This window comes from Paenibacillus sp. MCAF9, assembly GCF_052114265.1.
Lineage (GTDB): Bacteria > Bacillota > Bacilli > Paenibacillales > Paenibacillaceae > Pristimantibacillus.
In genome coordinates this window covers 1-52,879 of the sequence record NZ_JBFREL010000039.1, presented here as the reverse complement: position 1 = coordinate 52,879, position 52,879 = coordinate 1, and the positions used below count along the sequence as shown (strand labels likewise).

45 protein-coding genes are annotated in these 52,879 nt (G+C 45.8%); 30 read left to right on the top strand and 15 right to left on the bottom strand.

The window, feature by feature from the left end; translation table 11 throughout:
• Together AB4Z45_RS30105 and AB4Z45_RS30100 are read left to right on the top strand one after the other, a co-directional pair.
• The coding region (locus AB4Z45_RS30105; RefSeq protein ID WP_441913037.1) for a metallophosphoesterase at window positions 1–898 on the top strand (898 nt) is incomplete at its 5' end.
• Window positions 885–1,721 (top strand): S-layer homology domain-containing protein, encoded by an 837-nt coding sequence (locus tag AB4Z45_RS30100; protein WP_441913035.1) that lies wholly within the window; start codon window positions 885–887, stop codon window positions 1,719–1,721. The genes AB4Z45_RS30105 and AB4Z45_RS30100, both read left to right, overlap by 14 nt.
• Window positions 1,722–1,805: 84 nt before the next feature.
• Here AB4Z45_RS30100 and AB4Z45_RS30095 read toward each other — a convergent pair whose 3' ends face one another.
• The 5 genes from AB4Z45_RS30095 to AB4Z45_RS30075 form a co-directional block, all read right to left on the bottom strand.
• Window positions 1,806–2,906, bottom strand: coding sequence for a PRK06851 family protein (locus AB4Z45_RS30095; RefSeq protein WP_441913033.1), 1,101 nt, complete (start codon window positions 2,904–2,906; stop codon window positions 1,806–1,808).
• An 87-nt stretch (window positions 2,907–2,993) separates the two neighbouring features.
• Window positions 2,994–3,857: a metallophosphoesterase gene (locus AB4Z45_RS30090; protein WP_441913031.1), complete on the bottom strand. Its 864-nt coding sequence runs from the start codon at window positions 3,855–3,857 to the stop codon at window positions 2,994–2,996.
• A gap of 123 nt (window positions 3,858–3,980) precedes the next feature.
• The gene (locus tag AB4Z45_RS30085; RefSeq protein ID WP_441913029.1) at window positions 3,981–5,372 is read right to left on the bottom strand and encodes a histidine kinase dimerization/phospho-acceptor domain-containing protein; all 1,392 of its coding nucleotides are present in this window, start codon (window positions 5,370–5,372) and stop codon (window positions 3,981–3,983) included.
• On the bottom strand, window positions 5,365–6,012 hold the full coding sequence (locus tag AB4Z45_RS30080; RefSeq protein WP_441913027.1) for a response regulator transcription factor: 648 nt from the start codon (window positions 6,010–6,012) through the stop codon (window positions 5,365–5,367). The genes AB4Z45_RS30085 and AB4Z45_RS30080 overlap by 8 nt, the downstream gene beginning before the upstream one ends.
• A 435-nt stretch (window positions 6,013–6,447) precedes the next feature.
• Entirely contained in the window at window positions 6,448–7,191 is a 744-nt protein-coding gene (locus tag AB4Z45_RS30075; protein ID WP_441913025.1) for a DUF4184 family protein, read from the bottom strand.
• A 218-nt stretch (window positions 7,192–7,409) separates the two neighbouring features.
• On the opposite strand from AB4Z45_RS30075, the gene rlmN reads away from it, so the two are divergent.
• The 7 genes from rlmN (at window position 7,410) to AB4Z45_RS30040 (ending at window position 16,019) form a co-directional block, all read left to right on the top strand.
• Complete coding sequence (gene rlmN / locus AB4Z45_RS30070) at window positions 7,410–8,513, top strand: 23S rRNA (adenine(2503)-C(2))-methyltransferase RlmN (RefSeq protein WP_441913023.1); 1,104 nt, start codon at window positions 7,410–7,412, stop codon at window positions 8,511–8,513.
• 183 nt (window positions 8,514–8,696) lie between these two features.
• Window positions 8,697–9,533, top strand: a complete 837-nt coding sequence (locus AB4Z45_RS30065) for a YitT family protein (RefSeq protein WP_076266441.1) — start codon at window positions 8,697–8,699, stop codon at window positions 9,531–9,533.
• Between the two features lie 97 nt (window positions 9,534–9,630).
• A complete protein-coding gene (gene greA / locus AB4Z45_RS30060) occupies window positions 9,631–10,107 on the top strand; it encodes a transcription elongation factor GreA (RefSeq protein WP_076266440.1) in 477 nt (158 codons plus the stop codon).
• Between the two features lie 281 nt (window positions 10,108–10,388).
• The gene (locus AB4Z45_RS30055) at window positions 10,389–11,585 is read left to right on the top strand and encodes a ParM/StbA family protein (RefSeq protein ID WP_441878364.1); all 1,197 of its coding nucleotides are present in this window, start codon (window positions 10,389–10,391) and stop codon (window positions 11,583–11,585) included.
• A gap of 52 nt (window positions 11,586–11,637) precedes the next feature.
• Entirely contained in the window at window positions 11,638–12,009 is a 372-nt protein-coding gene (locus AB4Z45_RS30050; RefSeq protein WP_441913021.1) for a hypothetical protein, read from the top strand.
• A gap of 233 nt (window positions 12,010–12,242) precedes the next feature.
• Window positions 12,243–15,047, top strand: a complete 2,805-nt coding sequence (locus tag AB4Z45_RS30045; protein WP_441913019.1) for a hypothetical protein — start codon at window positions 12,243–12,245, stop codon at window positions 15,045–15,047.
• 24 nt (window positions 15,048–15,071) lie between these two features.
• Entirely contained in the window at window positions 15,072–16,019 is a 948-nt protein-coding gene (locus AB4Z45_RS30040; protein ID WP_441913017.1) for a YbjN domain-containing protein, read from the top strand.
• 71 nt (window positions 16,020–16,090) lie between these two features.
• On the opposite strand, the gene AB4Z45_RS30035 is transcribed toward AB4Z45_RS30040, so the two are convergent.
• Entirely contained in the window at window positions 16,091–18,391 is a 2,301-nt protein-coding gene (locus AB4Z45_RS30035) for a helix-turn-helix domain-containing protein (RefSeq protein WP_441913015.1), read from the bottom strand.
• A gap of 254 nt (window positions 18,392–18,645) precedes the next feature.
• On the opposite strand from AB4Z45_RS30035, the gene AB4Z45_RS30030 reads away from it, so the two are divergent.
• The 3 genes from AB4Z45_RS30030 to AB4Z45_RS30020 are packed head-to-tail and all read left to right on the top strand — an operon-like array spanning window position 18,646 to window position 22,074.
• A complete protein-coding gene (locus AB4Z45_RS30030; RefSeq protein WP_441913013.1) occupies window positions 18,646–19,590 on the top strand; it encodes an ABC transporter permease in 945 nt (314 codons plus the stop codon).
• An 18-nt stretch (window positions 19,591–19,608) separates the two neighbouring features.
• Window positions 19,609–20,478 (top strand): carbohydrate ABC transporter permease, encoded by an 870-nt coding sequence (locus AB4Z45_RS30025; protein ID WP_441913011.1) that lies wholly within the window; start codon window positions 19,609–19,611, stop codon window positions 20,476–20,478.
• A gap of 54 nt (window positions 20,479–20,532) precedes the next feature.
• The gene (locus tag AB4Z45_RS30020; protein WP_441913009.1) at window positions 20,533–22,074 is read left to right on the top strand and encodes an extracellular solute-binding protein; all 1,542 of its coding nucleotides are present in this window, start codon (window positions 20,533–20,535) and stop codon (window positions 22,072–22,074) included.
• A 65-nt stretch (window positions 22,075–22,139) separates the two neighbouring features.
• On the opposite strand, the gene AB4Z45_RS30015 is transcribed toward AB4Z45_RS30020, so the two are convergent.
• Entirely contained in the window at window positions 22,140–23,321 is a 1,182-nt protein-coding gene (locus AB4Z45_RS30015; RefSeq protein WP_076266432.1) for an NAD(P)/FAD-dependent oxidoreductase, read from the bottom strand.
• Between the two features lie 36 nt (window positions 23,322–23,357).
• The gene (locus AB4Z45_RS30010) at window positions 23,358–23,798 is read right to left on the bottom strand and encodes a DUF1641 domain-containing protein (protein WP_054025638.1); all 441 of its coding nucleotides are present in this window, start codon (window positions 23,796–23,798) and stop codon (window positions 23,358–23,360) included.
• Between the two features lie 455 nt (window positions 23,799–24,253).
• On the opposite strand from AB4Z45_RS30010, the gene AB4Z45_RS30005 reads away from it, so the two are divergent.
• Together AB4Z45_RS30005 and AB4Z45_RS30000 are read left to right on the top strand one after the other, a co-directional pair.
• Complete coding sequence (locus tag AB4Z45_RS30005) at window positions 24,254–24,577, top strand: MGMT family protein (protein WP_441913006.1); 324 nt, start codon at window positions 24,254–24,256, stop codon at window positions 24,575–24,577.
• Between the two features lie 133 nt (window positions 24,578–24,710).
• Window positions 24,711–25,172 carry a hypothetical protein gene (locus AB4Z45_RS30000; protein WP_441913005.1) on the top strand — a complete coding sequence of 154 codons (462 nt, stop codon included), beginning with the start codon at window positions 24,711–24,713 and terminating at the stop codon, window positions 25,170–25,172.
• Window positions 25,173–25,358: 186 nt separating this feature from the next.
• On the opposite strand, the gene AB4Z45_RS29995 is transcribed toward AB4Z45_RS30000, so the two are convergent.
• Window positions 25,359–27,599: a GDYXXLXY domain-containing protein gene (locus AB4Z45_RS29995; protein ID WP_441913003.1), complete on the bottom strand. Its 2,241-nt coding sequence runs from the start codon at window positions 27,597–27,599 to the stop codon at window positions 25,359–25,361.
• Between the two features lie 260 nt (window positions 27,600–27,859).
• Here AB4Z45_RS29995 and AB4Z45_RS29990 point away from each other — a divergent pair, with 260 nt between their 5' ends.
• Genes AB4Z45_RS29990 through AB4Z45_RS29980 form a run of 3 tightly spaced genes read left to right on the top strand, consistent with a single transcriptional unit; the run spans window position 27,860 to window position 30,567 of the window.
• A complete protein-coding gene (locus tag AB4Z45_RS29990; protein WP_441913002.1) occupies window positions 27,860–29,308 on the top strand; it encodes a DEAD/DEAH box helicase in 1,449 nt (482 codons plus the stop codon).
• A 44-nt stretch (window positions 29,309–29,352) separates the two neighbouring features.
• Complete coding sequence (locus tag AB4Z45_RS29985; protein WP_441913000.1) at window positions 29,353–29,928, top strand: class I SAM-dependent methyltransferase; 576 nt, start codon at window positions 29,353–29,355, stop codon at window positions 29,926–29,928.
• A gap of 21 nt (window positions 29,929–29,949) precedes the next feature.
• Window positions 29,950–30,567, top strand: a complete 618-nt coding sequence (locus AB4Z45_RS29980; RefSeq protein WP_441912998.1) for a class I SAM-dependent methyltransferase — start codon at window positions 29,950–29,952, stop codon at window positions 30,565–30,567.
• A gap of 9 nt (window positions 30,568–30,576) precedes the next feature.
• Here AB4Z45_RS29980 and AB4Z45_RS29975 read toward each other — a convergent pair whose 3' ends face one another.
• Together AB4Z45_RS29975 and AB4Z45_RS29970 are read right to left on the bottom strand one after the other, a co-directional pair.
• Window positions 30,577–31,263, bottom strand: a complete 687-nt coding sequence (locus AB4Z45_RS29975) for a class I SAM-dependent methyltransferase (RefSeq protein ID WP_441912996.1) — start codon at window positions 31,261–31,263, stop codon at window positions 30,577–30,579.
• Window positions 31,264–31,371: 108 nt separating this feature from the next.
• On the bottom strand, window positions 31,372–32,361 hold the full coding sequence (locus AB4Z45_RS29970; RefSeq protein WP_441912994.1) for an N-acetylglucosamine kinase: 990 nt from the start codon (window positions 32,359–32,361) through the stop codon (window positions 31,372–31,374).
• A 228-nt stretch (window positions 32,362–32,589) separates the two neighbouring features.
• On the opposite strand from AB4Z45_RS29970, the gene AB4Z45_RS29965 reads away from it, so the two are divergent.
• From AB4Z45_RS29965 to AB4Z45_RS29945, 5 genes are all read left to right on the top strand, one after another.
• Window positions 32,590–34,335 carry an ABC transporter ATP-binding protein gene (locus AB4Z45_RS29965; protein WP_441912992.1) on the top strand — a complete coding sequence of 582 codons (1,746 nt, stop codon included), beginning with the start codon at window positions 32,590–32,592 and terminating at the stop codon, window positions 34,333–34,335.
• A 24-nt stretch (window positions 34,336–34,359) separates the two neighbouring features.
• On the top strand, window positions 34,360–35,034 hold the full coding sequence (locus AB4Z45_RS29960; protein WP_339205592.1) for a response regulator transcription factor: 675 nt from the start codon (window positions 34,360–34,362) through the stop codon (window positions 35,032–35,034).
• Entirely contained in the window at window positions 35,031–36,092 is a 1,062-nt protein-coding gene (locus AB4Z45_RS29955; protein ID WP_441912990.1) for a sensor histidine kinase, read from the top strand. Before AB4Z45_RS29960 ends, AB4Z45_RS29955 begins: the two co-directional genes overlap by 4 nt.
• 139 nt (window positions 36,093–36,231) lie before the next feature.
• Complete coding sequence (locus tag AB4Z45_RS29950) at window positions 36,232–36,483, top strand: GlsB/YeaQ/YmgE family stress response membrane protein (protein WP_076266420.1); 252 nt, start codon at window positions 36,232–36,234, stop codon at window positions 36,481–36,483.
• A 276-nt stretch (window positions 36,484–36,759) separates the two neighbouring features.
• Window positions 36,760–37,689 (top strand): MBL fold metallo-hydrolase, encoded by a 930-nt coding sequence (locus tag AB4Z45_RS29945; RefSeq protein ID WP_441913038.1) that lies wholly within the window; start codon window positions 36,760–36,762, stop codon window positions 37,687–37,689.
• Window positions 37,690–37,778: 89 nt separating this feature from the next.
• Here AB4Z45_RS29945 and AB4Z45_RS29940 read toward each other — a convergent pair whose 3' ends face one another.
• From AB4Z45_RS29940 to AB4Z45_RS29930, 3 genes are all read right to left on the bottom strand, one after another.
• Window positions 37,779–38,627, bottom strand: coding sequence for a carbohydrate ABC transporter permease (locus tag AB4Z45_RS29940; protein ID WP_076266419.1), 849 nt, complete (start codon window positions 38,625–38,627; stop codon window positions 37,779–37,781).
• 20 nt (window positions 38,628–38,647) lie between these two features.
• Window positions 38,648–39,535, bottom strand: a complete 888-nt coding sequence (locus tag AB4Z45_RS29935; protein WP_076266418.1) for a carbohydrate ABC transporter permease — start codon at window positions 39,533–39,535, stop codon at window positions 38,648–38,650.
• 97 nt (window positions 39,536–39,632) lie between these two features.
• Window positions 39,633–40,880 carry a sugar ABC transporter substrate-binding protein gene (locus AB4Z45_RS29930; RefSeq protein WP_441912988.1) on the bottom strand — a complete coding sequence of 416 codons (1,248 nt, stop codon included), beginning with the start codon at window positions 40,878–40,880 and terminating at the stop codon, window positions 39,633–39,635.
• A 543-nt stretch (window positions 40,881–41,423) separates the two neighbouring features.
• Between AB4Z45_RS29930 and AB4Z45_RS29925 the strand changes: the two genes are divergently transcribed.
• The 8 genes from AB4Z45_RS29925 to AB4Z45_RS29890 all read left to right on the top strand — a co-directional run bounded on the left by AB4Z45_RS29925 (window position 41,424) and on the right by AB4Z45_RS29890 (window position 51,563).
• Window positions 41,424–43,580: a glycoside hydrolase family 3 N-terminal domain-containing protein gene (locus tag AB4Z45_RS29925; protein WP_441912986.1), complete on the top strand. Its 2,157-nt coding sequence runs from the start codon at window positions 41,424–41,426 to the stop codon at window positions 43,578–43,580.
• An 18-nt stretch (window positions 43,581–43,598) separates the two neighbouring features.
• Window positions 43,599–46,988: a GH36-type glycosyl hydrolase domain-containing protein gene (locus AB4Z45_RS29920; protein WP_441912984.1), complete on the top strand. Its 3,390-nt coding sequence runs from the start codon at window positions 43,599–43,601 to the stop codon at window positions 46,986–46,988.
• 78 nt (window positions 46,989–47,066) lie between these two features.
• Complete coding sequence (locus tag AB4Z45_RS29915; protein ID WP_441912982.1) at window positions 47,067–48,050, top strand: LacI family DNA-binding transcriptional regulator; 984 nt, start codon at window positions 47,067–47,069, stop codon at window positions 48,048–48,050.
• A 196-nt stretch (window positions 48,051–48,246) separates the two neighbouring features.
• Window positions 48,247–48,693, top strand: a complete 447-nt coding sequence (locus tag AB4Z45_RS29910; RefSeq protein ID WP_441912980.1) for a MarR family winged helix-turn-helix transcriptional regulator — start codon at window positions 48,247–48,249, stop codon at window positions 48,691–48,693.
• A 195-nt stretch (window positions 48,694–48,888) separates the two neighbouring features.
• Window positions 48,889–49,290: a DoxX family protein gene (locus AB4Z45_RS29905; protein WP_441912978.1), complete on the top strand. Its 402-nt coding sequence runs from the start codon at window positions 48,889–48,891 to the stop codon at window positions 49,288–49,290.
• A gap of 61 nt (window positions 49,291–49,351) precedes the next feature.
• Complete coding sequence (locus tag AB4Z45_RS29900) at window positions 49,352–50,299, top strand: ring-cleaving dioxygenase (protein ID WP_441912976.1); 948 nt, start codon at window positions 49,352–49,354, stop codon at window positions 50,297–50,299.
• On the top strand, window positions 50,299–50,910 hold the full coding sequence (locus tag AB4Z45_RS29895) for an alpha/beta hydrolase (RefSeq protein ID WP_441878417.1): 612 nt from the start codon (window positions 50,299–50,301) through the stop codon (window positions 50,908–50,910). The genes AB4Z45_RS29900 and AB4Z45_RS29895 overlap by 1 nt, the downstream gene beginning before the upstream one ends.
• Before the next feature lie 38 nt (window positions 50,911–50,948).
• The gene (locus AB4Z45_RS29890; protein WP_441878419.1) at window positions 50,949–51,563 is read left to right on the top strand and encodes a flavin reductase family protein; all 615 of its coding nucleotides are present in this window, start codon (window positions 50,949–50,951) and stop codon (window positions 51,561–51,563) included.
• A 162-nt stretch (window positions 51,564–51,725) separates the two neighbouring features.
• Here AB4Z45_RS29890 and AB4Z45_RS29885 read toward each other — a convergent pair whose 3' ends face one another.
• A complete protein-coding gene (locus tag AB4Z45_RS29885; RefSeq protein WP_441912974.1) occupies window positions 51,726–52,487 on the bottom strand; it encodes an alpha/beta fold hydrolase in 762 nt (253 codons plus the stop codon).
• Window positions 52,488–52,879: the final 392 nt, after the last annotated feature.

Genomic DNA, 52,879 nt, shown 5'->3' with positions numbered 1-52,879 from the left:
CACAAAAGCAATTAATTTTGCAGGTCGTTCTACCGTTTCATCCAACTCACCTTCTGAGCTTGTTCATAAGGCAGAAGCAACGGGCTTGAAGGCAAATACGTCATACAATTTCCGTGTGGGCGACGCGGCACTGAACATTTGGAGTGAAGTAGGAACATTCCAAACCGCACCTGTAAACGGAGCATTCACATTCATCGACTTGGCGGATACGCAGGCTAAAGAAGAAGATGAGGCGAAGCTTTCAGCTGAGACGCTGGAGAAAGCACTTGCTACAGTACCAAGCGCACAATTCGTTGTGCACAACGGTGATATTSTAGATACAGGCACAAAAGAAGAGCAGTGGAACTGGCTGCTTGGTCATTCACAAGAAAGCTTGCTTAACACAACCATTGCACCATCAGCAGGTAACCATGAAGATAAGAACAATGCATTCTACGAGCATTTTAATATCAAGCAAGCAGAGAACTCTGCAACGGTAACGGGYGCATACTACTCGTACGATTACAGCAACGCACACTTTGTTGTGCTGAACTCGAATGAGACTTCGGCAAAATATGCGAACTTCTCCGAGGCGCAAGTCGAGTGGTTGAAAAAAGACGTGSAAGCAGCGAAAGCAGCAGGCTCGCAGTGGATTATTGTCAACATTCACAAAGGTCCATATACGACTTCAAACCATGCAACGGACAGCGATATTATGGGCGCTAACGGCGTAAGAAACCAGATCGCACCGATTATGGCAGAGCTCGGAATCGACTTTGTAGTACAAGGCCATGACCATATCTATGCCCGTACCAAACCGATCAAAAAAGATGGAACAGCAGCAGCAACAGAGAAGATTACTGAAACACTGAACGGTGAAAAGATTGAGTATACGGTGAATCCGGATGGTTCAATATAAGAACGACAGCACACGCCCAGTTCGCGGTCAAGTACAAAACTTTGTTGGCATCACCATCGATGGCAACAAGCTAACGGCTGTAACGTATGAAATTGACCAAAACTTGAACGATGCAAAACCGTTCATCGTAGATCAATTCGGTATTGTGAAGAAAGAAAAAACAGATCCAGGACCAGGTCCGGGAACAGGTCCGGGTACAAATCCAGAAACGAATCCAGGACCAGGTCCGGGAACTAACCCAGGTACAAATCCTGGCACAGGAACTGGCGGCGGCAATGAGTCGGAAGTTGTATTGAAGGACATTGCAGGCCACTGGGCAGCATCAGCTATCAATGAAGCTGTAAAAGCTGGTTTCGTTAAGGGTTATGAAGATAGCCAGTTCCGCCCGAATAAATCAGTTAATCGTGCAGAATTTATCACGATGCTTGCTCGTGCGCTGAATCTCTCTGACTCAGGCAAAGCTTTAAGCTTCAAGGACTCTGATAAAATACCTGCATGGGCACAATCGTTTGTCACGCAGGCTGTTGAAACAGGTATCATTAGCGGATATGCTGATGGAACATTTGGTCCTGAGAAGGAGCTGTCTCGTGCAGAGATGGTCGCTATGATTGTTCGTGCAAGTGGAATAAAAGTAAATCCAAATGCTAAGCTTTCCTTTGCGGATTCCAAATCTGTTCCAGCATGGGCAGTTCCATACGTTGCAACCGCAGTCGAGGCGGGACTTGTTAGCGGCGTTGGCCAGAACCGTTTCGCTCCTCAGCAGATTGCGACTAGAGCAGAAGCAGTAGCACTCATTATTGGTTTGCTTAACAAAACGAAATAATCATATCTTTTATTCAGAAAAGCCTGCAGGCTTCACCAATTGGTGGAACTTTGCAGGCTTTTTATTATGGAAAATACATGTATGTTAACGAGCGGCAGCGGCCAAAATATTGCCGATTGCTTGCTTCGCTTCATTTTTGATTTGTTCAAGTTGATTGTAATCAACAGCTTGCGAGTATAATTGCTCCCGTTCATCTTGCAATGCCTTGGCTAGAGCTAGCTGCTGAACCGATGTTTTGATCTGCGCAGCGTAACGGTTTTTTATTTCGGTAATGGTATCTGAATGCGCTTCATCTGTTCCAGGTGTAATGCAGCTGGCATACATATCGATCATTTCATCGCCTGCACGATCGGGAAAGTACTCATGCGGCGCTGTACTGTCGAAAATTGCGAAGCCAAGCTCACGAACGATGACCATATCTAAGCTGTTCGGATCGAAGCCGCAATGATAAATCTCAACATCCAGTCCGCGATCGACCCCGGCTGCAGCTATTTTTTTGAGCATGGTGGATTTGCCTGAACCAGCTCTGCCTTTAACGAAATATCGTTTTAGACCATCCGTCAGATTCGGGACAAAATCGAATGAGCCCTTAGCTGTAGCAGCGCCCAAAAAACGGTGATCAACACGGCTTGTTTTCTCCAGCCTGTTATCGCCATAAAATGTATCGATGTACGAAGCTGTCAGCTCATCGGCTGCTTGGAAATTCATGTTCTGAATATAGACGCTCTCCCAGTCGTCATGAATACGAAGCGCCTCAGCAAAGCCAGCATAAGCTTGATCGTACGCCTGCGTAATTTGTGTACTTAAAATCTCGATCTCTGGATTTAGCGCTTGCAGCTCTGCTGCATCTGCGGCCTCGCCGAGATGAATGTATTGAACGGATGCTCCTAGAAAAGCGGGATCAATAAAGCGCGGCGGTGTTCCATCAACTAGGCCGAGACGGAGTGCGGGAACGATAAGTCCATCAAGCGAGCCGTTGTCGAAGGGGGAGTGCAGCAGCCAAATGTCGTAGCCACCCTGCGCGATGTCGTCAGCGATAGAACGAATGAGGTTTGATCGTTCTAAAGCAGGTCCTTCTTTCAAAATAAATAAGCGCTCCAAATCTTGCAAAGACGAGTCGAACAGGCTGGTCAAGCCGCGAGCTGTATTTCCGTTCACATAAAAGTTTTTGATGATTCCGGTCATAACCGTCACACCTTCCTAGGCTAATGTCATGCTGCATACTCCATCGTATTATTTCCATGTTGAATTGGTGCTAGTATCCAATTCTCTTTATTGTGCCTTTAAAGTAAGAACGGTAAGCTCTGGTCGGCAATGAAAACGTACGGGAATGCGTGTCATTCCTATCCCGCGAGTGGTGTTCACTTGCAATTTGCTGTTCGGTACTTGATACAAACCGGCAGTATACTTGCTCCCGTAGGGAGGTGTATACAGTGCCCCGACTAAAGGAATACGCACTTGTCCGCCATGACTATGGCCTGACAATTGCAGGTCGACCGGATAGCGGGCATACTCATCAGCAAAATCCGGCTCATGCGCGAGCAGAATGGTACTGGAACCGTCCGGAATGCCTTGTAAAGCCTGATCGATATTTGGCTGTCCAACCATCGGATCATCGACCCCGGCAATGTAGAGATGCGCTGAGCCCTTTGTTAACGCGACATGCTGGTTATCGAGCACATGGAATCCAGCTTTTGATAGTCCCTTGGTAACTGCTCTTCGATTGCCGAAGGCATCGTGATTGCCTAGAACGGCATATTGCCCAAAGGGCGCTTGCAGCTTCGAGAGGAAAGCAACGGCTTCCGGCATATACGCGGTGGATTGATCGAGCAAGTCTCCTGTAAAGCAAATAAGGTCTGGTTTTGCCTCCCTAACTTGCTCTGCAAGCTCAGTCAGCAGTTCAGGTTTAGAATGAAAGCCGAGATGCAGGTCACTGAAATGAACGATGCGAAAGGAGTTGAAGGAGGCAGGCAGCTTTGGGATGGCAACCTTCACCTGTTTAACCTCAATCCAATACGGCTCAACTAAGTGCGAATATACGCCGGATAAACCAGCGGTTCCCATCAGCCCCAAAGTTACATGCAAGCTCTTCTTCAAAAACGTCCGTCTACTCATAGGTGCTGAAGTTGATTGCATAATGCCTCCATTTTTCCTTTTTGATATCTTCCAATGATGATCTGTAAGTGCAATCATAGACCTTTTTTGTTACGTCAATGTGACAAAAAAATAAGGCACCGCAACAGGATTGTCGCAGCGCCTTTAATTCTTACTCGTATCTATAGGCAACGAGAAATAAAATGTAATTTCCTCGTTTTCGATATGAAAGCCAAACGGTGCTTCATGTTTCTGCAAAATCGTTCTCGCGATCGATAAGCCTAAGCCTGTTCCGCTAAGCTGTTTGTTGCGGGAGCTCTCCATTACGTAAAAGGGTTCCCATATCAAATCCCATTGTCGCTGCTCATCATTTTCAATCCCATTCGTGATCGAGAAATGTAAAAAATCATCTTTATTCAGAGCAGTAATACAAATTTGTTGATTGGTTGAATATTTCATTGCATTGGAAATGAAATTGTTCAAAACCATCTCTATCTTCTGCTCATCAGCGAATATATGGTGCTGGTTTAGCAAGCTGTCATCTACAGATAGCTGAATAGCTTCCTGTTGAATGGAAAAACGATATTTTTGCAAGGTTCGATGGAGCAGCTGTTTGAAATCAAAGGTGTTCATCCGATAAAGGTCGGTTTGCAGCTTGGAGAGTTCAAGCAGCTTGCCCACCAGCATCGCAATGTCATCGGTTTGCTGCTGGATAACATCAATATAGGTACCGTCATCCATCCCGTCCTTTATTCCTGAAGAATAAGCCTTTATTAAGGACAGCGGGGTTTTCAGTTCATGCGAAATGTTGGCAATAAACTGCCGCAAGTTCTCATTTCTCGCTTCCAGCTCATGATGGGCATGCTCTAATTTATCACTCATTTGATTGATGCTCTCTGCTAAGGATTCAATTTCATCGCCCGTACGAATATGAACCTTGGTAAACGATAAGCTTGAAATGCCTTCAGCTGCATCTTGTATTTTGGCAAGCGGACGAACGATGCTTCTTGTAAAAAGCGCTGACAGGATGATTAGCAGCAGCAGCTCGCCTGCATAAGTATAGAGGGTAAATTGATTAACGATGGTTAATGTTTCTGCCGAGTGGGATATCGATTCACCGACTACAAAAACGATCTCGTCTTTTTTCATAAAGGTAACAAGAAAGCTGGATTTCAGCTTCTCTTGATTGTAAATTTTTCTGACCATTTGATATTTGTTAAGCTTCTCAAGGCTTTCATCCGTGATCCAAAACTTGCTCAGCGTAATGCCTTTTTTATTTAAAAGACCTATAATCGTTTCGTTTAGTTTATTTAGATTTGTGGTGACAGGTGTGTTTACAATGGTGACATCATATTTGTTCTCAACAGCCTCCATATTACGCAATAACTGCTTTGTATCCATGGCATCAAGCTGCTCAGTTATAGCTGCAAGGGCATGCTTTTTTTTGTACAAAAGATATTTGGGCAAGAAAAACGAATTCATCACAAATGAGAAAATAACGACGATGCAGAACACAAATAAAATTCGCCCAATCAACTTTTTGCTTAGCTTATTCATGCGGTTCTTCCAGGCTGTAGCCCATCCCTCTATGTGTTCTGATCAAATGATCGCCGATCTTTGCTCTAAGCCTGCGGATATGCGTATCGACCGTTCGTTCTTCGCCAAAATAATCGAATCCCCAAATACGATCGAGCAGAGCTTTCCGTGAAACGATGATCCCTTTGTTTTCAATGAGGTACCTCATTAAATGAAACTCTTTATTCGTAGCCTGCAGGTCGGTCTCATCTCTAAAGATTTTTTGGCTATCGATATCTACTTTTATATTTCCTATCGCAATTTGATTGTCCATATGAAGCAGCTTCTTTACTCGCAAAATCAATATACGCGGGTCAAACGGCTTGCTGACATACTCATCTGCTCCTGATTGAAGGGCGATGAGCTCATCCTCATCCTCCCCTTTTGCCGTCAGCATCAATACCTTCGTTTTGCTTTGTTTTTTGATTTCTTTGCATACCTCAATACCGTTTACTTTAGGCATCATCCAATCTAATACAGCTAAATGGATGTTGTTTGAATAGAAAATGTTCAGCGCTTCCTCGCCATCCTGTGCTAGGAAGGTATGAAAGGCTTCTTTCTCAAAATACGCCTTTAAAATCTTGAGCATAAAGGGCTCATCATCGGCAATTAATATATTCATGAAAGGCTCCTTCCCAGCAATGTAGAGAGATAGAATACGTAAGGAATATGATACCTGTTATTAGAATAAGCTGTACATCTTGTTTTTGTTTCATACCAGCGGAGCCTCAGGTCAAGCGGTTGTAAGAAAACCATAACTAAATACGACCACGACAATGAGAAAAAATAAGACAACCAAGCAAGCAGCTATTTTCATCTTAATATTGCTTTACGAGCTCCCGCCCCCAAGACCCTGTTCCTCCGGTAACGACGATCGTTTTGTTTTTCAAAGCTTGTTCCTCCCGTTTATGTGAACGATGAATAAGAACAAGCATAAAGTTTGAATGTTACACCAATATGGCAAAAATCATTTACGGCATTAGGTCATGCAATAGCGGTTCTATTTACAAAAAAAATAAGCTCTCATCAGGCTAGCATATGGTAAATTGGGATAGGCTTATTTTCCCCTATACAGACGATGAACGATGCTGGCCAGGAGAATGCCGAGCATAAACCCTGAAATCGGAGCTACAACAGCTATGCCAATATAGTTGGAGCTGGATGTGAAGATAAGTTTTAACGCTAAAGTCAGCAATGTGCAGGATAAAACAATTGCCCAATATACCATTTTGAGTTTTGTAGCAGCGCCTGTATAAGCAGATTCCAATTTGGCTTTATTTATAAAGCGGTATAACAGCATAGCTTCTATAATTAGACCGACGATGGATAACGATCGCTGAAACCATTTGTATAGCGGTATCCCCGCTATTGATTCACGAAGAACAGGGAATTTGGTAACGAACATGCCTGAATAGTGCGTGCATGCATCGATGAATAGATGTGAATAGAAGCCAATGACGACAGAAACGAGAAACACCAGCCAGCTCTGCACCGAATTTAGTTTCCATTCATGAGCTTGGCTGTAGGTTTTACGATCTAAACTCCCAAGCGCAGGCAGGTTTTTGGCTAAGGGAGCTTTTACAACATAATGAAACAAATAAGCGAGTATAATGCTCAGCGGTATCGCTTGATAGATCAACCCGCCAAAGGAATGGCCGATCGTCTGATAGGGCTCAAGCGCAATAAAATATTCAAAGTCAGGAGACATGCTCCCGAGAACGAGACCAGTTAAGCTAAAGTAAGCAGGCTTTGCCGCTTTTAAAGGTGCAATATATAGCGGATGAGCAAAGGTGAACGGCAATTCGGCACCTCCTAACGGGTCTATTTTAAAATAGGAAGACGGTACTTTTAAAAGAAATGTAACATATAGGCTAAGGGAGGGGCATTAACATAATAATTGGGCGCTTTCCCCCCTTGTTTTAATGAGGTAATTTTGGGACAATAATAAGCAGATTGTTTGTTTCGGCCTACTAGCTAGAATAGGGCTGCTTTTTAGCAGTTTTGAAAAGAGGATTAGTTATGACTAAAGCATCTATATATGGATTAACGTTCGATCAACTGACGGAATGGCTGAAAGAACGAGAGTATACAAAGTTTCGGGCATCACAAGTATGGGATTGGCTTTATCGGAAGCGTATAACGGCTTTTGAGGATATGACGGATGTGAAACCAGAGATCATTCAGCTGCTGTCCGAGCATTTTGTCATTCAAACGCTTACCGAGCATACGAGGCAGGAGTCAGCGGACGGAACGAATAAATTTTTGTTCAAGCTGCATGATGGCAATTTAATTGAGACGGTACTGATGAGGCATAAATTCGGCTTATCGGTTTGTGTCACGACACAAGTGGGATGTAATATTGGCTGCAGCTTCTGTGCGAGCGGTCTGCTTGCAAAGAGCCGTGATTTAACAGGCGGAGAGATCGTGGAGCAGATTATGAAGGTTCAGCTTCATTTGGATCAGGCGCAGAAGGGCGAGCATGTCAGCCACGTCGTTGTCATGGGGATCGGCGAGCCATTCGATAATTTTGAGAACATGACAGACTTTATCGGCGTAATCAAGAGCCAGAAGGGGCTTGCGATCGCTGCTAGACATATTACCGTATCAACGAGCGGCTTAGCGAACAAAATCGTGGAATTCGCTGACTCGGATCTACAGGTTAACCTTGCCGTTTCCTTGCATGCACCGAATGATGAGCTCAGAACACGTATTATGAAAATAAACAAAGCGATTCCGATTGCGAAATTGATGCAATCCATCGATTATTATTTGGAGAAAACGAATCGGAGAATTACGCTTGAATATATTTTGCTGAAGGACGTTAATGACCAAAGAGAGCACGCAATAGAGCTTGCACAGCTTATTGGTCATAGGGGTAACCTGGCGAATGTAAACCTCATTCCCTACAATCCGGTGGATGAGCATAGTCAATACCAACGAACGGATCGCGAAACGGTGCGAGCTTTCTATGATACGCTTAAGAAACAGGGTATCAGCTGCAGCGTTCGCCTTGAGCATGGTACGGATATTGATGCCGCTTGCGGACAGCTGCGGAGCAAACAGATCAAAAAATCCAAAGAGCAGAAATTGGGGCAAGAAAGCGCAGCAGCAGCGTCCCTCTAGAAGCGTATCATACCTTTGCAGCTGCTGCTTTTAAAAGATAATCATGTGAATAATATGAGAACACCTTCTAAAAGAGGTGTTCTTTTTATTTGTTTATACAGCCATTTTTTCTGAATATTTACAATTTCGGATAAGATGGACATACTACGATCATATATTTTTAGATAAGAAGGGTGTATGCATATGAAGAAGAGAATAATGGATGTCATTACAATTATGGTTGGCGCACTTATTTTTGCATTAGCAATCAACTTATTTGTTATTCCGAACGAGTTTGGCGAAGGCGGGGTTACCGGGATAACGATTATTTTATATTATGTTTTTGGATGGGCACCATGGTTAATGAGTTTAATTTTCAACTCCTTCTTGCTCATTGTAGGCTACCGTTTTCTGGATCGACAGACGGTAATTTATACGATCGCAGCGGTGCTTTTCCATTCTTTGTTTCTCCATTTAACAGCAGACTGGAGTATTCAATCCGATGAATTAATCGTTAATGCGTTGTTTGGCGGCTTGTTTGGCGGAGCGGGAATTGGGCTCATTATCCGCGTTGGAGGCACAACTGCAGGAACAACGATTTTGGCACGTATTGCGAATAAGTATTTGGACTGGAACATTAGCTATGCCTTGTTGTTTTTTGACTTAATCGTCGCGTTCTCCTCTTATTTCATTATCGGTGCCGAGGCGCTGATGCTTACTATTGTCATGTTATACATCGGTACCAAGGTGATGGACTTCATCATTGAAGGGGTTAATCCGAAAAAAGCAGTCACCATTATTTCCAAGGAGCAAGGCAAAATTGCTGAGCAGGTAAATGTGGTGATGGATAGAGGAGTTACTGTTATTTATGGCCGCGGGCACTATACGAAAACACCGCAGGAAATTTTATATATTGTCATTAGCAAGCAGGAACTGAGCCAGTTGAAAAAAATAGTGAAGGCATGCGACAAAAATGCGTTTATTACGATTCATGATGTGCGGGACGTATTTGGCGAAGGATTTATTGATATTTCAAAATGATTACAGCGATTGGTATAAAAAAGAAGGTCGTGGAATTTCGCTTATTTTCGGGATATAGAGTAAAATTAAAACAAGATAGCAGATAGGAGTTGTTTAGATGTCGAAAGACGAAGTAATTTTGACGCAAGAAGGCTTAGAGCAGCTGCAAGCTGAGCTGGATGATCTTAAATATGTGAAGCGCAAGGAATTGGCTGCGCGGATTAAACTCGCGATCAGTTATGGCGACTTAAAGGAAAACAGCGAATATCACTCAGCCAAAAATGATCAGTCCTTCATGGAAACGAGAATTCTTATTTTAGATAAAATGCTGAAGAAGGCTCGCGTGATCGAAGCGAAGACCTTAGACCTATCAAAAGTAAGCATCGGTTTAACCGTCATTTTAAACGATATCGAATTTTCCGAGAAGATCGAGTACAAAATCGTAGGTACTGAGGAAGCAGATGTTGCGGAGAACAAAATTTCCTACGAGAGTCCACTAGGCAAAGAGCTGCTTGGTCAGACGGTAGGCAGCATCATTAACGTAAGTGCTCCTATGGGTGTTATTAAATACGAGCTTCTCGAAATCAGAGCATAATTCATTATCCTATAGATCATTTCATCACAGCTAATCCGCCTGAAGCGGGTTAGCTTTTTTTGACGAAAAAGGGCAGAAACGACAGCATCGTTAAAGAACCGATCGATACAAACATATTGCGACAGAAACAGATGAGAAAAGATTAACGGGCATTGGGACTATAGCTTGATGTAAACTAATACTTTGTATGGCAAAGTAATACCATGACAGCTGCAACAAAAAAACATAATCTTTGGAAGCTGTACAAGTTTCCAAAAACCTTTTCTAGGAGGAAAGCCATTATGAACTATCATTTCTTTGTAGGCAACGATAACGGAAACAGTGAGCATGATCTTATCATTGACGGCAAGCTGGTTCAGCAGCCTAATGTAAATTGTACGGTGGACGAGCTTCCATGGAGCGAAGAGCAAACACCAGAGAGCTTTATTAAGAATTTGCAGGATCAGCTGGTTGTAACCATCGATTCGCCATCAGCAAGACCAGGGATGTACTATGTCGGGAAGTTCGCTTTAGAGAGCGGAGAAGTGCTGGACAATCTGCAAATCGGAATTGATCTGAAGAGCGATATGGATTTGCCGGTTATCAATACGCTTGCCCAAATTGCGGCGATGGCTGTTCAGAAGGCGTACGAGGAAGAGAAAAAAATACCTGCACAAATCGATGTGGAAGTAGATATGGCAACGGCGCTTCCGGTTACGCAGCACACGGATGAGACCTCTGCTAAGTTTGAGAAACGATTTACGTCTGGCTTGCACCATGTGACGGTTCATTTGGGCATGCAGCGCGTAGCTGTAAAAATCGTGTTCCCGTTTGCGAAGGTCGTTCCAGAAGCCACTCCGGTTATTTTCACGCTACAGAAGGATACAGCGGGCGGCTGGAGAGAGGGCGAAATCTTTGGAGATTTCCTTGAGTCCTATGAAGTAGATAAGAAATTCAACGGCAGTTATTTCAAAGACAAACGCATTCTTCATGTGGATATCGGAGACGGCTCTACGGAATATCCGATTACGGAGGGGAATAAGTTTCTGCGTCAATTCGTGCATGGCAGCCATCATGGCGCCGGTTATGCGATTGAAGAAGCGCTGCAGGAGTTTAACCGACTCATTCATTTGGCGGACAGCCCGCGTCAATTTTTCAGCGATGTTATCAAAAATCCTAACCATAAATACCATGCGCGTGCGCTTAAGACATTAAGAAGACCGCTTGAGAGCCAGGTTAGACAAATCGTGCAGCATGTCAAAAAACAGCTGACGAAAGCACGCAATGAAATCGATCTGATTTGCGTTTACGGCGGCGGAAGCATACTTATGCGCTCAGTACTCTACGGACAGCTGAAAGAGCTGTGTACGGAAAGAGAGATGCAGCTGCTGTATATTCCTGCTGAGTACGCAGTGCAGCTGAATGCAATGGGTCTTGATGCATTTGTGCGTGGCAAAATCTATGAGGCATTAAAAAATAAAGCGGTTCAGCCTGCATAAGCTTGTTCATCAGGTTGAGGTATAATCTAACGGATTCTGGTAGGTGAGAGGTATGAAGAAAACAAAACTGCCCGGTGAAAATATAAGCTTGAAAACCAAGAAATCAGAGGATCCCTTAATTATGCTTTGGTTGAATTCTCAATCGAATCTCATGGATTCTCTTCGATATTTGGTTGAAAATGAGATCGCCTTAAACGGCGTTCGGAATTTACAAGCTTTTGTTCCGATGGAGAGAAGTCGATTGCAAGGCTCATCAGCCTTGCAGCAAGGCAGCGAAATCAATTCTCCATTAACAGGGGAGGAACAGTTGTCAGCAGCGATCGCTGAAGTTAGCGCGGCTGTTACTGCTCCCATTTCTGGCCCAAAAGCTTCTCCGGTTGTAGAGGAAGAAATTGATGATGATGATATTGAAGCATGGAGCTAATGAAAAAACGACAATATTGAGAATTACTTAGTTGTGTTATGTATGACTAAGTAATTCAAAGTATTACCGAATAACACAAAACACCACTAAGGGATACTTGATCATTCCTTGTGGTGTTTTTTTACGTAAAACAGTTCTTTAAGTCTAGTAACCCTAGTGTATAATAGTAATATGTTCCATTTATTTTCATCATATCCGTTTAGTATATAAGACTATATAGAGGTGGGCCGTCCATGCCTTTTTTCTCACGAAGCTCGAATCCAACCGTTGCTAAACCAAAACCAGCTCCTCCAGCGCAAAGCACTGCGCCTGCGCAGCCACAGCAATCACCTCAATCACCGGCTGTGAATGCTGGGCAGCTCCTGCAATTGCAGCAGACGGCAGGCAATCAGTCTACGAGTGCACTAGTAGGCGGGGCTGCGACTGCCCCTCAGAAGTCACCTAAAGATGTGCGAAAGGATGAGCTCAAAGCAGATCGTGATGCGCAGGTCACTGTCAAACCACAGCAGCTCTTTGATGGGCTTATTCAGCAAACGAGTCAGCATATACATACGTTCTTAAATAGTGATAAACAAACAGCATCGCTAAGAGCCAGTCTGCAGGCTAAAGCCAAGACGGCGGTAGAAGCGAATATCGATCAGAACGGTGTAGCAGAGGCCCATGAGAAGGCTGATGAAAAGCTTTATGCTGCAGAACATGTAGCTGCAAAAGGCATCGTATCCGATACGTTAAAGAAATATGCGAGCGATACTGTCGTGAGCAAGCTTCCATCGAGCCAAAAGAGCCTGCTGGCGAATAAGTTCATTGAAGGCTATAACAAGACGGAGGCAAGGCCTGAGGTTCCTTTAGCTAAACAAGTGTTAGCTGCGAACGCACAGGCGACGAGGGAGGCAACTGCTGAAGCTGAACGGTTGTCTAATGTATCTCTTGCACAGATTAAAAAAGATGCTGTGGACAAGGTTAAGCAAAGTGCAGCATTTCTCGATAGCAGTGTAGACGTTGGCGATTTGGGTAAAGCAGAAGTGGAAAATCGGCATCAAATGGATAGTACGCTTGTTCAGCCAGCTGTTATTAATACGGTTTATACGAATAAGCTGTATGAACCCATCAAGGAAGCTGTCGTTATGAAGCTCGGCGTAGGACGAGGCGCTTGGCGAAGATCCAAAGAACTTAATGCTTTTCGTCAGAAGATGAAAGATGCTGCGCGAGAGCAGTCGAGAACGGATATTGACAATCAATTGGACACGAATGCACTAACATCGGGCAAAACGCAGCTCGATAAGAAGTTTACCGGCATGATGGCAAAGAAGGAAGCACATGCAACCTCCAAGGGCTCTGTCGATGCAGCTATGACCACTGAGGCAGTCAATATCACGAAAAGAGTGCTGCCTGAAGGGGATATTAAGAAGCTGCTGAAAGAAGCAGCACAAACCTCAGCATATGGCGTAGCACGTACAAACGCTGCGGGTGTAAAAGTAAATGAAGCGGCTTTAGCTGGTGCTGAGAAGAAAGCGATTGAACTGCTGAAGAGCAAACAAACCGAAGCGGTGAACGCTGTTCGAAGCATTACGAAAGGCGATAAAAAGGTGCCAGGCTCGAAGCCGGATGCTGCGCAGCTTACGGCACTTGCTGAGAAAACGAAGGAGCAGGTTACGGCGGATGATATAGCCGGCAAAGCCATTAAAAAAACAGTAGAGGCTCCTACGCTAAACAAAGGGCTCTTCGTCATAGGCAAGGTGCTTGATCTTGCCGCGCCGAATATTGGCGACTCCAGCTCGTTCAGCTTTGATTTGAAAATACCCGTTCATGCTAGCGGCGTTTATGTTCTGTTCGGACTGGCAGGCTCGGTAGGCAGGGAAGATAAAGAATTAACGATGGCCGCTGAAATTACTTTCGGAGCTGGCTTCCAGTCGTTTGGCTTCGACGCCAATTTCCGTGCGGGCTTCTTCCTGGAGAGCATAGGAACAGATTCAGCCGGTGTCATGAATTTAACCTCGTACGGTATGTACAGGCAAATAAGAAACATTTCCGATAGGGCAGCGGATTATCTCTGGGGTATGGGAGGCAAGTCCGGAATGGCGGAGGTCGAAGAAGCAGAAATATGGGCAGCTATGATCGAGGAGCAGGAATTGCAAAAAGCAGACAATCATGTTGATATTGGTTTGATGTTTAAAGGGGAAGCTGAAGCGAATGCGGGGGTAGCCGAGATGGGAGCAGCCCTTGGCTACAAGTTCTTAGGCCGCTTTGACAAAGAAGCTCTTGAGAAACAAGCGCCTAACGGATTTGGCGGAGCAACGGATCTGACGAAGCTGAAGGAAAAGGCAGCAACCCTCCGCAGGGGTATGAATGTGCATGTTATGGAAGCATCTGCCGAAGCGAAGGTGAAGCTCGGTGGCAACGATATCTCCTTTGGACTCGAAGCCGCCGGCTCCGTAATCAACAATAATTTGAGATCGCTCGAAATTACAGCTAGCGGCTCTATTCCATTCCAATTCGGTGAAGATGCGGACGAATGGGTCAAGATTGCATCGAAAGTAGCGACACCGGTCGCAGGCTCGGCCAAAAATCTCGTTGGTTTCATCACTAGCAAAGTGAAAAAGGATAAGGATATGGCGGCGAAGGGTATAGGATCAGCTCTAGATACCGGGACGGATTTGTTATTTGTGGTTCCGCAATTTGAAGCAGCTGGCAAAAGCCTTGCCGAAAAAATCAAAGGCGATGAAACTGTCAATGATACAATTCGAGGTTGGTTAACGGGTGATTCAAGTGCGAGTGCGATTGATGAAGGCAACAAAATAGCGCTCGCAAGCTCTCTTGATCTGAGTATCGGGTTTGAAAAAAAATGGGATAAAGATAATAAGTCCAAGGGCTGGGAGATTGCACTAGAAGTTATGCAAACGAAGTCATTCGAAGTGGAGGCAGGCATCGTGAATGTAGCGGTAGAGAAGTCCAAGCGGCTTGGAAAGCTGAAATATGAACAGGATGCGAGTGGAGCAGGGTCCATTGCAGGGGAACTGGCGGGGCACGAAATAGGTTAACATTTGCTAGGAGTGATCGTAGTCATGTCCAAACAACAGAAGTATACGGGAGATACAAGCATTACTACAGAGCTGCCGATAAATTTCCATACGCTGACGGGAGAGTCTGTGCCTGCTGTCTTGCGGAAAGTTAATTTTCAAAGCTTCGAGGACTCGCTTTCTTGTCAGATGATGATCGAGGTTAGCGGCCAAACTTATCAGGATATTATGGAGAACGAGTGGTTTAACCTGTTCGCCAGCATGAGGACAGGCAGCAGCGCGGCTATGGATGAGAATCAACCTGTAGAAGTTCATGTCGCGCTAAGGCCAAGCTTGACGAAGCTGGCTGCTCAGCACGGATTCGATGCAGAAGCTATATTCGATAGTGTGCGCTCAAGTACGGAGCCAACGAGCAAGCTGCTGAGCTTAGATCATACCGAGTGCTGGCTTGCGCTAGAATTAAAGCAAAGCGTTGTTTTGCCTGAAGCGTTGAAGGATGAAGGCGTCTTAAAGATGGGATTCAGGACGGCGTGGGCTGCAGAAATGGATCAAGGAATTTCAGTACCCGAAGAGCCTTCTATTGCAAATGGGGCTTTAAATGAGCATATCACATCATTTCTAACGGACAATGAACTGAAATATGAGGTTATAGACGATCAACTGTACAAGCTTATATTTACTAGTAGAGGCGAAAGCTGGGTTGGTCTCATTCGGATTGAGGAGGTCCAGGATTATTGTGCGGTTTATTCCGTCTATCCGGAGCTCGTCCCTGAGCATCAGCGCCAGGAGCTTGCCTTGTTATTATTGAACGAGAACATGGACCTCCTCAGTGGCAGCTTCGAGCTGGATGATGAGGATGGCGAGCTAAGATTCCGATCCTCCTATTATGCCGGGAATACGTATGATTCTGAGGTATTCAGCAGAATACTCGGCAATCACCTTGAAGCGGTAGAGTCTTATTTCTCTGAAATTCGTGAAGTGCTTAAACGCTAATATCATAGATAACAAAAGGGCTGTTTGCAGGAAGGGTGTACCCTCCCCTGTGCAAACAGCCCTTTTTGTGTTTATTTTGTATGTTGTTCGCGGTACTGAGCGGGTGAAATACCGTATGTTTTTTTGAACAGGGTGAAGAAATAGGTTGTGTTCAGCACGCCGACACTTTCGCTGATGACTGCAATGGAATCATTTGTTGTCGTAAGAAGCCGTGTAGCTTCCTCCAGCCGAATTTTCTTTAAATAATCATTAAACGACAGCTGCGTATGGCTGCGGAACAGCTTGCCGAGGTAGCCGGGAGATAACTGTACGGTCTCCGCTATCGTTTCAATGCCCAGATCAGACTCGTGATAATGCTTATGCAAATAAGCGCAAACCGATTCAATCAACGTGTCTGTTTTGGTCGTTTGCTTCTTGTCCATCATGAGGCCGATAAGGGTACAGAAGTGACGAAGCAGCGAGTGAACTTCTTGAAGCGTTTCCTGCTTCTGCAATTGGTTAACCGTATCGTAATATTCTTTGGAATATTCCTGCATAATGGGCAACGCACCGTCAAAATCACGCAAAAGGGCGTTCAAAAGCTGATTTGCGCTGGAGATGGCCTGATAATAGCTCATCTCGCCCAGCTGCTTCATAAATTGATCAAGTGCTTGATTGACCTTGTCATTGTGGTTTAAACGAAGCTCCTCGCATAGCTTCTTCTCAGCTGCTGCAGGGTACACACTTGCTTGCTGCATGACCTTAACAACCATAGCTTCATGAATAATAGCCTGATGTCCGTAGAAGAAACGATACTTGGCGTATTCCTGTGCCGATTCGAAGGAACGATCAATTTCATATTTGTCTTTAACCGTTTCTCCTAAGCTGAACGTAACCGTAAATTTGAAATAGCTGTAGATGATTTCTTGAATTTCGCCAAGTGTTAATAAGATATGCTCGGGCACGGAAGGCGAATCCAGAAACAATAAAATGGCTAGTGTCTGCTCATCGACAACGATTGTTTCGTTTTTCGCGTGTTTCTGAAGCAGCTCATTCGTAATATTACTGACAGAGAAGCGGAAAAGTCCCTGTTTCGTCTGATTGTTATGCTGCGCAAACTCCGTAAACCGATCAATTTGCGCGACGATAACGACATAATTCGAGCTGGTAAAATACTCATTAATCGCGGATTGGATCATATGTGTCGCAGATAAGTCATGCAGCGTTCCATGCAATAAATGCTGAAGATAGGTTTTCTTTAGCACCGGCAAAGACTGCTTCTGCTCCAGTTCAACCATATTCGCTTGATCAATGACGTTGGAGAAGGCCTCAGAGAGTAGTGCAAATTCATTTTGATTTTGCTCAGCAAGCGGTTTTTTGTTGCCCGTAACCTCATGCACTTTCTTAATTAGACGGCCAAGCGGATTGTACAGTTTATTTGTGGCAAAAAAAGCTGTTAATGCACCAAGCGCAATAATGACCATAGCAATCAAGCCCGTGAAGGTTCTCAATACGGAAATATCCGAAATAAGCAGTCGGTACGGCTTAACGCTGACAAAATACCAATTAAGCTGGTTTGATTTCACAAAGGTGACCAGCTGTTTCGATCCGTTCACTTTAGCTTTGAAATGCCCCGCATTCATGGACGAATTCAAAATTCGTTCGATATGGGGCATCGATGCGAAGCTTTGCATGAACTGGTTCGCATCGGTATGGGATAATACAAGCCCGTCTGCATTCATGACAAATACATCATCGTTAGCACTGCTAATCGCTTTGATCGTGTTCAAAATATACTGTTCATCCACATGGATGGTGATAGCTCCTTTGTATGCAGAGGTAAGCGCATAGTTTGGACGCAAAATCGCAGTGAGCACATGTTCCGGCTTGCTTGTGCTTGGAGCGTTTGGCATACGAAGCTGGTTTGCGAACAGCTCCATATACTGCAAGTGATTGATATCCGTAATTCGCTCCTTCTCCAAATCATTTAACACATAGGTTGTCCCCGCCGTGTTCAAATACCGCTTCGTATGATCGTTATAAATGCCAATGTATTTAATGAACGGATAAGTGGACTGGATATCCAGAAGAATATCCATCGCGTCACGATCCTGTACATAATCATGTTCTTTATTCATCAGTACGGTGATGATTCGATTATTGCTTAACAAATGGTTGCCTATCGTTTCGATTTGCTCATGGACGATGCTGGAGGTATAGCTCGTTTGCTGCAGCATGGAAATGACGTTTTTGCTGATCGTCTCTTCCGTTTTGGAAGCAAAGAAAAAGTACAAGGTGCTGCTGACAGCTAGAACAGCTAGAGCGACGAGTAGGATGTAATAAATCAACATCTTGCGGTAAACGGAATAATTAAATAATTGCTTCCATTTCATCGGGCCTGTCTCCTTACTCCGTTAATAAATGAATCGCTTACATCGTTTATTTAGAAAACTTTAAAATACATCCTTCTTTAATGCAACGTTCTATCGCTATATTTGCAAAAATTGAAGGTTTAACTGATTTTTATAGTCCCAAAAAGCCTTGATTTTAAAGGGTTTATCAAGATTTTAACTATTCAGCGGCACTTGCCGCGGCGCATACTGAAATCACCGAAAACAAACAAATCATCATGAAGGGAGATGCTGCTGTGAGTAAGGCTAAAGGTCAACGGCAAAAGCGATACACTTTTTTTACCGACATTAAGCGGAACAAGGTTTCATATTTGCTCGTCTTGCCGGCGATACTTTACACATTCGTATACGGTTATATGACGCTGCCTTATATGGTTATCGCTTTTCAAAAGTTCAATTATACAAAGGGCATCTTCGAGAGCGACTGGGTAGGATGGAAAAACTTCGAGTTTTTCTTCAACTCAACGGCTGCTGCGATGGTCACTTGGAACACGATTAAGCTGAACTTTTTATCTATTTTATTTGGGACGATTGTCGCGTTGGCATTTTCTATTCTACTGAATGAAATTCGCTCACGCGTATTTAAGCGAGTATCGCAATCGACGCTGTTGTTCCCGCATTTCTTATCATGGATTATCGTCAGCTACATCGTCTACAGCTTGTTTGCAACCGAGCATGGCCTTATCAACAACATGCTGGAGACGTTTGGTTTTGATTCGCACAATTGGTATTCCGATCCTAAGCCATGGACATGGATTTTGGTCGGGCTCAGCATCTGGAAAGAGACGGGCATGTCCGCCGTCATCTATTTAGCAGCGATTACAGCAATTGATGATTCCTTGTATGAGGCCGCAAAAATCGATGGAGCCAATCGCTGGCAGCAAATTAAATCCATTACGATTCCAATGTTGATGCCGACGGTATCTATTCTAACGCTGCTTGCGATCGGCAAAATCTTTTACTCCGATTTCGGAATGATCTACGCCATTATCGGCGACAATGGCATGCTTTATTCGACAACGGATGTTATCGATACGTATACGTTCCGAACGCTTCGTACATCGGGCAATCCTGCAATCGCAATGGCAATTGGATTGTATCAATCGGTCGTTGGATTTGTGCTTGTTCTATCTGCCAACTGGATTGTGAAGAAATTCAATAAAGATAGCGCGATGTTCTAAGGAAAGGAGGGAATGTGCTTGAAAAAAATAGATGTATTTCAAATCGTTAATACGATTTTTGTATTGTTGTTCGCACTGCTTTGTACGCTTCCCATCCTGCTCGTTCTCATCGTGTCTTTCTCGGATGAGGAGTCTATCCTGAGAAAAGGCTACAGCTTTATACCGGATCACTTTTCACTAGAAGCCTACAAATCGGTATTCGGCAGTAATGATCAGCTGCTGCAAAGCTATGGGGTTTCCATCGGCGTAACGGTTATTGGTACTTTAGCGGCAGTCGTCATCACAGGAATGGCCGGTTATATGCTTGCCAATCGACAGGTTCGTTACCGCAATCCAATCGCGTTGTTTTTCTTCATCACGATGCTCTTTAACGCAGGCCTTGTGCCTTGGTACATGATGAATGACCTTCTAGGGTTCAAAAACAATCTGCTTGCCCTTATCGTACCGACTTTAATATTCAGTCCCTTTAATTTGTTTCTCGTACGCAATTTCATGCAGGAGCTGCCTGAAGCTCTACTAGAGAGCGCAAGAATCGACGGAGCAAGCGATGCCTATATCGCATTCCGCATCGTATTTCCATTATCCTTGCCGGTACTGGCAACGATCGCTTTATTTTACGGATTAGGCTACTGGAACAATTGGTTCAACGCGATCATGCTGGTCGACAAAGAAAGCTTGTACCCTTTGCAATATTTATTGTATAAGCTGCAATCCGAGATCAATATGGTGAACCAGATGCAGGGCTTGGTCACTTCCAACATAACGATTCCAACCGAATCATTCAAAATGGCGGTAGCTATCATAACCATTGGTCCTATCGTACTGCTTTACCCGTTCCTGCAGCGTTTTATTATCAAGGGTCTTATCGTTGGAGCAGTCAAAGGATAGATATGTCGCCTTAGGGCCATATATAATTAAAGATTCAGAGAGGGGTTAATCAAGATGAACAACAGGAAGATGCGCTTCATTCCGGCAAGCTTGGTTATTGTTATGATGCTCGTTCTTATGATGGCTTGCAGTAATGCGGGAGACAAAGCGGGTTCAAATGGCAACGCCAGTGGAAATGAAGGAGATAACGCTGAAGTATTGCCGCTGAAATACGTGATTCCGGGTACAGCCAAACCTCATACCGATGAGGTTGTTCAAAAAGTAAATGAAAAGCTGAAGGCTGACGGCGTTAACGTTAAGCTGGAAATAAATTTTATCCCTTGGGATGCTTGGGATCAGAAAACCAACCTAATGCTGAGCACAGGTGACGAGTTCGACATGCTTCATGTTATGGAGAACAGCTCCGTGCCTACAGGCTCCTATGTTGGGCGAGGCGCGCTTCAGCCACTCGATGAGCTCATTGACAAGTATGGTCCAGAGCTGAAAAAAATCATTCCTGACTACGCATGGGATGCTGCAAAGATCGATGGTAAAATCTATTCCGTTCCGGCAGTATGGCGCTATGAGACCTCAGGCAGCGGTGAGATGGGTACGCTTGGCTTCCGCCAAGACTTGCTCGATAAAGTAGGCATGCCTTTCCCAAAAACGTCGGACGAGCTTATCGCAACGGCTGAGAAGATGCAGCAAGCTTCCGACAAGAAATTATATATTCAAACGGAAACGGATGTTACGCCAGTATTTTTACACCGTACGTACGATTCATGGCCATTTTTTGTAGATTACCGCGAACAAATCATCAAGGTCGATCAAGCGGGCAATATAAGCTCTTGGCTCGAGAGTGAAGAATTCAAAAAAGATGCAGAGTTTTTCCGCCAGCTTTATGAGAAAAAGCTGATTAACCCTGATATTTTGACGTATAAGAAGGAAGAGCGCGACAAAGCCATGACACTGGGCGATTTTATTTACAGCACGAACGGCGCTTTGTACTCTTCGATCGCAATTGCGAGAAATAATCCAGAAGCAAAAGTAGGCGAGGGTTATTTGGCAGAAGAGAAACCGCTGCTTCAATACTTGGCATTCGGAAATACAAATGCAGTTCCAATTACATCGAAGCACCCAGAAGCAGCTATTATGTTCTTGAACTGGCTGTACAGCAATAAGGATAACCATAACCTGTTCCTATATGGGGAAGAAGGCACGCACTACAAAGCGGTAGGCGAGCGTACGGCAGAATTCATTCGTGACGCGAATGATGAATCATATTATTTTGATTCGTGGATGATCGGCAACATTAACTACATGTTGTTTGATGTGAAGACGCCGGAAGATTATTTGAAAATGCAAACGACAGAGCCATCGAATCCAGTTGAATTCTCACCTGTTCTTGGTTTCCGCCTAAATACGGAGCCGATTGCTGTTGAATATGCGAATGTGCTATCCGAAGTGAAATCGAAGATCATTCCAATTAAAATGGGCGTGGTATCCTACGATAAATACTTCCCAGCAGCTCTTCAAAGCTTAAAGGCTGCAGGATTAGACAAGGTTGTCGCTGAATATCAGAAGCAATTTAAAGAATGGCAGGCCTTGCAGAAGTAAGGCTAGCTGTTGGGTAAAACAAAAAGAAGGAGGGCTGCTACCCTCCTTCTTCTTGTTTGTGTATATTAGTAAGCTAGTGCGAACAAACCGTGAATATGCGACAGGTAACGAACGTTACTTGCTTCCTTCATAAGGGAAGCAGGCAAGCCCTTAAGCTGTGTCGCGTTGCCGCCGATTGTGCCCACGCCATCTTTACGGCCAAGGCTGCCAAGTGTTCCGGAGAATACAGGTACAAACTTATCCATAACGCCGCCTTTGATTTGAACCGCTAGATTGTAGCCTACCGTTTCGCCCATTTGCCAAGCAAGCTGAGCTGTTGGAGGGTAAGGACGTTCGCTGCCTTCTGGGAATACAACTGCGCAGTCGCCAGCAAGGAATACATCAGCGTGTGAAGTCGATTGAAGCGTTGGTGTAACAAGTGAACGACCACGGTCTTCTGCAAGTCCGCTGCTGCCGACAACTGGATTACCTTTAACGCCGCCAGTCCAAATGATTGTGCTGGATTCAATCGTACGACCGTCTTTAAGCGATACGGAGCTTTTTGTAGCTTCTGTAATCGCTACGCTAGTGATGAAATTAACGCCACGTTTCTCAAGGCTTGTTACAGCGCGATCGATCAATACTTTCGGGAAGATTGGCAGAACGGCAGGGCCGGCTTCTACGCAATACAGCGAAATATCATTGAAGTCGATGCCTTTGCTGCGGCAAATCTCAGGAAGTCTGTCAGCGAATTCGCCAACAAGCTCAACGCCAGTCAAGCCGCCGCCGCCAACAACGATTGTTGCGTCAGCTTTGTTGCCTGATTTTTTGTAAGCGTCAAGACGATCTTCAACATGCTTGCGGATTTTGTTAGCATCAGCAACGGATTTAAGAACAAGGCTGTTCTCTTCCAATCCTGGAATGCCGAAGTAGTTCGTTTCACTTCCAAGTGCTACAACAAGGGTGTCGTACTTTTGTACTTGTCCGCTTTCAAGAACCACTTGCTTCTCGTTAGGTTTAATTTCTTTAACCGAGTCAACGATGATGTTAACTTGTTTGTCGCCTAGAAGCTTGCTAAGCGGTAGAGCAACTGCTTGCTCAGCAATTGTGTCCCCAGCAAGTCTGTGCAGCTCAGTAATGATTTGGTGAGTTGGAAAACGGTTTACGATTGTGATGCTAGCTTCTGCTGCAGTCAAATGTTTGCGTGCTGTTAGAGCAGTAAGAAGACCGCCATAACCGCCACCAAGAATTAGTATTTGCTTCGACATGTTCATCCTCCGTTCGTTCTATACGTATTCGGTGTATTATACTTTATCGTTTTTGCGTTCAGACAAAACACTAAGGAAAGCTTGCGCGAAACGTAGCGTTTTTTGAACTTCCGGATCTTTAAGCATTTTCAACATAGCGAATAGGCCAACAGAAGAGTTAGCCGCTTCTTGCGAGCGCTCGCCAGCTTCAATAGCTGCTGTTGCGATACCTTTTGCTTTCTCTTGAACCGGTTTAACGAATTCACCGATACCTTGAGCGAAATCGTTGATCAACACTTTGTCTGTAGCGATGTTTTGTGCAAAATCATAAGCTTTGGTCATTAGAGTAACCATTTCAGCTAATTTAGGCAGGCTGTCCACGAGTACAGTTAGAGACTCTTGAACCTCCGGCTTCATCAATTGATCAAGTACATCCAACGTTTGTTTTTCTTCGACGAGGCTAGCTGCAACCTCTTGTCCAGCAGATGGTTGTGACATAATAGAATGTCCTCCTTTACGTAAATTTGAAAGTAAGTTGTAGTCTCAATTGTGTCAGCCGCTAAAGCCTAAGATGCATCCTGAAAGATTGTTACACTTTTCACATAGTTACTCGAAAAATGTTTATACGGACGTAACAGTCTTATTTCTGCATGAGGCAGAAGGATGTGAATGCGCGTATGACGTAATCGGATTAAACCCTTTGTTTCTATTCTACATCGTTTTCACCAAAAGTTAAAAAGAAATTTATTGCTTTCGGTAAAAAGATTTGGAATATTGCTGGCATTCAGGCATATAGCTGCTGTTCGTTGATTAATCATCCAATTTATGGATATTAAATTGGATGATTTAATGTGATTTCAAACGCTTTATCGTTCAACAAGCGTAAATGAAGCGCAATTCAGTTATGATAATAAAAAACAATGATTAAAAACATACATAAAAGGAGTTTTAATATGCAGCCCTATACGCAAAGAGTCGTATCCATTATTAAGGCGATTCCGGAAGGCACCGTAATGACCTATGGGCAAGTCGCAGAGCTGGCTGGCAATCGCAGGGGGGCAAGGCAGGTTGTCCGTGTTCTGCATTCGCTAAGCGGCATTTATAATCTTCCCTGGCACAGAGTTGTTAATGCAAAAGGGGAGATATCGATTCAAGAGGAGGAATCTCGTTACATGCAGATCTTTTATTTAAAAGAGGAAGGTGTTTCAGCGAGCGAGGACGGGCGAATTGATTTGGAAAAATACCGCTACAATCCGGAAAGAGAAGAAGAAAGATGACCTTGCCCGGATGAAAATTATGCTTCTTCGCGGTTAAACGGCTGCGATTAACTTTTTCTAATGAGGCCCCATTTGAAACCCCGTATCCGAACCTTTATTATGGTATAGACCATTCGGAAGGGAGAGAAAGAACATGACATCAGAAATTACACCGGGAAACGTTAGAAACTTCACTGTTTCCACCGAAATCTTTTATAACCAAAGCTTGGATATTTATTCGCAAATGATTTATATCGTACTCAGCTCAAGCACGGCGGATTCCGCATCGCTCACCTTAGACGAGGTTGCCAAAAAAGGCCGTATGACGACAAAACTTGCAATAAAAGCGATGCAAGCCTTAGTTGACGAGCAGCTAATCCCACATAAATTGTTCCGTAAAATGATCGGTGAATTCCAGGATGATCGCTTATCTTGGGCAGCCAAAGGGCTGCTCACGTATTGCAAGGAGCATAAAAACATTACATTGCCTGAGCTCTTAGCACTATCAGATCAATCTGGCGAGGATGAGGTTAGCATTCGGAAGGCATTGATGGAGCTGGAGAGAAACGGTTATTTAGAGGAATTTACGGAATTGAACAAACTGATGCACGGATAATCGAAAGAATATGAAAAAAGCCATCAACGTCCTCAGCAAACGGAAGCTGCGTTGTTGGGCAAATATAAGCTAAGTAGAAGCAAATAAAATATTTCCTTCTATTTTGAAAGAAGCAGGACCTCCACAGCTGTTGCGCTGTATAGGTCCTGCTTCTTTTTTTGTTTATTGGCGGTCAATTATACAGCACTATTCTTTCGTTAATTTCTCTAGAATAGCGTCGCCTTTTGTTCCAACCATGACATACGCAAAGCGGGCATTTTGCTCCGTTTCCAGCCCAGTGCCTTCGGGTACAAAATAAGATTCTATGCCGTACTGGATGTTTCTCCAGCCGCTAGTGGAACCGTTAATAATGATTTCCTTGTCAGCTAAAGGCTCACCTTTTTTATATAAACGATCCAAGTTGTATACGCCGCCCGCACCTTGTTGAAGCACGACCTTAATTCGGCTGTTGCTTGGACGTCTTTCCAGTTCCTGAGCGATGTGATCTGGCGGTGCCGAAATATTGTATTGAAGCGCTACATAATCGCCTTGCAAAATGGATCGTGGATCAAGCGGCACGATGGCCAGCTTAATCGGAGTGCCGCTCGAGAGCAATATTTCGCTTACTGCGGCATGGTAACCGACATAACCGAGCTGCAGCACTACCACGATAGCAATGAGAGCGGGGCTTCTGCGCAGCAATCGGCTGAATGAGTCTGCTTGCTCAGATACTGCTGCGCGTGTTCTATAGGCGTAAATATAAGTAGCTGCTATGATAATCACGCCAAGCAGAGCGAGCGTAATCGACTTGTGCAATAACGTCCAGAACAAGTCGTAATATTTGAACGCAAGGAAGATGAACCAGAATACGAAGCTAATTGCTGCTTCAAGAGCTTGGCTGCGCCTAACAAATAGAAAGGCTGCGATCGTAACTACAATGAAATTCAATATATTAAATAGCTCATATGAGTAAGGGAAAATGTTATCCATAAAGGTTAGCCAAAATAGAAGCAGCAAAGTAAAGAACCAACCGCATTCTCTTACATGAATCTTGAATGCGCCTTCCCTAAGCAGATGGTGACTTGCGTAAATGACTGCATTGAGCGACGTTACGATGAACACGATGAAGGAAGCCGCATTATGAACAGATCCAAATAACTGAAACAGAAGAATAGCGATATTGATATTCAGTAAGGTGTAGATAAAGAAATGCGGTACCCTTCCTTGCCATTTGAACCATCCGACAAGCAGTACCGCTATGAAAAAAATAGACAAGGCTGAAGTATCAATCCAAGCGGTCGAGATAAGTCCAGCTATATATCCAATCGTAAGCACGGTGTAGCGTACAGCCGTATTTAAGCGCGTCAGCAGCAGTGTTGGAATAATAAACAGCAGTGACAGGACAAATAAAATGTTTTCGGGCGGGACTTCACCAGAGGCTAATAGTACTAAGCCTACTAAGGAGATACTGCCAATCAAAACACCGATTACGGTAACGATTGTGAATGCGATTTTGCCAACAAGAGTGCTCTTATGTTCTTCTGATGGATGGGATGCTTGGTCAGCTGGGTCATTAGAGCTTGACTGATGCTTGCCGAGCTTGTTTAAGTAACGGAAGAAAAAGACGTTGGCTGTAAGTAATAAAGCGACAAAGAGGAGTCCAAATATAAAAAATAAGGTGGAATAATGCTCGGACATCAGCTCAAAATATTTAAATACAGCGAAAGCGGAAGCAGCCAGCGCGTTAAGGGTAAGCATCATTTTGTCCAGACGCACTTGGGTGAAATAATAGAATCCGAACGCGATTGCCGCAGCGCTTGCGACGTTCATCCATGCGCCATAATGTTCGTATAGATCGGAACTTGTCAAGACGAGCAAAGAAATATGAAAGACAATAAAGCTAATATATTTAAGCGGCGCTGATGCGAGACGTTTGGCTTCTATTAATGCGAATAAAATAAGATTGATAAGCGCAAATAACCAGCCAATCAGCAAAATTTCTTGGTCGCTATGGACGATGGAATACGCGCTTGGGAAAAAGTATTGCCACAGGGTTAGATGAACGAGTATATAGGCAAGGATATAAAAAGGATTAAAGCGGGTAATGAACGCAAGCAGCAGGGCAGGAATGGACCAGACGAGAAACAGCTCATAGGTGTCTGCATGCGAATTATATATTTGATTTAGAAGGGCAACCGCCACGCCAAACGCGACACAGCCGCCGACTAGAAAAGTAACAGACAAAAAATAGTGATGCCCAAGCATTATTTTCATTTTGGAAAATACGAAAGCAGCGCCATAGAATAACACCATGATGCCGGCAGACGCGAGAATTTTATCGGCGCGGACCAGGCCGCCCCAGTTCGCCGCGAAGAAATAGATGATGGAAGCAAGCAGAAGTGAAACGCCCATTAGAAATCCAACACGCGCAACATTTAATCGAAGCATAGCACTCACAAGCCTTTCTAGTTGATCTGGCTTTTATTATAATGACCCAATCCAAAGTGAACTAGTACTCACTTTTTGTAGTACTGCCTTGCTTAGAGCGAAGCAAGCTCTTATACGATATAACCCGATTTAGCGGTTGATCTAACAAATAATTTTTGAAAGCTGGGCTGTACAAAGGTTTATGAATCAAATGGGCCGTTAATATGCTATTCTTAAGGTTACGAAAGATTTAACTACTAAAGTGCGGAAGAGGTCTATAGATGAGTGAAATAAAGTTTGCGGATTATGCGTTAAGCCAAGAAATCGTTCGAGCGTTGGAGAGTTTGTCCTACGAAACGCCAACGGAGGTGCAGCGCGAGGTTATTCCGGTTGCGCTTGAGCAAAAGGATTTGGTCGTTAAATCACAAACAGGCAGCGGCAAGACGGCAGCCTACGGTATTCCATTATGCGAGCTGGTTGATTGGAACGAAAACAAGCCTCAGGTGCTTGTGCTGACGCCAACGAGGGAGCTGGCACTGCAAGTCAACGAGGACATTACAAATATCGGCCGCTTCAAGCGGATCAAATCGATGGCCGTCTACGGTAAAGCGCCTTTCCATATCCAGAGAGCCGAGCTTAAGCAAAGAACGCATATGGTCGTAGGGACGCCTGGACGCGTACATGATCACATTGAGCGTGGAACACTTCCCATCGAACGAATCAAATATTTAGTCATCGACGAAGCGGACGAAATGCTGAACATGGGCTTTATCGAGCAGGTACAAGCTATTATTGGGCAGCTGCCTACGGATCGAGTGACGATGCTGTTCTCTGCAACGTTCCCTGAGGATGTAGCTAAGCTAGCGCATAGATATATGAACACTCCTGTACAAGTAGAGATCAAGGCAGAGGGACTTACGACTGCTACGATTGAGCACTCGGTTATTGAGGTGAAGGAAGCAGATAAGTTTAAGCTGCTCCAAGACGTGATGATCGTCGAAAATCCGGACAGCTGTATTATTTTTTGCCGGACACAGGAGAATGTGGATCAAGTGTTCAGACAAATGGCGGAGCTCGAATATCCGTGCGACCGCATCCATGGCGGCATGGAGCAGGATGAGCGTTTTGAAGTAATGAATGCGTTCCGCAGAGGGCAATTCCGTTATTTGGTTGCAACGGATGTTGCAGCTCGAGGCATTGATATTACGAATATTACGCATGTCATCAACTTTGATATTCCGCTGGAGAAGGAAAGTTATGTTCATCGTACGGGCAGAACGGGACGGGCTGGCAAAACGGGTAAAGCGATCACCTTCGCAGCATCTAAGGATGCAAGGCGCCTAGCTGAAATAGAAGGCTACATCGGATTTAGCATTAACAAAGCGAAGGCGCCATCCGAAGAAGCGGTTGACCTTCGCAGAGAAGATTTTGAACAGAAGCTCAATATTGGTCCTGTTCTCAAAAAAGACAAGCGCGAGCAGCTGAACAAGCAGATTATGAAGCTTAACTTTAACGGCGGCAAGAAAAAGAAGCTTAGAGCGGTCGATTTTGTCGGAACCATTGCCAAAATAGAAGGCGTGTCCGTGGAAGATATTGGTATTATTACGATTTTGGATAATGTTACCGATGTTGAAATTTTGAATGGCAAAGGCTCGCTAGTGCTGGAGGTTATGCGAAATACGACAGTGAAGGGCAAGCAGCTGAAGGTTCGCAGAGGGAATAAGTCTTAACTAACAGAGCGGATTCAAACTAGGGAAATAAAGCGGAATCCTCCATGAAACAAGATAGGGGGATCATCGTGGAAAGCTTCATCTATCAGAATGTATTGCTGGTCGTGGCAGCTATCGTGCTGATTGCCTTGCTGTCCATCGTATATGCAAGCTGGCGGAACGGGATATCGCCTATGCCTTCCTCAGCGCCGGTACGGCGCGTTGTAGTTGATGAGATCAGACGGCTGCAAAGCCGCGGCGTTATGGTGGAGGCGGGCTCTGGCTGGGGTACGCTCGCGCTTCAAGCGGGGAGAACCAGCAGAAACCTGCGAATCATCGGGATCGAAAATTCAGTTATCCCCATGTGGATATCTTTTATGGCTGCGAAACTCGAAAATCGAACGAATGTATCGTTTAAAAAGGGCGACTTGTACACATATTCGTACCGGGATGTGGATATGGTTGTGTGTTACCTCTATCCGGGCGCGATGCGGCGTTTAGGTCTTATTTTTCACGAGCAATTAAAGCCGGGTGCACATGTCATAAGCGTATGTTTTGCGCTGCCGGACTGGGAGCCTGAGCGTACTCTTATTTGCCGTGATATGTATCGGACGAAGGTATATGTATACAAGGTAAAGTAAACATCATAGAAGGAGGAGCAAATGATGGAGATGGAATTGAAGGAGCAATTTGGCCGCATCGATATTTATTTATTTGATCAGCTGCTAAAGGGATCACTGACAAAGGATATGCGCATTCTTGATGCAGGCTGCGGCTCAGGGAGAAACCTAACGTATTTGCTTCGCAGCGGCTATGACGTATTTGCAATCGATCGATCAGAGACGGCTATTCAAGAGTTGCAGCGGTTAGCGGACTTGATAGCTCCTAAATGGGCGAAAGAGCAGGCACGCGTGGAAGCGGTAGAGCAGATGAGCTTCGCCGATGCCAGCTTTGACTTTATTATTAGCAGCGCGGTTCTGCATTTTGCCGATAATGAGGAGCATTTTGATCAAATGGTTGACGAGCTCTGGCGCGTGCTTAAGCCAGGCGGGAAGCTGTTCGCTAGGTTGGCCTCCTCCATTGGCATGGAGTCCCGTATGCAGCCGCTTGGTGAAGGACAATATCTGCTTCCTGACGGAAGCAGACGTTTTCTGGTTACGGAGGAAAAACTGCTTGGAATGACGGCAAAGCTGAGCGGGCATTTATTCGAGCCGCTCAAAACCGTTATCGTGGCAGACAAACGCTGCATGACTACTTGGTGTGTAGAAAAATCAGGCTAACACGCTTGATTACAAATGAAGCCACCAAATACCAGCGCATTCGGGCAGGTGGACGAGCTTGTCCCGCGCTACCCTGTCTGCTAATTCATCACTAAAGAAGAAACGTGTTAATTGCTCCGCTTGTTCCACATTGTCAAAGGCATAATCCGTTCGTACCCATTTGTGCGAGAAACCATAATCCTGCTCGAGTGCAGCGTAATATTTTTTCAAAAAGTCAGGCGGGTTTGGTGTTTCGAAGCCAGTGCCCATCGTCTCGAAAATAATAATGGTTCCGTTACCGCGGAGCACACGTTTCATTTCGCTCATAACCTGCCGTATGTTCTGCTCCCAGTTCGGTAGATTATCGCTGCCTAAGTAACAAATACTCCAGCCGGAAACGATGAGATCCGCGCTTTGGCTCGCAAGAGGCAGCTCGCGATGATCAGCAGCCTGCGTTCTCCAATTCGTATAGCCAGCAGAACGTAATCGTTCTGCCGCTACGTGCAGCATAGGTTCGTACGCATCAAGCGCAACAATCGTTTTGGCCTGATCGGCTAGTACGGCAGTCAGTCTGCCGGAGCCGGCACCAAGATCTACAATATCCAATCCTCTAATTGGTCTAATCTCTTCGATCCAATGCTGCACGCTCGGCTGCTTCGCGATTAATTCATGATAACGCGCCGCTTCCTCCTTATAAATAACATCATGGTCTGGCATTGCAATTCCTCCTCAGTAGGGTTCAAAATGATTCCTCCCTAGCTTAAAGGTATACGTAACGGAAAGGTCAATAGCCATGTTCTAAACGGTTCACGTGCGACCAAGCTTCTATTCAGCAGTCACAAATGTATATTCACTTAGGTTATGGATTACGTCATCATTTATGGCAATATCCAGCTGCTTCAACGCGAGTAAAACAGAGCCGACTACAGGCGGGAATTTAGGCTGAACAACGGTGTAGCGCTTGTTGTTTCCTTGCCGAAGCTGCTCGCCCAGCTCGCGAATAAAATAAGGGCTGTTTGCAACGCTGCCTGTGAAGGTAACAGCAACCTCATCACTATAGAAGGAGGCAGCAATCATTTCGATGCCTACCTTGATTTGATCGATGGCACGGCTGCACACGCGGATAGCGAGAGAGCTACCACGTTCGGCGGCTTCAGTAACCGCAGGAGCGAACTTCCCAAACTGCTTGTCTCGTGCACGGCGATCATCCACAAAGCCTTTTTTGGCTATATCAGCAAGCTGCTGGGCCGTTGGAACATCCCAATGAACAAGCATGGCTTCGCAAAGCTCACGGTCTGTATCATCACAATTGCCAGCCAGCATCTCATATACAGCATCATAGGCAACAAATCTCGCTGCGCTAGCTGCATAATGGTGAAAATCATAGTTGCGAATCAATTGTCCGTCGTCCGTCATGCCTACGATAATCGAGCCCGTTCCAGCGATAACGACGATGCCTTGTTCGCCCATTAATGCGCCTCTATGAGCCGAGACCGCATCGTTTACATGCCACATCGGGCAGGTAAGTCCCGGAAGTTTTGTTAATGTCTGAATCCATTCGAGGTCAGATGGCGAATCGAAGCCTGCAATGCCGGCAACCAGCGCCAGCGCATGTTCAGGAGTTCGGCCAGCTTGCTGCAGTGCTTGGGCTATAGCTCCTTGCACATTTTCAGCTGCCCTCTCGTCTTTGTAAATAGAGGCGGAGCCTCGTTCCAAATAAGAAAGCACATGTCCTCTATGGCTGCAAACCATGACGCGGGTATGAGTCCCGCCGCCGTCTATTCCAATTACAACCTGCTCTTCTTGCAAATGCATAGGCAACTCTCCTATTCGTAGTGGCTTGTGAGGCGTCGAACGAACGCTTGGTCAAACTATCGCATTATTTTACCTCAATTTACCATATAGAGGAAGTGGCGGATTACAAAAAGTGAGAATGGCTTGTTTAATACGCAGCGATAGCCTCGTTGTTTATATTGCGTTTAAACAGGCAAGGTAAAGTAGGAACTGTAGTGGAGAGAATAGAGAGATACAGGAGTGATACTGATGAAAAATAAAAATAGCAACGTCAAGCGATTCATAGGGCTGATTATGGAGACGAATCCCCCGAAGATGATGCTGTCTATTGCGGTTATTTTGAGCGTCATTACGACGCTAGTTAGCTTGACCATACCCCTATTCACGAAAAATATGGTTAATGGCTTCTCGCTGGGGTCATTGAGCACGGGGCAAATTGTCTGGATGGCGGCTGCCTTTATCGCGCAGGTTGTGTCTGGAGGCGTGTCTGTTTACCTGCTGCATTACAGCGGCAATAAGATCGTCTCGTCTATCCGAGAGCGGTTATGGAGCAAGCTGCTGCGCTTGCCAGTCCCGTATTATGACAACAAATCCTCCGGCGATACGATTAGTCGGCTGACTAATGATACAGCGCTGCTAAAGGGTCTTATTACGGAGCATGTAACTGGTTTTTTCACAGGCATTTTGTCCATTATCGGTGCATTGTCGATTCTTTTCTATATGAATTGGCAGATGACGCTTATCATGTTAACCGTCTTCCCTTTGGCCGCACTCATTATGGTGCCGATTGGACGGAAAATGTACAGCATATCCAAATCCACGCAGGCGGAGAACGCAAGATTTACTTCCGTCGTAAATCGTGTGGTGTCGGAGATTCGGCTGGTCAAAGCATCCGGCTCCGAGCCTGCTGAATATGAGCAAGGACGCGTCGGCATTCAGAATTTGTTTGGTTTTGGTTTAAAGGAAGCACGCATGCAGGCGCTTATTTCGCCAATCGTCACTTTTATCATCTTATTGCTGCTGGTATGCTTAATCGGCTTTGGCGGTGTTCAAGTATCATCAGGTAAGATGACTGCGGGTGAATTAGTCGCCTTTATTATGTACCTGTTCCAAATCATGCTGCCGATCACGCAGATCTCACAATTTTTTACGCAATTTCAGAAGGCAATGGGCGCGACGGACAGCATTATTGGTATATTAGAATCCGATGAAGAAGATCAAGATAATGGCAAGGAAGTAACCCAGATGGACCAAACCTTGCAGGTGGAAAATGTATCATTTGCCTATAAGCCCGATGAGCCGATCCTGCGGGATGTGAGCCTGACGATTGAAGCGGGCAAAGTAACGGCACTGGTCGGCCCGAGCGGCAGCGGCAAAACGACGCTGTTCTCGCTGCTGGAGAGGTTCTACGACCCGACATCCGGGGCGATTAGGCTTGGCGGAACGGACATCCGAGACGCGTCTCTGCGTTCATGGCGCAGCCAGATTGGCTACGTTTCGCAGGAGAGCCCGATTATCGCAGGCACGATCAAAGACAATTTATGCTACGGTCTGACGCATGAGGTGACGCAGCAGGAAATCGAGCAGGCTGCACGAATGGCTTATGCAGATGGTTTTATTGATGCATTGCCTGAGGGCTATGAGACCGAGGTTGGCGAGCGCGGCATTAAGCTATCGGGTGGGCAGCGGCAGCGGATTGCCATTGCAAGGGCGCTGCTGCGTGATCCGCATATCCTTATGCTCGACGAAGCGACGTCTAATCTCGACAGCAAGTCAGAAGAAGTGGTGCAGGACGCGCTGAAAAATCTAATGATTGGACGGACGACTGTCGTTATTGCCCATCGCTTGTCGACGGTTGTTGATGCGGATTCGATCGTCTTCCTAGAGAAAGGCGTCATTACCGGGGTAGGAACGCATGATCAATTATATGCTAGCCATACCATGTATCGAGAATTCGCTAATGGACAGCTTCGAGTGAATAAAACGGCTTCTTAAGTAAGCAGAGAAGAGGGTGGAGAAATGGGCTATGTGCTGATTGTAGACGATGATCCGCATATTCGTGAGCTGGTTCGGGTTATTTTGGAGAAAGAGGCTTTAAGCGTGCAGGAGGCTCCGGATGGGCAATCGGCGCTTGCTCAAATGGAAGCCTCTCCGGCAGATATGGTCATATTGGATATTATGATGCCGAATATGGACGGCTGGGAGCTGTGCCGTGAGCTGCGGGAGCAGTACGATATTCCGCTGCTCATGCTGACGGCCAAAGGAGAAATGGGCGATAAGGTGCGAGGGTTCCACCTCGGAACAGACGATTATTTAGTAAAGCCGTTTGATCCCGCCGAGCTGACTGTCAGAGTTAAAGCGCTATTGAAGCGTTACCGAATCGCAGTGTCGCAGCAGGTTTCCGTAGCGGAGATCATGCTCGATCGGCAGACTTATGAAGTGAAGATTCATTCGGATTATACGACGCTTCCTCCGAAGGAATTTGAGCTGCTGTTCAAGCTCGTTAGCCATCTAGGCCGTACATTGACGCGCAACCAACTGATCGAAGCGATTTGGGGCTATGATTTTGACGGCAACGAACGAACGCTGGATGTGCACATCAACCGGCTGCGTGAGCGTTTTGTCGCTTGGGAGGTATCGATTAAGATCAGTACGATTCGTGGACTCGGTTATCGGCTGGAGGTACTTCAATGAATCGTAAAATGTCAAAATGGGAAGTTTCACTGCGCGTTGTAGGAGCTACGGCGATGGTATTCCTACTGAGCGGAAGTGCCTTCTCGCTGGCCTATTGGTTGACGAAGTGGTTTTACACGAGGCATGAGGTCCGCTTTCCTGAATATATAGTGCAGCTGGTAAACTGGGGACTAGGCATTTTATTTATCATTGTGCTTTTCGCTATCGTTAATTTGGTGATACGACCGAAGCAGAGGGAAGTTTGGGTTGAAATGATCGATGCGCTAAAACGAATGGCAAAGGGAGATTTCAACGTGGCCTTGGATCGCGACAAGAAATTTCATGGCCAATTCGGGGACGTTATTCAGTCCATCAACGATATGGCCCATGACCTGAAGCAGGTAGAGCTGCTTCGCCAGGAATTTATTTCTAACGTATCGCATGAAATTCAATCGCCTCTGACCTCGATACGCGGATTTGCGAGCACGCTGCAGCGCGAGGACCTTAGCCCTGAGGAGCAGCGACATTACTTATCGATTATTGAGCAGGAAACGACACGGTTGTCCAAAATAAGCGACAATCTGCTTAAGCTGACAACGCTCGAATCCGAGCAGCAGCAGCTGGACACGAAGCGATACAGGCTCGATGCGCAGCTTGAGAACATTGTGCTCGCTAGTGAGCCTCAGTGGCTGGACAAAGCACTTGAGCTTGAACTGGAGCTGGAGGAAGTAGAAATTGCGGCGAGCGAAGAGATGCTTAGTCAGGTTTGGGTAAACCTCTTTCATAATGCGATTAAATTTACACCTGCCAAAGGGAGCATTAAGATTGTGCTCCAGCGCATAGGCGATGAGGTCAAAGTAAAGATTACAGACACGGGAATTGGCATTTCTTCGGAGGATCAGCTCCGCATCTTTGAACGTTTCTATAAGGGTGACAAGCAGCGGACGAGAACGGCTGACGGCAGCGGATTAGGCTTGTCGATCGTCCATAAAATCGTTGAGCTGCACCACGGCAATATTCGTGTGGACAGCAGGTTGAATGAGGGTTCTTCTTTTGAGGTGACGCTGCCGATTACTTAGCAGCCAGCTATTCATAGAAAGTGCCTTGAAATGACAACGAGTCCTGATCTTCCATATATTACACTCGACTGTTTTGTTTCAAAATAGCCATATGAGGTTAATCATAACTATATTGAATGACAGAGAGGGGCAAAAAAATATGGGTCTATTATGGACATTAATCGTTGGCGGAGTAATTGGTTGGTTAGGTGGTTTGCTTGTTGGGCGCGACGTACCGGGAGGAATTATCGGCAACATCGTAGCTGGCTTCATCGGAGCTTGGTTAGGTACGCTAATTCTTGGCTCGTGGGGACCGACGATGGGTGGATTTGCTCTCATCCCGGCTATCATTGGAGCTGTTGTAGTCGTGCTGCTGTTAAGTGCAATCTTGCGAGGAACACGACGCGCGTAGTCTAATCTTTACGTAAACTTGATAAAACCGTTGTTGAAGTAGTAACGTATACTTCAATAGCGGTTTTTCTGCGTGTAGATAATGATACGGCAAGGGGAGAGGTTAAAAGGCATGCTCATATTCGTTAGTATCATTGCGGTAGTCATAGTTGTTGTGTATTTGGTCCTCCAGTATTACCCTGCTTTTGGGGCAGCACAATCAAAGGAGCGGCGGCAGCAGTTAAGCCGTTCGAACCAATATGGCCGTAAAAAATTTATAAATGCGATTCCTACAGCCATGGATACGACAACAAGCGAGAAGCTGAAGCTGCTCGCTCAATTTATGAAAGGCAATAAGATGGCTAGGCCAAGCAAAGTGCTAGTCATTGAGTCGATGAGTGAAGGATATGGTGACGGGCAGCATCAGCCTAAGCTGACATGGTTTGGCCATTCTGCAGCTTTGCTTGCAATTGATGGGAAAACACTGCTGCTTGATCCGATGTTCGGCAAAGCGCCGTCCCCGTTTCCGTTTATAGGCGGTAAAAGATTCAGCGATAAGCTGCCGTTTGAGATGGAGCAGCTTCCGATGATCGATGCAGTACTCATTTCACATGATCATTACGATCATTTGGACTATGGCTCGATTGTAAAGCTTAAGGATAAGGTGAGACGCTTTATTGTTCCGCTTGGTGTTGCGCCTCATTTGGTAAGATGGGGAGTAGATCCATCCCTTATAGAGGAGCATGATTGGTGGGATGAGTTTTCATATGAGGGGATTCAGCTCGCTTGTACGCCAGCAAGACATTTCTCGGGTAGAAGTCTGACGGATCGCGATGCAACGCTTTGGTGCTCTTGGGTAATACATGGCCGGGAGGCACGCATCTTCTTCAGCGGAGATAGCGGCTATGGTCCTCACTTTAAAGAAATTGGCGACAAATACGGACCCTTTGATCTCACATTAATGGAATGTGGACAGTATGATGAGCGCTGGGCAGCTATCCATATGATGCCGGAGGAAACGGTACAGGCTCACTTAGACGTACGCGGAAAGATTATGATTCCTATACACTGGGGTGCATTCACACTTGCCATGCATGATTGGACCGACCCTGTGGAGCGAGCGGTAAAGGCAGCTAAAGAGATGAAAACACGTATTTCAACTCCGAAAATAGGAGAGACCGTATTTCTTCAAGCGGCTGAGTATCCGTCCTCTGCGTGGTGGCGTTAGCTTATATATTTATAGCTGAAAAGCTTATAAAACATAGCAGGGGCTGTCTTCAAAGGTCTATACACCTTTAGAGACAGCCCCTGCTGTTATTATTTGATGCCTGAGATCGCGTAGTTCTCGATAATATGCTTCTGGAAGAAGATAAAGATGATGATGATAGGTACAACCATAAATGTTGATCCAGCCATCTGAAGCGCATAGTTGCCGCCGTATTGTCCTTTGAGCAATGACAGACCAACGGATAGAGTGTAAAGCTTCTCATCGTTCGCAATAATAAGCGGCCAAAGGAAGCTGTTCCATCCGCCAATAAAGGCTAATATGCCTTGTACCGCAAGTATCGGCTTTGAAATAGGAAGCACGATTTGCATGAACGTCCGGAATTCACTTGCACCGTCAAGACGGGTTGCTTCCAGCAGCTCATCCGGAATGGTAGCCATGAACTGACGGAACAGGAATATACCGAAGGCGCCGACAAGTCCGGGCAGAACGATACCGATCATCGTATTCGTCAGATGCATTTCATTTAGGATCAGATAAACCGGAATCATCGTCACTTGACCAGGAATCATCATCGTAGCAAGTACGATATAGAACAAGTTATTACTGCCTTTGAATTTGTACTTCGCGAAGCCGAAACCAGCCATCGCATTCAGGAATAAGCCAATAAAGGAGAAGAAAACGATAATGAGCGTATTTTTCAAATAAACGCCAAAGTTCATATTCTCAAACAAGTTCTTGAAATTTTCCGTCGTGAAGCGTTCAGGCAGTAAGGTAGGCGGGATATTCTGTATCTCGCTCTCTGGTTTAAAGGAAGAAAGGATCATCCATACGAAAGGAAGGATGACCAATACCCCGCCGACCGCGAGGCATATGCCTAGTATCCACTTGAGCGCTTTTTCGCCTTTTGAGGCGCTTGACGCTTTTGCTTGCGAACTCATCCATTACACCTCCGTTTGGATTATAAATCCGTTTCTTTATTTTGAAATCTGAATTGTACGAGCGTAATAATAATGATTGCGATGAACAGGACAAATGATCCTGCTGCTGCGTATCCGAAGTTGCTAAGCTGGAAGCCGTTCCGATAAATAAACAGGGCCACAGATGTTGTGCTGTCGAGTGGACCACCGTCGGTCATAATGAATGGCTCTTCGAAAAATTGCAGCCAACCGATCATGGTAGTGATCGATACGAAGAAGATCGCGAAGCGCAGCATTGGAATCGTGATGTAAGTCAATTGTTTCCATGTGCTGGCACCGTCGAGCTGAGCCGCCTCGTAATAAGACTTCGGAATACCTTGAAGCGCGGCAATGAAGATGATCATATTGAGGCCGATCCCTCTCCATACCGCCATCAGAATAAGCGATATTTTAGCCATGACTGGATCTTGAAGCCATGGAACCGTAGGCAGATTAATCGAATCAAGAATATAGTTGAGCAGACCGAAAGCCGGATTGTAAAGGAAACCCCATACAACAGCAACGGCAACAACGTTTGTAACCGATGGCATATAGTAGACGACGCGGAAAGCTTTAAATGCACGGTTTGCGCCGAAATTAATCATGATCGCAATAGCAAGTGAACATAAGATAACAAGTGGAACACCGATGATTACGTAGAACAACGTATTAAGTATGGCTTTTACGAAAATTGGATCAGCCAGCACGTCTACATAGTTTTTGAATCCGACGAATGAAATATTGGACCAGTCAGCAAGGCCTGCCAAGTCCATGTCCGTAAAGCTTATTATTAAGGCTACAAGGATCGGCAATAACGAAAATAAGGTAAGCAAAATAAGCGTTGGAGCGATAAAGAAATACGGTGCCTTACTCTGAGAGATGCCTTTCATAAACGACCCTTCCTTTGCTATGAGCGCCTGGCTTTATCCATTTCTAATGGAACCGGCAGCGGCTCTGTTCCAGAACCGCTGCCGGCGATGGCGATCATTATTTATTCAAGATTTGTTCAGCTTTGGCGTTGAAGCTGTCAAGTTCTTTCTTAATGTCAGCGTTGCCGCGGTAAATTCTCTCGAACGTCGAGAGAACGTTTTGAGCAATTTCTTCCCATGGCTTGATAAGCGGCATAGGCTCCGAGCTGTTCAACTGCTCACCGATAACTTTTACATTAGGATCTGTAGTCAAAGCTTCGTTCTCCCATGCTTTTTTCGTGGAAGGAAGCGAGTTTGTCAGTTCCAGCCATTTCAGCTGTGTCTCAGGCTTGCTCATGTAAGCTAGGAATTTCAAGGCTTCTTCTTTGTGCGTTGTATGTTGAAAAATAGACAAGTTAGAGCCGCCTAGAGAAGAAAGGTTGTTCTTTTTCTTAGGAAGTACAGCTGTTGCCCATTTGCCTGCAAGCTCAGGCGCTTGGTCATTGATTAGTTTAATCATCCAAGGTCCGCTGATGAACATTGGCGAGATACCTTCGCCCTTAAATGCAGGGATAATATCCATGCCTAGATCAATCGGTGCAGAGCCGTCTTTGAAGAAGCTGTCCAAATATTCAACGGCTTCAACAAATTCTGGTTGGTTGAATTGTGGTTTGTTGTTCTCGATAAGTTTCGAGCCGTTTTGACGTGCGAACATGAATAGAAGCGATTGTTCTTTGACATCAAGGCTGATGCCGTATTTGTTTTTGCCGCGAGCTTTAAGCTTTGTTGCAGCATCTTTAAGCTCATCCCATGTTTGCGGAGCTTTGTCGTAGCCTACTTCTTTCAGTAGATCTGTACGGTAGTAAAGCACGCGAGTGTCGATGTACCAAGGCACGCCTACAGTTGCACCATCATATTTAGTCGTTGATACCGATCCTGGGTAGAAGTTCGCTTCAGCAAGTTCAGGATATTCAGTTACGTAAGGAGTGATATCCATAAGCGCTTTAGCGGATGCGAATTCAGGAATCCAAGTTGTTCCCATTTGAAGGACGTCTGGACCTTTTTTGGAAGCGACAGCCGTCAATAGCTTGTCATGTGCCGTATCCCAAGGAAGTGCTTGTACATTGACCTTAATGTTAGGGTTCTCAACCATGAATTGCTCTGCAATCTTCGGCAAGGATTTGGCTTCTTCACCCATGCCCCATACGTTGATGGTTACTTTATCGTTTGCTGCTCCTTCATTGCTATTGTTGCCTCCGCAAGCAGTGAGAGCGCCGATAAGCAGCATAGAGCTGGCTAGTGCAGTTGCTACTGATTTCTTAAACATTAATTATTCCTCCCGTGTGAATGATTGTTATCTGTACTATGCTGTGAATCCGTGCAAGTTATGCACGCAGGCGGCTGTTGTGTACCATATATATAAGCCTAAGCTGAGTGTTGAGGAGCAGGTAAATGTTTCATTTCCTGCCGCAGCAAAAACGTTCGCCACAATTGTATTGAAATACTGTTGAATGTGGTGAAACGTTTCTATAAACAAAATATATTACCGTTTACAACTTTAGAACCTGACCTGCTTATTGATTCGAAACGTTTCGACATCATTATAGATCAAAGTTTTAACGGGTTCAAGCGTTTTTTTATTTCAGGAAAATAGTCTCATATTAGTAATATAAACGTTTCTATTAAAGATGAAACAGCAATTGACGACTCTTTTTGAATTGTTTATAATCCAAATTAGGAATCAATAGAAACGTTTCGATTGTTAAAAATATTGGCCATAAGACATAAGCGTGGTAAAGACAGAAGGACCTGTAAACATTAACGATAAGAACGATAAATTTGATTGGCTATTACGAGGAGGAACACGGATATGGAAAAGCAACCTGCGGCTCTTCTAAAGCTCATGACGCTTGAGGAGAAGATCGGGCAGCTGCTGCAGCTGGCGACGCCATTCTTTGAAGGCGCGGATGGACAAATTACCGGACCGATGGCTGAAATGGGCGTAACGGAAGAAACGGTTCGGGGTACAGGCTCCGTGCTTGGCTTAACAGGAGCGAGGGAAGTCATTAACATACAGAAGCAGCATTTGGCGAACAACCGCTTAGGCATTCCGCTTCTAGTGATGGCGGATATCGTCCATGGCTACAAAACGATCTTTCCTGTACCGCTGGCAATCGGCTGCTCATGGGATATGGAGCTGGCGGAACAAAGTGCCGAGATCGCTGCTAAGGAAGCTGCTGCGGCAGGCGTACACGTTACGTTCGCTCCGATGGTCGATCTCGTAAGGGACCCAAGATGGGGCCGAGTCATGGAATCGACAGGCGAGGATCCGTATTTGAACAGTGAATTCGCCAGAGCCTTCGTAAGAGGTTTCCAAGGAAAAGACCTTGCAAATGATATTAACCGCGTGGCAGCATGCGTAAAACACTTTGCCGCATATGGAGCTGCAGAAGGCGGACGCGACTATAACACGGTTGATCTGTCTGAGCGTCAGCTTCGCGAGTTTTATTTGCCTGCTTATAAAGCGGCGCTGGATGAAGGCTGCGAAATGGTCATGACGGCATTCAATACAGTGGATGGCATTCCAGCTTCAGGTAACAAGTGGCTGATGCGTGATCTTCTTCGCGGCGAATGGGCGTTTGACGGTGTGCTGATCTCCGATTGGGGCGCAGTAAAAGAGCTGATTCCGCACGGTGTTGCAGCGGATGAGTCGGAAGCGGCAATGAAGGCGATCAAAGCCGGCGTTGATATTGAAATGATGACGACCTGTTACACGGATCATTTGCAGCGGCTTGTTGAGGAGAATGAAATCGATGTTGCTTTGATCGACGAAGCTGTACTTCGCATTCTGGAGCTGAAGCAGAAGCTGGGATTGTTCGATCAACCGTATCGTGGTGCGAATGAAGAGCGTGAGCAGGAAATTGTAGGCTCAGCAGCACATCGCAAGGCTGCGCGTGAGCTGGCTCTTAAATCCTGTGTCCTCGTAAAAAATGATGGGGTTCTTCCGCTTGATCGCGAGCAGAAAATTGCGTTGATTGGTCCTTTCGCGGCTAGCGGCGATATTCTTGGACCTTGGTCTTGGCTTGGCTCCAAGGAAGAGGCGGTACAACTGGCAGCAGGCATCGCAAGCAAAGTAGATGCATCATTGTTGTCTGTGACAGAAGGCTGCGGTATTGAAGACGCAACGGATGAGCAGTGGCAAGCGGCATATGCTGCAGCTGAAGATGCAGATATCGTGGTGCTTGCTTTAGGTGAGCATTCGGATATGAGCGGAGAAGCGGCTAGCCGGTCGAATATTAGATTGCCGCAGGTACAGCTTGAGCTAATCGCTAAGCTGAAACAGCTGGGCAAGCCGATGGTGACTGTCCTATTCAACGGACGACCGCTTGATCTGCACGGTGTAATTGATCAATCGGATGCCGTATTAGAGGCGTGGTTCCCAGGTACGGAAGGCGGCGCTGCCATTGCGGAATTATTGTTCGGCGAGTCGGAACCGACTGGAAGACTATCGATGTCGTTCCCTCATTCCGTAGGCCAAGTACCGGTTTATTATAACCGGTTCAATACGGGAAGGCCGCAGGGCGCACCTGATGCGCAGGTGAAATACGTATCTCAATACTTGGATGTTCCGAATGAGCCGCTGTTGCCGTTTGGTTATGGGCTTGGTTATACAACCTTTACCTACAGCGGAGCGAAGATGGCGATAGATTCGATGAGTGCTTCTAAACCATTGCATGTAAACATCACAGTAACGAACACTGGGGCTCGCGCTGGCGAGGAAACCGTACAGCTGTATGTACGCGATATGGCGGGGGATGTTGTTCGTCCTCTGCAAGAGTTAAAGGCATTCCGCAAGGTGATGCTGCAGCCTGGAGAAAGCAAAGAGGTCTCGTTTACGCTGGAGGAAAAACAGCTGCGTTATTATCATGCTGATCTGACCTTCACAAGCGACCCTGGTGACTTTGAACTGTACATTGGGCCAAACAGCCGCGATGTAGAAACGCTTAAATTCAAACTAAGCAAATAGGAAGGCAGTGAGAAGAAAATGGAAGCTATAGTGAATGCGTTGAACGCGATGAATAAATTGCAAATAAAAGCAGGAGAGCTGACGTTTGATTTTTTAAGCAGCGGAGACCTTGCGCAAGCTGTCCATAAAGGAACGATGCTGAATCAAGTGGTGTCGAACAATGTAGATGGCTCGCTTAACAATCTTTACTTGCGCATGCATACCGAAGAAGGGATTTCTTATGAGCCTTTGCTTGGGATTCATTCATCAAGCCGCATGTCAGCGGTGGATGGTCGTCTGCTATGGGAGGGGACTGCATTTGACGGCATCGCCTATCGCGTAGTCTTCACATTAACGAACCATGGCATCTGGTTCTGGGATGTGACCGCTCATTCGCTAGGAAAAGAAGCGAAGATCGACATCATTTACGGACAAGACATTGGACTCGCGGATATTGGCGCAGTGCGGTCGAACGAAGCATACATGTCGCAGTACGTTGACCATAAGGCTTTTAAAGATGAGAAGCTGGGTTATGTTCTTTGCTTCCGCCAGAATCAGCCGATGCAAGGATCATTTCCTTACATGCAGCATGGTGCGCTAACAGGAGCAGCCAGCTACTCAACGGACGGATTCCAATTCTTTGGCCTTAGCTACAAAGAAACGGACGTACCGGAAGCGCTTGGCAAGGCTGAACTAGCGAATGAGGTTTACCAATATGAATTCACTTATGCGGCGCTTCAAGCTGAGCCTGTCTTGTTGAAGGATAAAGCTCGTTTTGTATTTTACGGCATGTTCAAGGCCGATCATCCATCAGCTGTGAGTGAAATAGAATTCAGCGCAGAAGTTCAGAAGGCTTGGGAAGAAGTTGAGCGTTCGAATGAGACCGACTTCGCTGCGGCGGCAACACCTGTAGCTAAGTCTGAGGTTGCAAATGCGATTGGAACGCCAGTACGCACGGCATCAATGACGATGGAGGAAGTTAACGCTTATTTCCCTAACCGTCATCAGGAGGAATGGCAAGACGGCAAGCTGCTGTCTTTCTTTACAGAGAGCCATGAGCATGTTGTGCTTAAGGAGAAGGAGCTGCTAGTTGAGCGTCCGCACGGTCATATTCTTATGTCTGGCGGCAATGACCGCATGACAGAGGATGTTATGACGACAACTTCCTATATGTACGGTATTTTCAACTCACAATTGCTAGTAGGCAATACGAGCTTCCACAAGCTGTTTACGAATGCCCGCAATGCGCTCAATAATTTGAAGACATCTGGACAACGTATTTATGTCGAGTTGGAAGGTTCATACCGCCTTCTTACTATGCCTTCGATGTTTGAGATCGGCTTCAACTATGCTCGTTGGTTCTATAAAACAGCAGATGACACAATCATTATTACAAATTATACAACGGTTGATTCGCCTGAGGTCCGCCTTCACCTTCGTTCGGTAAATGGACAGGCTTACCGCTATTTAGTTACGAATCAAGTATCCATGAATAACAATGAATACGAGCTTCCGTTCCATATGGAGCTGGAGGACGGCGTATTTACTTTCAAGGCTGACCAAGCATCCATAAGCGCTCCGATTTTCCCTAATCTGCAATATCGGATGTTCGTGAGCGGGGCAGACATGACTGCAGGAGATGAAAGCTTGATTGTTAGCGGTACGGCATCAGGCTCAGCATCACTTGTGGTGATGCAGCTTGGCCAAAGTGCGGAATGGACAGTTACAATGCAAGGTCTCTTGCATGGCGAGGCATTGCCGCAGTCAGAGCGGAAGGCAGAGCTTGAAATCGAGCGCTACCGTGAGTTTTTCCGTCATGTGATGAATGGCTTCCGCTTATCCGCTGACGGTGCTGAAGCAGCTTCAGCTGAGCTGGATAAAGTGAATGCATTGGCATGGTGGTACACGCACAATATGCTCGTTCACTACTCTGTGCCACATGGCTTGGAGCAATACGGCGGTGCAGCATGGGGAACGCGCGACGTTTGCCAAGGACCGACTGAGTATTTCATGGCAATGAACAAATACGAGCAAGTAGCTGAAATCTTGAAGACCGTTTATTCCCATCAATACGAGGATGACGGCAATTGGCCGCAATGGTTCATGTTCGATAAGTATTTCCACATTCAGCAAGAAGAAAGCCATGGCGATATTATTGTTTGGCCGCTGAAGGTGCTTGGCGACTACTTGGCAGCAACAAAGGACTATAGCATTTTGCAGGAGCGTGTTCCTTATACGGTCCGTCATAAAGGCGAATTCACGACAGAATCTTCGACGCTGCTTGACCACGCGATGAAGGAAATTGCCTATATGAAGAGCCACTTCCTGCACGACACGCATTTGTCTTCCTATGGCGACGGAGATTGGGATGATACGCTGCAGCCGGCTAATGCACAGCTTAAGCAATATATGGTCAGCAGCTGGACAGTAGCGCTTACGTATCAGGTTATCGCACAGTTTGGCCGCGTGCTGGAGGAAGTTGATGCTGTTCAGGCAGCCGAGCTTAAGGAGCTGGCATCAGCTATTCAAGAGGACTTTAACCAGTATATGCTGCAACAGGATGTCATTCCTGGCTTTGTATACATGGAGGAGCCGGGCGATGCGAAGCTGATGCTTCACCCGACTGACACAACTACAGGCATTCAATACCGCTTGCTTCCAATGACACGCAGTATGATTAGCGAATTGCTTACGGAAGAGCAAGCAGCTCAGCATTACCGTGTTATTAAAGAGCAGCTGTATTGCCCGGATGGCGTACGGCTGATGAACCGTCCTGCACAATATGCAGGCGGCGTAAGCACTAACTTTAAGCGGGCAGAGCAGGCATCCAATTTCGGCCGGGAAGTCGGCCTGCAATATGTTCATGCTCATATTCGTTATGTTGAAGCCATGGCGAAACTGGGCAAGACGGATGAAGTATGGCAAGGTCTACTCATGATTAATCCGGTTGGATTGCGTGATGTTGTTCCTAATGCAGAGCTGCGTCAAAGCAACTCTTACTTCAGCAGCTCCGACGGCAAGTTCAACAACCGTTATGAGGCGCAAGAGCGTTTCGGTGAGCTTCGTGAAGGAACTGTGCCTGTTAAGGGCGGCTGGAGAATTTATTCGAGCGGTCCCGGAATCTATATGAACCAATTGATTTCGAATGCCCTTGGTATCCGTCAGTCGGAAGGCAATCTGGTTATCGATCCGATTTTGCCAGCTAAGCTGGATGGCATGCAATTCGAATTCATGTGGAACGGCCTGCCGATTACTTTTGTTTATCGCCTTAGCGATGCGGGCCAGGTAACGAAGGTCATCATTAACGGTAAGGAAGCGGAAGGGAAGCCTTCAGCTAACCGTTATCGTGTAGGTGGAGTACAAATTTCCGAAGAACAATTGAAAGCTAATCTTCATTCGGACTCGAACCGAATCGAAATATTTATGTAAGAAGCAGACTGGCGGTCTCCAAGAACCGCCAGTCTTTGTGATATAGTGAAGGAACAATGAAAGATAGGAGCGAATGCTGTGGTTAGTATTAAGGATATCGCTAAACAAGCGGGGGTCTCGATCTCGACGGTATCTTACGCGCTTAACGGCAGCCCCAAGGTGACGGATGAGACGACAGCAAGAATATTGGCTGTTGCCAAGGAATTAAACTACATCCCGAACGCTGCTGCAAGGTCGCTCAAGACGAGGGAAACAAAAATTATCGGTGTCTTTCTTACCGACTTCAGCGGCGCATTCTACGGCGATCTCTTGCAAGGAACAAAGGAGATTTTATCGGAAAAGGGCTATGATCTGATCGTGTGCAGCGGTAAGCAATCTCATCGGATGCTGCCCGAGCGAATGATCGATGGTGCGATTATACTGGACGAGACGTTTGGCAGCACAGAGCTGCTGAGCTACGCGGAGCGCGGGCATAAGCTGGTCGTGCTGGATCGTGAACTGCAGCATTCGAACATCAATCAAGTGCTGCTCGATAACAAAGCAGGGGCGAGGCTGGCAGCCGAATATTTGATCGAGCAAGGCCATCGGACTCTTTATGTAGTGACTGGCCCTAGCGGCTCTTATGATTCAAGGCAGAGGCTGCAAGCTGTTACGCAAGCGGTGGAACGATCCGCTGGCGTTAAGCTGACTGTAATTGAAGGAGATTTTAATAAATCGGCTGGAGAGCAGGCTGCAGCGACAATTATAGCTGAGAACAGCGGCACGGCTGCGGCAGTGTTTTGCTTCAACGATGAGATGGCTATCGGTATGTTCAATTATTTGGCGGCGCATCATCCTGATATTCGGATTGGTGAACATATTCATATCGTTGGGTTTGATAATATGGAGCTGGCTTCTTACACTCAGCCGCGCTTATCTACAATTGATTATTCCAAGCGCAAATGGGGGGCTCTTGCTGCCGAGCAGCTGATCAAGTTGATCAGTGGCGACGAAGTAGAGCATGAACGGATTTATGTTTCTCTTATTAAAGGCAATTCGGTCAGGCCGGCCAAAGAAAGCTAAATGGAAGCCATCGACGGCGGAACGGTTTGAGGTGAAATCTCAAGCCGTTCTATTTTTTGAGAAGCATGTCTGTTATCGTCGTTATCGTCGATTCAAAAAGATTCGACATAAGCGTTGACAACTGTTTCAAAATGTATTATCTTTAAGTCAAGATAAAACAATTAAAGATAAAACGGCGCAGAGGGGAGTGATCATCATGGCAAATCAAAAACAAAATGATTCATTAGATCTCTTCATTGCGCTGTCTAGAGCGAGCCAATGGGTGAATGCCCATGCGGATCGTGATATTCGTAAAAACGGCTTGAACCGCACGGAGTTTGGAGTGCTTGAATTGCTCTACCACCGCGGACCGCAGCCATTGCAGCAAATCGGTGAGAAAGTGCTTATGAGCAGCGGCAACATTACTTATGTCGTTGATAAGCTGGAGAAGAAGCAAATGGTACGCCGGAGAGCTTCGACTACGGATAGGCGCCTCATTTATGCAGAACTAACCGATGAAGGCAAACAATTTGTAGAGGATGTATTTCCTGCTCACGAAGATGCGATCAAGCAAGCGGTAAATGGGCTGACAACAGAAGAGAAGCAATTGGCAAGCAAGCTGCTTAAGAAGCTAGGAAAGTTTGCTCAGGAGCACTACAAGTAGCGGGTTTAACTAGCTGTAAAGGTGTAATCACGCGCGTGGGCGATTGTTGCATATCAATGATGGCTGTTATAAGGTAGCAGCGATCATTTATGCATGCCACATATCTTAAAATAGAGATTCTTTAAATAGTGGTAAAAGAAGATCTGTGATGCAAGCAGTATTTTAAACATTAAAAACAAATTGGAGGAGTTTACATTGAATATTGCTTTGGGATTATTGGTTGTTCGTGTCGTTGTAGGTCTGTTGTTCGTGGGGCATGGTGCACAAAAGCTGTTTGGCTGGTTTGGCGGTTATGGTCCAAAGGGAACAGGTGGCTGGATGGAGTCGATTGGCATTAAGCCAGGGGTTGCTATGGCTGTTGCCGCTGGATTGATGGAACTAATCGGCGGCCTATTATTCGTAGCTGGTCTGCTTACCCCTCTTGCTGCGGTATTGATCGTGCTTACTATGCTTGGTGCCATTGTGAAGGTGCATGCTCCTAACGGAATATGGGCAACCGCAAACGGTTATGAATATAATCTTGTTCTCGTAGCCATTGCTATAGGTATCGCGTTAACAGGCGCTGGTGAATATTCCATTGATGCATTAATTGGCTAATCAGAAGTGGAGTTAGTTACATTACTTTTCATATTCCTATAAAATAAGGAGTGTCATTACCATGACAAATCAAACAGCTGGTATCCACCATATAACCGCTTTTGTTAGAAACGCTCAGACGACGGCAGATTTTTATTCAGGCGTATTAGGTCTAAGGTTGATTAAGAAGACGATTAACTTTGATGCGCCAGAGGTTTATCATTTATATTTTGGAAATGAGATCGGAAGCCCAGGCACTATTATTACGTTTTTTCCTTGGGAGAATTCACGCAAAGGCAAAATTGGCGGGGGTCAGGTGGGTATAACCACTTATGTAGTTCCCGCAGGTGCACTTGGTTTTTGGAAAGAGCGTCTAGCTAAGCTTAATGTGGCTTTTGCTCAAACATCAAGATTTGGAGAGCAGTATCTGCAATTCGAAGATCCTGATGGCTTAAAGCTTGAGATCGTAGCTAGGGAGCAAGGAGCGGACAGTAAATGGTCGTTTGGCGGCGTTCCGGCGCAGCAAGCGATCAAGGGTTTTGGCGGTGCCGTATTATACACGACGGCTTCGGCTAAAACCGCGGAGCTCCTTGTTAACGTGATGGGACTGGAGAAAGTCGGGGAAGATGAAGGTTATGCTCGTTTTAAAGCAACAGGCGATCTGGGCAATTTAATTGACATCAATGTAGAGGATATGGAACACGGACATGGAGGAGCTGGCACCGTTCACCATATCGCTTGGCGGGCAAAAGACGACGCGGAGCACGCGCTATGGAGAAGCCACGTTGAGAGCCATGGCTTCCAGCCTACTAAGGTCGTGGATCGCCAATATTTTAACGCGATCTATTTCCGTGAAGCCGGCGGCATTTTATTCGAGATTGCTACAGATCCACCGGGCTTTGCTCGTGATGAAGAGCCGGAGCATCTCGGTGAAAAGCTGATGCTGCCGGGATGGTATGAGGAGCATCGTACGCAAATTGAGCAATTATTGTCACCGTTTGAAGTAAGAGTATTGGAGGAGGACAAATGATGAAACATATATTCAAACAAGGAACAGATGCAACTGCACCAGTACTGCTGCTCTTGCATGGAACGGGTGGTACCGAGCGGGATTTGCTCCCGCTTGCTGAGCTAGTTTCGCCTGCTTCGTCCGTGCTGAGTGTCAGAGGAAATGTGCTCGAGAATGGTATGCCGCGTTATTTCAGACGTCTTGCTGAAGGCGTATTTGATCTAGAGGACCTTAAATTCCGCACGCAGGAGCTTAATGATTTTTTAGATCAAGCCGCAGTCGAATATGGATTCGACCGCAATAATATCGTGGCGATCGGTTATTCCAATGGAGCTAATATCGCAGGCAGCCTATTGTTCCACTATCAAGGTACGCTTCGAGGAGCGATCTTGCATCACCCGATGGTGCCGATTCGGGATGTTGATCTGCCTGACCTAGCTGGCGTACCTTGCTTCATAGGTGCGGGCTCGAATGATCCGCTTTGCACGCCTCAGGAGACGGAGGAGCTGGACCGTTTGCTGCAAGCAGCGGGGGCTCCGGTTACGGTACATTGGGAAACATTTGGACATCAGCTAACGAGTTCAGAGGTAGCTGCCGCAGCGGCTTGGTTTAACGAAACCTTTAAAGGTTAATATAAAGCAAGCATTTCGCTTATGAAGGGGAGCCCATCATGTTATCGATTGATCCAACGAGTCAAAGTGTGCAGGACAATTATAAGCTGTTGATTGGCAGCATTGTGCCAAGACCCATTGCTTTTGTCACTACACTCTCAAGCGAAGGTGTACTGAATGCAGCCCCGTTCAGTTTCTTCAATATCGTTACCGCTAATCCGCCTATGGTTGCGGTATCTGTACAGCGCAAGCCGGGAGGTATCCAGAAGGATACCTCCCGAAATGCCATCGCCCAAGGCGAATTTGTTGTACATATTTCTGATGAGAGCTATATCGAAGCGATTAATATAACGGCAGCAGCTTTGCCTTCGGAAGAGAGTGAGGTTGCGCTTGCAGGCTTATCGGCTATCGCAAGCGACCTTGTGCGTGTGCCGGGTGTGGCTGAAGCGAGAATTCGTATGGAATGTGTACTTGATCAATCGTTATCGCTTGGCGGTACAGCGGATTCGCCAGCCTGTGATTTATTAATTGGCAGAGTTGTACGTTTCCATGTGGATGAGGCTTTGTACGAGAATGGACGTATTAACGCCGAGGCATTGAAGCCGGTGAGCCGGCTTGCTGGAAACGATTATGCGAAGCTAGGCGAGCAATTCACAATTGTACGGCCAACATAAACGTAATGTGCGGTAGAAAAATGCAGCTGCAGCTGCGGACAAGAAAAACGTCCGTGGCTGCTTTGCAAACCAATCTCCCCCGCTAACACAGCAAAAGCTGCCGAGTATAAATGTCGGCAGCTTTTTTGCTTAATCGTAAGCTTCAATTTTGATTAGATAATCTCACATGTCGGAAATCGGGTATGAGCCAATAAAATCTAGTATGGCGTCATTAACCAAAACCGGATTTTCTCTAAGCATATGAGGCCTGTGACTGCCGCCCTGAACGACGAGATATCGAGATCCATTAATCAGGGAACTCAATTGTTTTATCTTCGCTTCACCTACAAAGGGATCATTTTCACCAGTAATAAGCAAGGATGGACAACGAATGCTGCTTAGCTGCTCGCTCGTAAGCTGAGGATAGAGACGCCAATCGTTCGCAGACTGCCGCATATGTTCTTGCCAATTCCCTCGATGAGCTTCTTCATGCCTTTCAATCATTTGATTGATGGTCGCTTGCTGCCCCTGTTCCAAAAGCCACTCTGGCTCGAATTGCTCGACACCCGTTGGATCTGCAAACCCGCTAGTTCCTATGGTAGTTAAAGTAGCAACTCTTTCGGGATAATGAACAGCGCCATATAATCCAACATTCGCCCCCAAGCTGTAGCCGATCAAATGTGCTCTAGAAATGCCAAGCGCGTCCATAAAACCAATCGTGTCCTCTACAAGCTGAGGCGTATTCCATTCGAGACTGCTGCACTTTGTTCGTCCATGGCCTCTGAAATCCGGATAATAACAAGTATATTTGCTCTGAAAATCAAGCAATTGGCTGGCGAAGGCTAGGATACCCCGAGAGTAGCCGCTGTGCAAAAAAATAACGGGCTCACCGTTCCCCATTTTTTCATAAAAAACGTCCAAATCCTTGAATGGAATGTGGGGCATGATTGTACCGCCTCCTAAATTTCATCTCAAATCCACGGCAGCTTTTTAAACGTTAGGCTTAAAGAGCTATCCTATGAATATCTCTTTTTTTGGGAGAATTGGCAAGATACATTGAAGATATAGGACTAGTTTCAAGTCCTATTTTTGAGAAATTCACGCTCGGGAGCTGAAATAGCGGGATGCGTTTTGATATAAGACTAGTTTCTATATCTAATTATGCTGAATTGGTTGTTTAAAGAGAAATGGGGCTGTCCCAAAAGCGTTAAGCTCACTGAAGGGATAGCTCGCTTTGAACAGAAATATTGCAAAATATGAAAAATAGCCGTACAGGGTGGTCTATTCCTGTACGGCTATTTTTTTCTTTTGGTCTATGGTTGCTTTCTTCATCAGAT

Excerpts from the sequence above, each read along its gene's own strand:
- AB4Z45_RS30100 (WP_441913035.1), top strand. The coding sequence starts at position 885 with ATGGTTCAATATAAGAACGACAGCACACGCCCAGTTCGCGGTCAAGTA.
- AB4Z45_RS30095 (WP_441913033.1), bottom strand. The coding sequence starts at position 2,906 with ATGACCGGAATCATCAAAAACTTTTATGTGAACGGAAATACAGCTCGC.
- AB4Z45_RS30090 (WP_441913031.1), bottom strand. The coding sequence starts at position 3,857 with ATGCAATCAACTTCAGCACCTATGAGTAGACGGACGTTTTTGAAGAAG.
- AB4Z45_RS30085 (WP_441913029.1), bottom strand. The coding sequence starts at position 5,372 with ATGAATAAGCTAAGCAAAAAGTTGATTGGGCGAATTTTATTTGTGTTC.
- AB4Z45_RS30080 (WP_441913027.1), bottom strand. The coding sequence starts at position 6,012 with ATGAATATATTAATTGCCGATGATGAGCCCTTTATGCTCAAGATTTTA.
- rlmN (WP_441913023.1), top strand. The coding sequence starts at position 7,410 with ATGACTAAAGCATCTATATATGGATTAACGTTCGATCAACTGACGGAA.
- AB4Z45_RS30065 (WP_076266441.1), top strand. The coding sequence starts at position 8,697 with ATGAAGAAGAGAATAATGGATGTCATTACAATTATGGTTGGCGCACTT.
- greA (WP_076266440.1), top strand. The coding sequence starts at position 9,631 with ATGTCGAAAGACGAAGTAATTTTGACGCAAGAAGGCTTAGAGCAGCTG.
- AB4Z45_RS30055 (WP_441878364.1), top strand. The coding sequence starts at position 10,389 with ATGAACTATCATTTCTTTGTAGGCAACGATAACGGAAACAGTGAGCAT.
- AB4Z45_RS30050 (WP_441913021.1), top strand. The coding sequence starts at position 11,638 with ATGAAGAAAACAAAACTGCCCGGTGAAAATATAAGCTTGAAAACCAAG.
- AB4Z45_RS30045 (WP_441913019.1), top strand. The coding sequence starts at position 12,243 with ATGCCTTTTTTCTCACGAAGCTCGAATCCAACCGTTGCTAAACCAAAA.
- AB4Z45_RS30040 (WP_441913017.1), top strand. The coding sequence starts at position 15,072 with ATGTCCAAACAACAGAAGTATACGGGAGATACAAGCATTACTACAGAG.
- AB4Z45_RS30035 (WP_441913015.1), bottom strand. The coding sequence starts at position 18,391 with ATGAAATGGAAGCAATTATTTAATTATTCCGTTTACCGCAAGATGTTG.
- AB4Z45_RS30020 (WP_441913009.1), top strand. The coding sequence starts at position 20,533 with ATGAACAACAGGAAGATGCGCTTCATTCCGGCAAGCTTGGTTATTGTT.
- AB4Z45_RS30015 (WP_076266432.1), bottom strand. The coding sequence starts at position 23,321 with ATGTCGAAGCAAATACTAATTCTTGGTGGCGGTTATGGCGGTCTTCTT.
- AB4Z45_RS30010 (WP_054025638.1), bottom strand. The coding sequence starts at position 23,798 with ATGTCACAACCATCTGCTGGACAAGAGGTTGCAGCTAGCCTCGTCGAA.
- AB4Z45_RS30005 (WP_441913006.1), top strand. The coding sequence starts at position 24,254 with ATGCAGCCCTATACGCAAAGAGTCGTATCCATTATTAAGGCGATTCCG.
- AB4Z45_RS30000 (WP_441913005.1), top strand. The coding sequence starts at position 24,711 with ATGACATCAGAAATTACACCGGGAAACGTTAGAAACTTCACTGTTTCC.
- AB4Z45_RS29995 (WP_441913003.1), bottom strand. The coding sequence starts at position 27,599 with ATGCTTCGATTAAATGTTGCGCGTGTTGGATTTCTAATGGGCGTTTCA.
- AB4Z45_RS29990 (WP_441913002.1), top strand. The coding sequence starts at position 27,860 with ATGAGTGAAATAAAGTTTGCGGATTATGCGTTAAGCCAAGAAATCGTT.
- AB4Z45_RS29985 (WP_441913000.1), top strand. The coding sequence starts at position 29,353 with ATGAAACAAGATAGGGGGATCATCGTGGAAAGCTTCATCTATCAGAAT.
- AB4Z45_RS29980 (WP_441912998.1), top strand. The coding sequence starts at position 29,950 with ATGATGGAGATGGAATTGAAGGAGCAATTTGGCCGCATCGATATTTAT.
- AB4Z45_RS29975 (WP_441912996.1), bottom strand. The coding sequence starts at position 31,263 with ATGCCAGACCATGATGTTATTTATAAGGAGGAAGCGGCGCGTTATCAT.
- AB4Z45_RS29970 (WP_441912994.1), bottom strand. The coding sequence starts at position 32,361 with ATGCATTTGCAAGAAGAGCAGGTTGTAATTGGAATAGACGGCGGCGGG.
- AB4Z45_RS29965 (WP_441912992.1), top strand. The coding sequence starts at position 32,590 with ATGAAAAATAAAAATAGCAACGTCAAGCGATTCATAGGGCTGATTATG.
- AB4Z45_RS29960 (WP_339205592.1), top strand. The coding sequence starts at position 34,360 with ATGGGCTATGTGCTGATTGTAGACGATGATCCGCATATTCGTGAGCTG.
- AB4Z45_RS29955 (WP_441912990.1), top strand. The coding sequence starts at position 35,031 with ATGAATCGTAAAATGTCAAAATGGGAAGTTTCACTGCGCGTTGTAGGA.
- AB4Z45_RS29950 (WP_076266420.1), top strand. The coding sequence starts at position 36,232 with ATGGGTCTATTATGGACATTAATCGTTGGCGGAGTAATTGGTTGGTTA.
- AB4Z45_RS29945 (WP_441913038.1), top strand. The coding sequence starts at position 36,760 with ATGGATACGACAACAAGCGAGAAGCTGAAGCTGCTCGCTCAATTTATG.
- AB4Z45_RS29940 (WP_076266419.1), bottom strand. The coding sequence starts at position 38,627 with ATGAGTTCGCAAGCAAAAGCGTCAAGCGCCTCAAAAGGCGAAAAAGCG.
- AB4Z45_RS29935 (WP_076266418.1), bottom strand. The coding sequence starts at position 39,535 with ATGAAAGGCATCTCTCAGAGTAAGGCACCGTATTTCTTTATCGCTCCA.
- AB4Z45_RS29930 (WP_441912988.1), bottom strand. The coding sequence starts at position 40,880 with ATGTTTAAGAAATCAGTAGCAACTGCACTAGCCAGCTCTATGCTGCTT.
- AB4Z45_RS29925 (WP_441912986.1), top strand. The coding sequence starts at position 41,424 with ATGGAAAAGCAACCTGCGGCTCTTCTAAAGCTCATGACGCTTGAGGAG.
- AB4Z45_RS29920 (WP_441912984.1), top strand. The coding sequence starts at position 43,599 with ATGGAAGCTATAGTGAATGCGTTGAACGCGATGAATAAATTGCAAATA.
- AB4Z45_RS29910 (WP_441912980.1), top strand. The coding sequence starts at position 48,247 with ATGGCAAATCAAAAACAAAATGATTCATTAGATCTCTTCATTGCGCTG.
- AB4Z45_RS29900 (WP_441912976.1), top strand. The coding sequence starts at position 49,352 with ATGACAAATCAAACAGCTGGTATCCACCATATAACCGCTTTTGTTAGA.
- AB4Z45_RS29895 (WP_441878417.1), top strand. The coding sequence starts at position 50,299 with ATGAAACATATATTCAAACAAGGAACAGATGCAACTGCACCAGTACTG.
- AB4Z45_RS29890 (WP_441878419.1), top strand. The coding sequence starts at position 50,949 with ATGTTATCGATTGATCCAACGAGTCAAAGTGTGCAGGACAATTATAAG.
- AB4Z45_RS29885 (WP_441912974.1), bottom strand. The coding sequence starts at position 52,487 with ATGCCCCACATTCCATTCAAGGATTTGGACGTTTTTTATGAAAAAATG.